At 71.8% G+C, this 56,247-nt stretch carries 51 protein-coding genes and 1 pseudogene (1 of these 52 only partly in view); 19 read left to right on the top strand and 33 right to left on the bottom strand.

Annotation, left to right across the window (positions count from 1 at the left end; all coding sequences use genetic code 11):
* Positions 1–2,145, bottom strand: partial view of an accessory Sec system translocase SecA2 gene (gene secA2, locus ABGB05_RS30450; protein ID WP_347657376.1) — the 5' portion only. It extends 150 nt beyond the left edge of the window; only the first 2,145 of its 2,295 coding nucleotides appear in the window; the start codon lies at positions 2,143–2,145; the stop codon falls past the left edge of the window.
* Positions 2,146–2,387: 242 nt separating this feature from the next.
* Here secA2 and ABGB05_RS30445 point away from each other — a divergent pair, with 242 nt between their 5' ends.
* The 5 genes from ABGB05_RS30445 (at position 2,388) to ctaD (ending at position 7,643) form a co-directional block, all read left to right on the top strand.
* Positions 2,388–2,573, top strand: a complete 186-nt coding sequence (locus ABGB05_RS30445; protein ID WP_347657375.1) for a hypothetical protein — start codon at positions 2,388–2,390, stop codon at positions 2,571–2,573.
* Between the two features lie 145 nt (positions 2,574–2,718).
* Positions 2,719–3,726: a glucosyl-3-phosphoglycerate synthase gene (locus tag ABGB05_RS30440; protein WP_347657374.1), complete on the top strand. Its 1,008-nt coding sequence runs from the start codon at positions 2,719–2,721 to the stop codon at positions 3,724–3,726.
* A 124-nt stretch (positions 3,727–3,850) separates the two neighbouring features.
* The gene (locus tag ABGB05_RS30435) at positions 3,851–5,014 is read left to right on the top strand and encodes a glycosyltransferase (protein ID WP_347657373.1); all 1,164 of its coding nucleotides are present in this window, start codon (positions 3,851–3,853) and stop codon (positions 5,012–5,014) included.
* Positions 5,011–5,466 carry a DUF4383 domain-containing protein gene (locus ABGB05_RS30430; RefSeq protein ID WP_347657372.1) on the top strand — a complete coding sequence of 152 codons (456 nt, stop codon included), beginning with the start codon at positions 5,011–5,013 and terminating at the stop codon, positions 5,464–5,466. Before ABGB05_RS30435 ends, ABGB05_RS30430 begins: the two co-directional genes overlap by 4 nt.
* A gap of 137 nt (positions 5,467–5,603) precedes the next feature.
* Complete coding sequence (gene ctaD / locus ABGB05_RS30425) at positions 5,604–7,643, top strand: cytochrome c oxidase subunit I (RefSeq protein ID WP_347657371.1); 2,040 nt, start codon at positions 5,604–5,606, stop codon at positions 7,641–7,643.
* A gap of 61 nt (positions 7,644–7,704) precedes the next feature.
* On the opposite strand, the gene ABGB05_RS30420 is transcribed toward ctaD, so the two are convergent.
* The 4 genes from ABGB05_RS30420 to ABGB05_RS30405 form a co-directional block, all read right to left on the bottom strand.
* A complete protein-coding gene (locus ABGB05_RS30420; RefSeq protein ID WP_347657370.1) occupies positions 7,705–8,844 on the bottom strand; it encodes a SigB/SigF/SigG family RNA polymerase sigma factor in 1,140 nt (379 codons plus the stop codon).
* Positions 8,845–9,099: 255 nt separating this feature from the next.
* A complete protein-coding gene (locus tag ABGB05_RS30415) occupies positions 9,100–10,503 on the bottom strand; it encodes a hypothetical protein (protein ID WP_347657382.1) in 1,404 nt (467 codons plus the stop codon).
* A 128-nt stretch (positions 10,504–10,631) separates the two neighbouring features.
* Positions 10,632–12,500: a thiamine pyrophosphate-binding protein gene (locus ABGB05_RS30410; RefSeq protein WP_347657369.1), complete on the bottom strand. Its 1,869-nt coding sequence runs from the start codon at positions 12,498–12,500 to the stop codon at positions 10,632–10,634.
* Positions 12,501–12,516: 16 nt separating this feature from the next.
* Entirely contained in the window at positions 12,517–13,644 is a 1,128-nt protein-coding gene (locus ABGB05_RS30405) for a Vms1/Ankzf1 family peptidyl-tRNA hydrolase (RefSeq protein ID WP_347657368.1), read from the bottom strand.
* Between the two features lie 229 nt (positions 13,645–13,873).
* Between ABGB05_RS30405 and ABGB05_RS30400 the strand changes: the two genes are divergently transcribed.
* Positions 13,874–14,419: a hypothetical protein gene (locus tag ABGB05_RS30400; protein ID WP_347657367.1), complete on the top strand. Its 546-nt coding sequence runs from the start codon at positions 13,874–13,876 to the stop codon at positions 14,417–14,419.
* Positions 14,420–14,453: 34 nt separating this feature from the next.
* Here the strand turns inward: ABGB05_RS30400 and ABGB05_RS30395 are convergent, their stop codons facing one another.
* The gene (locus tag ABGB05_RS30395; protein ID WP_347657366.1) at positions 14,454–14,825 is read right to left on the bottom strand and encodes a DUF3817 domain-containing protein; all 372 of its coding nucleotides are present in this window, start codon (positions 14,823–14,825) and stop codon (positions 14,454–14,456) included.
* 129 nt (positions 14,826–14,954) lie between these two features.
* Here ABGB05_RS30395 and ABGB05_RS30390 point away from each other — a divergent pair.
* Positions 14,955–15,830, top strand: a pseudogene (locus ABGB05_RS30390) (DMT family transporter); the annotation flags it as partial.
* A 115-nt stretch (positions 15,831–15,945) separates the two neighbouring features.
* On the opposite strand, the gene ABGB05_RS30385 reads toward ABGB05_RS30390, so the two are convergent.
* The 8 genes from ABGB05_RS30385 to ABGB05_RS30350 all read right to left on the bottom strand — a co-directional run bounded on the left by ABGB05_RS30385 (position 15,946) and on the right by ABGB05_RS30350 (position 25,914).
* Entirely contained in the window at positions 15,946–16,902 is a 957-nt protein-coding gene (locus ABGB05_RS30385) for a PrsW family glutamic-type intramembrane protease (protein ID WP_347657365.1), read from the bottom strand.
* 58 nt (positions 16,903–16,960) lie between these two features.
* Positions 16,961–18,130 (bottom strand): zinc-dependent alcohol dehydrogenase, encoded by a 1,170-nt coding sequence (locus ABGB05_RS30380; protein WP_347657364.1) that lies wholly within the window; start codon positions 18,128–18,130, stop codon positions 16,961–16,963.
* 24 nt (positions 18,131–18,154) lie between these two features.
* Positions 18,155–19,093: an SRPBCC family protein gene (locus ABGB05_RS30375; RefSeq protein ID WP_347657363.1), complete on the bottom strand. Its 939-nt coding sequence runs from the start codon at positions 19,091–19,093 to the stop codon at positions 18,155–18,157.
* A gap of 310 nt (positions 19,094–19,403) precedes the next feature.
* Entirely contained in the window at positions 19,404–20,153 is a 750-nt protein-coding gene (locus ABGB05_RS30370) for a GPR1/FUN34/YaaH family transporter (RefSeq protein ID WP_347657362.1), read from the bottom strand.
* Positions 20,154–20,374: 221 nt separating this feature from the next.
* Positions 20,375–21,658 carry a citrate synthase gene (locus ABGB05_RS30365; RefSeq protein WP_347657361.1) on the bottom strand — a complete coding sequence of 428 codons (1,284 nt, stop codon included), beginning with the start codon at positions 21,656–21,658 and terminating at the stop codon, positions 20,375–20,377.
* Between the two features lie 413 nt (positions 21,659–22,071).
* Complete coding sequence (locus tag ABGB05_RS30360) at positions 22,072–24,237, bottom strand: sulfatase-like hydrolase/transferase (RefSeq protein ID WP_347657360.1); 2,166 nt, start codon at positions 24,235–24,237, stop codon at positions 22,072–22,074.
* Positions 24,230–25,699, bottom strand: coding sequence for a class I SAM-dependent methyltransferase (locus ABGB05_RS30355; RefSeq protein WP_347657359.1), 1,470 nt, complete (start codon positions 25,697–25,699; stop codon positions 24,230–24,232). Before ABGB05_RS30355 ends, ABGB05_RS30360 begins: the two co-directional genes overlap by 8 nt.
* Positions 25,700–25,710: 11 nt before the next feature.
* Complete coding sequence (locus ABGB05_RS30350) at positions 25,711–25,914, bottom strand: hypothetical protein (RefSeq protein WP_347657385.1); 204 nt, start codon at positions 25,912–25,914, stop codon at positions 25,711–25,713.
* Positions 25,915–26,046: 132 nt separating this feature from the next.
* Here ABGB05_RS30350 and ABGB05_RS30345 point away from each other — a divergent pair, with 132 nt between their 5' ends.
* Entirely contained in the window at positions 26,047–26,457 is a 411-nt protein-coding gene (locus tag ABGB05_RS30345) for a VOC family protein (RefSeq protein ID WP_347657358.1), read from the top strand.
* Here the strand turns inward: ABGB05_RS30345 and ABGB05_RS30340 are convergent, their stop codons facing one another.
* A complete protein-coding gene (locus ABGB05_RS30340) occupies positions 26,458–27,171 on the bottom strand; it encodes a DUF6597 domain-containing transcriptional factor (protein ID WP_347657357.1) in 714 nt (237 codons plus the stop codon).
* 96 nt (positions 27,172–27,267) lie between these two features.
* Between ABGB05_RS30340 and ABGB05_RS30335 the strand changes: the two genes are divergently transcribed.
* From ABGB05_RS30335 to ABGB05_RS30325, 3 genes are all read left to right on the top strand, one after another.
* On the top strand, positions 27,268–28,416 hold the full coding sequence (locus ABGB05_RS30335; RefSeq protein ID WP_347657356.1) for a phospholipase D-like domain-containing protein: 1,149 nt from the start codon (positions 27,268–27,270) through the stop codon (positions 28,414–28,416).
* A gap of 125 nt (positions 28,417–28,541) precedes the next feature.
* A complete protein-coding gene (locus ABGB05_RS30330; protein WP_347657355.1) occupies positions 28,542–29,732 on the top strand; it encodes an FAD-dependent oxidoreductase in 1,191 nt (396 codons plus the stop codon).
* A 10-nt stretch (positions 29,733–29,742) separates the two neighbouring features.
* A complete protein-coding gene (locus ABGB05_RS30325) occupies positions 29,743–30,681 on the top strand; it encodes a sigma-70 family RNA polymerase sigma factor (protein WP_347657354.1) in 939 nt (312 codons plus the stop codon).
* A 57-nt stretch (positions 30,682–30,738) separates the two neighbouring features.
* On the opposite strand, the gene ABGB05_RS30320 is transcribed toward ABGB05_RS30325, so the two are convergent.
* A complete protein-coding gene (locus ABGB05_RS30320; RefSeq protein WP_347657353.1) occupies positions 30,739–31,689 on the bottom strand; it encodes a LysR family transcriptional regulator in 951 nt (316 codons plus the stop codon).
* A gap of 71 nt (positions 31,690–31,760) precedes the next feature.
* Here ABGB05_RS30320 and ABGB05_RS30315 point away from each other — a divergent pair, with 71 nt between their 5' ends.
* The gene (locus ABGB05_RS30315; protein ID WP_347657352.1) at positions 31,761–32,726 is read left to right on the top strand and encodes an EamA family transporter; all 966 of its coding nucleotides are present in this window, start codon (positions 31,761–31,763) and stop codon (positions 32,724–32,726) included.
* Between the two features lie 378 nt (positions 32,727–33,104).
* Here ABGB05_RS30315 and ABGB05_RS30310 read toward each other — a convergent pair whose 3' ends face one another.
* The 4 genes from ABGB05_RS30310 to ABGB05_RS30295 all read right to left on the bottom strand — a co-directional run bounded on the left by ABGB05_RS30310 (position 33,105) and on the right by ABGB05_RS30295 (position 35,706).
* Positions 33,105–34,070, bottom strand: a complete 966-nt coding sequence (locus ABGB05_RS30310) for a hypothetical protein (RefSeq protein ID WP_347657351.1) — start codon at positions 34,068–34,070, stop codon at positions 33,105–33,107.
* A gap of 467 nt (positions 34,071–34,537) precedes the next feature.
* The gene (locus ABGB05_RS30305) at positions 34,538–34,915 is read right to left on the bottom strand and encodes a hypothetical protein (RefSeq protein ID WP_347657350.1); all 378 of its coding nucleotides are present in this window, start codon (positions 34,913–34,915) and stop codon (positions 34,538–34,540) included.
* A gap of 169 nt (positions 34,916–35,084) precedes the next feature.
* The gene (locus ABGB05_RS30300) at positions 35,085–35,324 is read right to left on the bottom strand and encodes a hypothetical protein (protein WP_347657349.1); all 240 of its coding nucleotides are present in this window, start codon (positions 35,322–35,324) and stop codon (positions 35,085–35,087) included.
* A gap of 151 nt (positions 35,325–35,475) precedes the next feature.
* Positions 35,476–35,706 carry a hypothetical protein gene (locus tag ABGB05_RS30295; protein WP_347657348.1) on the bottom strand — a complete coding sequence of 77 codons (231 nt, stop codon included), beginning with the start codon at positions 35,704–35,706 and terminating at the stop codon, positions 35,476–35,478.
* 276 nt (positions 35,707–35,982) lie between these two features.
* On the opposite strand from ABGB05_RS30295, the gene ABGB05_RS30290 reads away from it, so the two are divergent.
* Together ABGB05_RS30290 and ABGB05_RS30285 are read left to right on the top strand one after the other, a co-directional pair.
* Entirely contained in the window at positions 35,983–37,194 is a 1,212-nt protein-coding gene (locus ABGB05_RS30290) for a helix-turn-helix transcriptional regulator (protein WP_347657347.1), read from the top strand.
* Between the two features lie 10 nt (positions 37,195–37,204).
* Positions 37,205–37,729, top strand: a complete 525-nt coding sequence (locus ABGB05_RS30285) for a GNAT family N-acetyltransferase (RefSeq protein ID WP_347657346.1) — start codon at positions 37,205–37,207, stop codon at positions 37,727–37,729.
* 51 nt (positions 37,730–37,780) lie between these two features.
* On the opposite strand, the gene ABGB05_RS30280 is transcribed toward ABGB05_RS30285, so the two are convergent.
* The 7 genes from ABGB05_RS30280 to ABGB05_RS30250 are packed head-to-tail and all read right to left on the bottom strand — an operon-like array spanning position 37,781 to position 46,098.
* Positions 37,781–38,461: a response regulator gene (locus ABGB05_RS30280; protein WP_347657345.1), complete on the bottom strand. Its 681-nt coding sequence runs from the start codon at positions 38,459–38,461 to the stop codon at positions 37,781–37,783.
* Positions 38,458–41,001 carry a DUF4118 domain-containing protein gene (locus ABGB05_RS30275; protein ID WP_347657344.1) on the bottom strand — a complete coding sequence of 848 codons (2,544 nt, stop codon included), beginning with the start codon at positions 40,999–41,001 and terminating at the stop codon, positions 38,458–38,460. Before ABGB05_RS30275 ends, ABGB05_RS30280 begins: the two co-directional genes overlap by 4 nt.
* Positions 41,002–41,043: 42 nt before the next feature.
* A complete protein-coding gene (locus ABGB05_RS30270; protein ID WP_347657381.1) occupies positions 41,044–41,949 on the bottom strand; it encodes a potassium-transporting ATPase subunit C in 906 nt (301 codons plus the stop codon).
* 17 nt (positions 41,950–41,966) lie between these two features.
* Positions 41,967–44,171, bottom strand: coding sequence for a potassium-transporting ATPase subunit KdpB (gene kdpB, locus ABGB05_RS30265; RefSeq protein ID WP_347657343.1), 2,205 nt, complete (start codon positions 44,169–44,171; stop codon positions 41,967–41,969).
* A 44-nt stretch (positions 44,172–44,215) separates the two neighbouring features.
* A complete protein-coding gene (gene kdpA / locus ABGB05_RS30260) occupies positions 44,216–45,871 on the bottom strand; it encodes a potassium-transporting ATPase subunit KdpA (RefSeq protein ID WP_347657342.1) in 1,656 nt (551 codons plus the stop codon).
* Complete coding sequence (gene kdpF, locus ABGB05_RS30255) at positions 45,872–45,961, bottom strand: K(+)-transporting ATPase subunit F (RefSeq protein WP_347657341.1); 90 nt, start codon at positions 45,959–45,961, stop codon at positions 45,872–45,874.
* Complete coding sequence (locus ABGB05_RS30250; RefSeq protein WP_347657340.1) at positions 45,958–46,098, bottom strand: hypothetical protein; 141 nt, start codon at positions 46,096–46,098, stop codon at positions 45,958–45,960. Before ABGB05_RS30250 ends, kdpF begins: the two co-directional genes overlap by 4 nt.
* A 228-nt stretch (positions 46,099–46,326) precedes the next feature.
* On the opposite strand from ABGB05_RS30250, the gene ABGB05_RS30245 reads away from it, so the two are divergent.
* Positions 46,327–46,749, top strand: coding sequence for an OsmC family protein (locus tag ABGB05_RS30245; protein ID WP_347657339.1), 423 nt, complete (start codon positions 46,327–46,329; stop codon positions 46,747–46,749).
* A gap of 58 nt (positions 46,750–46,807) precedes the next feature.
* On the opposite strand, the gene ABGB05_RS30240 is transcribed toward ABGB05_RS30245, so the two are convergent.
* On the bottom strand, positions 46,808–47,752 hold the full coding sequence (locus tag ABGB05_RS30240; RefSeq protein ID WP_347657338.1) for an endonuclease/exonuclease/phosphatase family protein: 945 nt from the start codon (positions 47,750–47,752) through the stop codon (positions 46,808–46,810).
* A 422-nt stretch (positions 47,753–48,174) separates the two neighbouring features.
* On the opposite strand from ABGB05_RS30240, the gene ABGB05_RS30235 reads away from it, so the two are divergent.
* A complete protein-coding gene (locus ABGB05_RS30235; RefSeq protein ID WP_347657337.1) occupies positions 48,175–48,963 on the top strand; it encodes a hypothetical protein in 789 nt (262 codons plus the stop codon).
* Between the two features lie 58 nt (positions 48,964–49,021).
* Here ABGB05_RS30235 and ABGB05_RS30230 read toward each other — a convergent pair whose 3' ends face one another.
* From ABGB05_RS30230 to ABGB05_RS30220, 3 genes are all read right to left on the bottom strand, one after another.
* On the bottom strand, positions 49,022–49,519 hold the full coding sequence (locus ABGB05_RS30230; protein WP_347657336.1) for an ATPase: 498 nt from the start codon (positions 49,517–49,519) through the stop codon (positions 49,022–49,024).
* A gap of 172 nt (positions 49,520–49,691) precedes the next feature.
* Complete coding sequence (locus ABGB05_RS30225) at positions 49,692–50,138, bottom strand: response regulator (protein WP_347657335.1); 447 nt, start codon at positions 50,136–50,138, stop codon at positions 49,692–49,694.
* Between the two features lie 114 nt (positions 50,139–50,252).
* A complete protein-coding gene (locus tag ABGB05_RS30220) occupies positions 50,253–50,597 on the bottom strand; it encodes an STAS domain-containing protein (protein WP_347657334.1) in 345 nt (114 codons plus the stop codon).
* Positions 50,598–50,850: 253 nt separating this feature from the next.
* Here ABGB05_RS30220 and ABGB05_RS30215 point away from each other — a divergent pair, with 253 nt between their 5' ends.
* Positions 50,851–51,699, top strand: a complete 849-nt coding sequence (locus tag ABGB05_RS30215; protein WP_347657333.1) for an aldo/keto reductase — start codon at positions 50,851–50,853, stop codon at positions 51,697–51,699.
* 39 nt (positions 51,700–51,738) lie between these two features.
* Here the strand turns inward: ABGB05_RS30215 and ABGB05_RS30210 are convergent, their stop codons facing one another.
* Positions 51,739–52,059 carry a hypothetical protein gene (locus ABGB05_RS30210; RefSeq protein WP_347657332.1) on the bottom strand — a complete coding sequence of 107 codons (321 nt, stop codon included), beginning with the start codon at positions 52,057–52,059 and terminating at the stop codon, positions 51,739–51,741.
* Between the two features lie 218 nt (positions 52,060–52,277).
* Here ABGB05_RS30210 and ABGB05_RS30205 point away from each other — a divergent pair, with 218 nt between their 5' ends.
* Positions 52,278–53,258, top strand: coding sequence for a DUF2267 domain-containing protein (locus tag ABGB05_RS30205; protein WP_347657331.1), 981 nt, complete (start codon positions 52,278–52,280; stop codon positions 53,256–53,258).
* Positions 53,259–53,358: 100 nt separating this feature from the next.
* Here the strand turns inward: ABGB05_RS30205 and ABGB05_RS30200 are convergent, their stop codons facing one another.
* Positions 53,359–54,657, bottom strand: a complete 1,299-nt coding sequence (locus ABGB05_RS30200; RefSeq protein ID WP_347657330.1) for an NAD(P)/FAD-dependent oxidoreductase — start codon at positions 54,655–54,657, stop codon at positions 53,359–53,361.
* Between the two features lie 141 nt (positions 54,658–54,798).
* On the opposite strand from ABGB05_RS30200, the gene ABGB05_RS30195 reads away from it, so the two are divergent.
* Positions 54,799–56,247: M20/M25/M40 family metallo-hydrolase (locus ABGB05_RS30195; protein ID WP_347657329.1), on the top strand; the 1,449-nt coding region annotated here is incomplete at its 3' end.

Raw genomic sequence — 56,247 nt, 5'->3', positions numbered from 1 at the left:
GCTCTCCTCGAAGGTCTCCACCGTCCGGGTCTCGATCTCCGGCACCAGCGCGTTGAACGCCGGCACCGCCGACCGGTGGAACTCGTCGAGCGGGTCGAGCCGGCCCAGCGCCCGCAGGTGCACGCCCTCCCGGACCTCCGAGAGCTCCGCCAGGTGCTGCGCCCAGAGCCGGTCGAGGTGGTAGAGCGCGATCGACCGGCCGACCCGGGAGAGCAGCTCCTCGTCCATCTCCTTGGCCCGGTCCGGGAACCGGTCGGTGAGCATCTCCGCCGCCACCTCGGTGGTGAGCAGCCGCTCCCGCCGCTCGGCGAGCGCCTTACGCTGCTGCTCGATCACCACGCTGTACCGCCAGGTGTTGCGGTGGATCTCGTGGTTGACCCCCTCGGCGATCCGCTGGGCGTGCTCGACCGCGAAGTCGACCTGCTCGTCGGTGACCAGACCGTCGGCGTTCATCCGGGGCGACGGCGGAATCGCGTCCGCCGCGTGCCGGATCACCAGCTCGTCCTCGAGGCTGACGTAGAAGACCGACCGGCCCGGGTCACCCTGCCGGCCGGCCCGGCCCCGAAGCTGGTCGTCGACCCGGCGGCTGTCGTGCCGGCCGCTGCCGATCACGAAGAGGCCGCCGAGCTCGGCCACCCGGTCCCGGTCGGACTGGTCGCTGCCACCCAGCCGGATGTCGACGCCCCGACCCGCCATCTGGGTGGAGACGGTCACCGCGCCGTACGCGCCCGCCTCGGCGATGATCGCCGCCTCCTCGGCGTCGTTCTTCGCGTTCAGCACCGTGCACGGCACCCCGGCCTCCTGCAGCGCCGCCGCCAGCCGCTCCGACTCGCGTACGTCGAGGGTGCCGATCAGCACCGGCCGGCCGGTCTCGTGCTGCTCCCTGATCTCCTCGATCAGGGCCTCCTCCTTCTCCGCCCGGGTCGCGTAGATCCGGTCCGGGTCGTCGACCCGCACACACGGGGTGTTCGACGGGATCACCGCGACCTCGAGGTTGAAGAACTCCCGCAGCTGGTCGCCGACGAGTACGGCGGTCGCGGTCATGCCGCAGACGGTGCGGTAGAGCGCCACGTACGCCTGCACGGTGATGCTGCCGAGGATCTCCCCCTCGGCGGTGGCGTCCAGGCCCTCCTTGGCCTCGACCGCCGCCTGCAGCCCGTCCGGCCAGCGGCGCCGCTGCGCGACCCGGCCACGCATCTCGTCGATCAGCTCGACCCCGTCGTTGCGGACGATGTAGTCGACGTCCCGGTGCAGCAGGGCGTGCGCGTGCAGTGCGACGTTGACCGCGGAGAGCTGCTCGACGTGCTCGTCGTCGTAGAGGTCGATGCCACCGAGCCGGGACTCGACCTCGGCCAGGCCGGTGTCGGTGAAGGCGACGCTGCGACCGTCGTCGGCGACCAGGTAGTGCCGGCCGGGACGCAGCCCGCGCACCACGGCGGCGGCGGTGTGCACCGGGTCCTGCTCACCCGAGACGGCACCGGCGAGCACCATCGGCACCCGGGCCTCGTCGATCAGGATCGAGTCGGCCTCGTCGACGATGGCGGTGGTCAGCGGCGGCTGCACCCGGTCGTCGATGTCGGTCACCAGCTGGTCGCGGAGGAAGTCGAAGCCGGCCTCGCTGACCGAGACGTAGGTGACGTCGCAGGCGTACGCGGCCTGCCGCTCCTCCCGGGTGGAGGCCTCGGTCACCCAGCCGACGTTCAGCCCGAGCAGCCGGTAGACCGGCTCCATCCACTCCGCGTCCCGGCGGGCCAGGTAGTCGTTGACGGTGAGCACGTGCACCGGCCCGTTACCGCGCCGGACGTGTCCGTACGCGGCGATCGTGGCGGTCAGCGTCTTTCCCTCACCGGTGGCCATCTCGGCGACCTTGCCGGCCAGCAGCGACATCGCGCCGAGCAGCTGGACGTCGTACGGCCGCTGGTCGAGACCGCGTCGGGCCGCCTCCCTGCCGACCGCGCAGATCTCGACGAAGTCCTCGGCCCGGCCGGCCGCCTCGGTGAGCTCCTCGTCGGTGAGCTCGGTGAGGTCCTCCTCGCGTGCCTCGATCGTGGGCAGCAGCTTCTCCAGCGGCGCCAGATCAACTGTGGTACCCGGTCGTTGGAGGAAACGCCGGAACCTGGTCTTCAACCGTTGCGACACACCCATGTCCGGCAACGGTACGCGACTCCCCGGCGAATGTGCTGCCCGGCCGGGCCGGTGTCTCGTCCGGACTCGGACCGGATGTCGGAACCGGCGGGTACGGGCCCACCCGGCCGGCCGGGCGGCCGGCCCGGCGACCGAGGGCATCGACGTCCGTCGGCACGTCGGCGCGGCCGAGGCTCCCGCGCCACCCAGGGCCGGAACGGCGCGGGTACGACCGGCGCGCGGCGTCAGTAACCGGATTCACCATGGCCCGGTTCGTCAACACCAGGCGGGACCTGTACGACCGGCACCACGAGCACCTCTGGCAACTCCACCGGGACGAAGGGCTGCGGGCGGTCGTACACGCGGAGATTCCGCTCACCGAGGCGGCGACGGCACACGAGCTCATCGAGGCCCGCGCGAACCTCGGGATGGTGGTGCTACGCCCCTGAGCCGCGGGCCGCCCGGGCCGCCCGGCGGTCGGCGGGAGACGGGCCGGCCACGGCGCTGGTTAGACCCCGGTCGGCGGGGAAAGCCGTGGGGCTGCCCGGAGACCGTCGAGGGCTCCGGCCGAGGCACTCTGGGGAGGTTGGTCCCATGCGGCGCTCGCGAACGGCCGTGTCACCAGCGCTCGAAGCATGGTCCACCCGCCGTACCGGCGCGGCCGAACAGTGGACGGCCCGACAACTCGCCCACATGAAGGGTGACCGGACGGTCAGCGTGGTCATCCCGGCCCGGGACGAGGAGGCGACGGTCGGGGCGATCGTCGCGGCGATCCGCGCGTACCTGGTCGAGGAGGTGTCGCTGGTCGACGAGCTGGTGGTGGTCGACTCCCGGTCGCGGGACGCGACCGCCGCGGTGGCGGCGGCGGCCGGGGCCCGGGTGATCAGCCAGGACGAGATGACCCGGGGGCTGCCCCGGCTCGACGGCAAGGGCGACGCGCTCTGGGCCGGCCTGGCCGGCTCCGACGGTGACGTGGTCGCCTTCGTCGACGCCGACCTGCGGGAGTTCCGCCCGCACTTCGTGACCGGGCTGCTCGGTCCGCTGCTCAGCGACCCGTCGGTCGCGTTCGTGAAGGGCTTCTACCACCGGCCGTTGGTCGGCACCAGCGGCATCGAGGCGGAGGGCGGCGGACGGGTCACCGAGCTGGTGGCCCGGCCGCTGTTCAATCTCTTCTGGCCGGAGCTGGCCGGTTTCGTCCAGCCGCTGGCCGGGGAGTACGCCGGCCGACGGGACGTGCTGGAGCGGGTCCCGTTCGTCTCTGGCTACGGCGTCGAGACCGCGATGCTGATCGACCTGCTGGAGATGTGCGGCCTGGAGGCGCTCGCCCAGGTCGACCTCGGCGAGCGGCTGCACCGGCACCAGGACACCGAGGCACTCGGCCGGATGTCCGGACAGATCCTGCACACGGTGTGGCAGCGGCTGTGCCGGCGCGGCTGGGTCAACGGGGACGAGCCGCCGGGCAACCTGCTCGTCCAGTTCCGCCGGGACGGCCGGACCGCGCTGCCGAACCTCGATCGGGAGATCGTGGTCAGCGACGTCTCGGTCCGGGAGCGGCCACCGTTGGTCGAGCTGCGGGACTCGCTGCGCGGAGCGCCGGTATGACCGGCGGGGCGCCGGTGGCCGCCGTCGAACCCGCGGTCGGGACGACCACCGGCCGGGCCGGCGACCGGGCGGCTCGACGGGGTCGGGGCGGGCCCGGTGGGCGGGCGGGCGGGCGGTGGCGGGGATGGGGCTGACCGTGCTGATGACCGCCGGCCCGTGGCTGGCGGTGCCGCCGCCGGGGTCCGGCGGGCGCGAGATCGTGGTCGCCTCGCTGGTTCCCGAGCTGCGCCGGCTCGGCGTCCGGGTGGTGCTCGCCTCGGTCGCCGACAGCACCCTGGAGGTCGACGAACTGCTGTCGGTCTTCCCGGACGGCCAGTTCGCCGCCCTGCAGCGCCCGTACAACCAGGTGATGGGAATCGCGCACGCACACCAGAACGCGGTGGTCCGGGCGGCGCGCGACCGCGACGACATCGACCTGGTGCACGACCACGTCGAGGCGGTCGGGCTCGCCGTCCTCACCGCGATGGGGCCGCGGGCCCGGCCCGCCCTGCACACCCTGCACTGGGACCTGGGCAAGCACCCCGACCTCTACGGGTACGTCGACGGCGGCGACCGGGTACGGGTCAACGGCGTCTCGGCAGCCCAGTTGGCCCGGGCGCCGAAGGCGCTACAGGAGCACGCGGTCGGGCACGTGCACCTGGCCACCCCGCTGGCGGTCGACGCGGACCGCCGGGCGCCCGGCGACAAGGGCGACCACCTGGTGATCCTCGGCCGGATCACCCCGGGCAAGGGGCAGCACCTCGGGGCGCGGCTCGCCCACGAGGTCGGATTCGACCTGGTGCTGGCCGGGCCGGTCGGGCCGTACCGACGGCCGGAGGAGCTGGCCGCCGCCGGTCCGGAGGCGGGCCAGAACCCGGACGTCCGGTACTGGCGCGAAGAGGTGGCGCCGCTGGTCGACGACGTACGGGTGCGCTGGGTCGGGATGGTGGCCGGCGCGGCCCGGGACGAGTTGGTGGCGAACGCCCGGGCGAGCCTCTTCCCGCTGTGCTGGGAGGAGCCGGGCGGCACGGCGGTGATCGAGTCGCTGGCCCTGGGCACCCCGGTGCTCGCGGTCGGCCGGGGCTGTCTGCCCGAGCTGGTCGAGCACGGCCGGACCGGGCTGCTCGCCGACGACGGCGACGGCCTGGCCGACCTGGTGGCCGACGTCGCCCGCCTCGACGAGCGGGAGTGCCGGCAGGAGGCGGGTCTGCGGTTCACCCCGGCCACCATGGCCCGCCGCTACCTCGAGCTGTACGAGCAGGTGCACCGGTTGCCGGTGACCAACGCATCCGGAGGTGTTGCGCGATGAGCCGGCACAGTTCCACGGCCACCATGCCGAGATCGGCGAAAACCCCGATCAGCACCGCCGCGGTCACGGTCGCCTTCGTCTTCCTGGCGCTCGGCGTGCTCGGTTTCATCCCGGACGTCACCACCAACTTCGACGACCTGGAGATGGCCGCCCGCAACTCCGAGGCTCACCTCTTCGGGGTCTTCCGGGTCTCCATGCTGCACAACCTGATCCACCTGGCGACCGGGGTCGTCGGGCTGGCGCTGGCCCGTACCGCCACCGGATCCCGGGTCTTCCTGGTCGGCGGCGGCGCGGTCTACCTGGTGCTCTGGGTCTACGGGTTGGCGATCGACCAGGACAGCACGGCCAACTTCATTCCGGTGAACAGCGCCGACAACTGGCTGCACCTCGGGCTGGGGGTCGCGATGATCGGACTCAGCCTGGTGACCGGCCGCCGACGCCCCCGCTCCTGACCACGTCACCCGAAGTCCGGTTTCGGAGCTTCCCGGCGAAAAAATCGGAAATTTCCCTCGTGCCGGGTTTTGTGGTCCGGATACCGGGTAGCCGCTGCTCCGTCCTGACTGAGGCTGTTGTGCACGGGGTGAGTGGGATGCCGAAACGGGTTGTCACCGAACCGGGGCGGGATCGTGGACCGCTGATCCTGGCGCCGGCGCGCACCGGGGGCTATCCCGGCCCGCTACGCAAGGCGGTCCGGGGCAGCACGCTGATCCGGTTCCTGGGTACGACCGACGCGAAGCAGATCGGTCTGCTCTACATGATCACCAGTTTCGCCTTTTTCATCATCGGCGGGATCATGGCGATCCTGATCCGCGCCGAACTGGGTCAGCCGGGGCTGCAGTTCCTCTCCCCGGAGCAGTACAACCAGCTCTTCACCGCGCACGGCACGATCATGCTGCTGCTCTTCGCCACCCCGCTGGCCTTCGCGTTCGGCAACTACATCGTCCCGTTGCAGATCGGCGCGCCGGACGTGGCGTTTCCCCGGCTGAACGCGCTGGCGTACTGGCTCTACCTGTTCGGCGGCTCGATCGTGATCGGCGGGTTCTTCACCCCCGGCGGCTCGGCCGACTTCGGCTGGACCGCGTACACCCCGCTCAGCGGCGACAACCACTCCCCCGGCATCGGACCGGACATGTGGGTGATCGGGCTGGTCCTGTCCGGCCTCGGCACCATCCTCGGCGCGGTCAACCTGATCACCACGATCCTCACCCTCCGGGCCCCCGGGATGACGCTGTTCCGGATGCCGATCTTCACCTGGAACATGCTCTTCACCAGCGTGCTGGTGATCTTCGTCTTCCCGCTGCTGGCCGCGGCGCTGCTGGCGCTCTACGCGGACCGCAGACTCAACGCGCACGTCTACGACCCGTCCACCGGCGGACCGTTGCTCTGGCAGCACCTGTTCTGGTTCTTCGGCCATCCCGAGGTCTACATCGTGGCGCTGCCGTTCTTCGGCATCATCACGGAGATCATCCCGGTCTTCTCCCGGAAACCGATCTTCGGCTACAAGGGCCTGGTCCTCGCCACCGTCGCGATCACGATCCTCTCCATGACGGTCTGGGCGCACCACATGTTCGGCACCGGGCAGGTGCTGCTGCCGTTCTTCAGCATCCTGAGTTATCTGATCGCCGTACCGACCGGGGTGAAGTTCTTCAACTGGATCGGCACCATGTGGAAGGGCCAGATCACCTTCGAGACCCCGATGCTGTTCGCCATCGGCTTCCTGGTGACCTTCCTGTTCGGCGGGCTCACCGGGGTCCTGCTGGCCAGCCCGCCGGTCGACTTCCACACCACGGACACGTACTTCGTCGTGGCGCACTTCCACTACGTCATGTTCGGCACGATCGTCTTCGCCGCCTTCGGCGGGGTGTACTTCTGGTTCCCGAAGATGACCGGCCGGCTGCTCGACGAGCGGCTCGGCAAGTCCCACTTCTGGACCATGTTCGTCGGCTTCCACAGCACGTTCCTGGTCCAGCACTGGCTGGGCACCGAGGGCATGCCCCGGCGGTACGCCGACTACCAGGCCGACGACGGGTTCACCACGCTGCACATGGTCTCCACCATCGGCTCGTTCGTGCTCGGCGCCTCCACGCTGTTCTTCATCTACAACGTCTGGAAGTCGTGGCGGTTCGGCCGGATGGTGGACGTCGACGACCCGTGGGGCTTCGGCAACTCGCTGGAGTGGTCCACCAGCTGCCCGCCGCCGCTGCGCAACTTCGACCGGATGCCCCGGATCCGGTCCGAGCGCCCGGCCTTCGACGACAAGTACGGACCCCTCGTCGCCGACCTCGGCCGGGACCTGCCGCAGCGGTCGACCCGTCCGCCCCAGGGGCTGCGCGACGAGTTGCGGCACGAGGTCCGACATCCGGAGGCGGAGATGCCGAGTCCGGAGGGCGCGCACGGCGCGCCGGCGGCGGTCCGCCACCACCCGCCGGCCCGGTCCGGCGCCCGGCCCATCGAGGTACCGGAGCCGGACGAGGTACGCCGGCCGGCGTTCGAACCGGCCGAACCGGACGAGTCCATGGACAGCACCGACCGGGGCGGCTCGGAGAGCCGCCGCTGGCGGACCGGGCGGGCCCGCAGCGAGGAAGAAGAGGAGGAGGCGAGGTCGGGGGACGAGGAGCAGGAGCGGTGACCGACCCACCAACCGCGCCCGTCGGCCACTCGACGGGCGCGGCAGGGCAGGCGTTGCCGGGTCAGTCGGCGGGCAGCGCGACCAGGCCGGCCGAGCTGAGCGCGGGTTGGACCGCCGGCTGGGCCCGGGCCAGCCGCCAGCGCACCCCGGCGCGGTGTGCGGCGTCCCGGCCGGCGACCAGCGCGGCCAGCGCCGGGCCGTCGAGCCGGTTGATGTCGGTGAGGTCGATCGCCACCTCGGCCGGGTCTTCGGCGGAGACCGCCTCCGTCACCGCCTGCCGCAACTGCTCGGCGATGTCCCGGTCGACCTCCCCGGTCACCTCGACCACCACCCGGTCTCCCGTCCGGCGCACGGTCAGCCGGGCCGACGTACCGGCCGCCTCCCCGGTACCGGACTGCCAGGGCGCGGGCGTGTCGGCGAGCATCGCCTGCCGCAGCCAGGTCAGCGCGCGGGAGAGCAGCCGGGAGACGTGCATCTGTGAGATCCCGAACCGGGCGGCGATCTCGGCCTGGGTCTGGTTGCCGTAGAACCGCATGGCGAGGATCCGCCGTTCCCGCCACGGCAGCCGGCCGAGCAGCCCGCTGACCGTGACCCGGTCGTCCACCGACTCCAGGTCGGTGTCGGATTCGCCGACCAGGTCACCGAACTCGGCCGAGCTCTCCCCGCCGACCGGGGCGTTGAGGGAGGCCGGGCTGTAGCCGGCGGCGGACTCGAGCGCGGCGAGGATCTCCTCCTCCGGGGTCTCCAGCCGGGCGGCCAGCTCCGCGACACTGGGCGCCCGGGACAGCTCGCTGGTCAGCGCCGCCGTCGCCTGTCCGACCTCGAGGATCAGGTCCCGCAGCCGCCGGGGCACGTGCACTCCCCAGGTCCGGTCCCGGAAGTGCCGCTTGATCTCCCCGACGATGGTGATCGCGGCGTACGCGGTGAAGGAGCCCCGTTCCGGGTCGTACCGGTCGACCGCGTTGACCAGCCCCAGTCGGGCCACCTGTTCGAGGTCCTCCAACGGCTCACCGCGCCCCCGGTACCGTCGGGCCAGCCGGCCGGCGAACGGCAGGGCGAACCGGACGAGGTCGTCGCGGGCCTCCTGCCGTCGTTCCGGTGGCAGGCCGGCGATCCTCGCGGCGTACGCCAGCGCGGCGGCGTCCAGGTCCTCCAGTCCGCGCTCCGCCGGTGGTGTGGTGGTGGTGATCTGTCCGAACATCCGCGCCTCCCTCAGGAGTCCCCCGCCCGGGATGCACAACCGGTCATCGGGTGCCGCAGACGGCAACCGAACCGGAAGCGAACAAGCAGTCGAGTACGTCCGAGCGGACGCCGCTGACCCCAACAAAGCGTGGTCGACCGGTCACAGTCGGCGTTCTTCCCGCTCTGTAGGTACTCAATCACGAGACGTGACTACCGCGCGGAGTTTTGCCGGCGGCCGTACCGCCGGCCCGTCGGGACGACCCCACCGCCGCGCTCAGCAGACCCGGAGTCCCTCGGGGGCCCCGCTGTCCCGGAGTCCGGCCAGCGCCTCCTCCGCCCGCAACGGGGTCGGGACGGGCAGGTCGTACGGCTGGTTGCGGAGCACCTCGGTGGCGTGCCGGGTGGCCACCGTGGCCACCGGGTACCCGCGGGCGGCCACCCGGTCCAACGCCCGGCGGCGCCGGCCGAACGACGCGACCGCGAGCCACTGCGGCAACCCCGCGAACGCCGGCGAACGCATCCCGGGCGGTTCGGGCAGCACGTCCAGCGAGCTGAACGGTCTGCTGCCGGCCAGCCACCACTCCGCACCGGTCACGCTGCGCCGGGTGGCGTTCTCGCACCAGTACGGCACCAGGCCGGCCCGGATCACCTGCCACGGGTCGATCAGCCGGCCGCACTCCACCACGCAGCGGTCGCCGCTCTTCCCCGCCCCGCGCAGCCAACTCCGGTACACGTCGGCGGCGGCCGCGCTCAGCAGTTCCGGTTCCGGGAAGAGCACCCGGTGCACCGGGTTGCCCGCCGCCCGTGCCCAGTCCAGCAGGCTGGTCTCGAAGCCGATCTCCACCCCGTGCTCGGCGTACCCGGGTCGGCCCGAGTCCGGTGCGTCCCAGCTGGCGCCGTCTCCGCCCGCCCCCCGCAGCACCTGACCGAGCAGCGCGCTGTCCGGCCGGAAGTCGCCGGGTTCCAGACCACTGGCCGGGGTGCCGAGTTGGAAACTGTGCCCACCGCCGGCCTCGAGCACCGGCCACGGACGGACGTCGCGGAGCAGCAGCACCGGCGCGCCGGGGGCCAGCCGGGTGCCGAGGAACTCCCGGTACGCCCGGGGCAGCCGGTGCCAGCGCAGCACCAGGGACAGCATGGATCCGGCGAGCACCCCCCGTCCCGCCGGGTCGTGCACCTGTCGGACCCGGACACCGGGATTGGCCCGAATTACCGCGCCGGCCACCCGGGCACCGAAGGCGAGCGCCCCGGCCGGGCTGTCCACGGCACCGCCGGGCCAGTGCACCGCGACGTCGAACCCGGCCGGCAGCCACGGCACCTTCATCGCGGCGGCCAGGTGGACCGCGGCACCGTGCGGCGACCCGAGGACCACGCCGGAATAGTCGCGGGGCGGGTAGTGCTCGACCATCCACCGGGCGACCTGTTCGGCGTCGAGCCCGGCCACCTGCTCGCCGCTCAGCGCGGTACGGGCCGCCGCCCTGGTCAGCGCGGTCCGTCGGACCGCCTCCGGCGCGCCCCGGAACCGGGACAGCAGCGGGTGGTAGCCGAGATCGGCGCAGTCCCGTCCCCGAGCGGCCCGGGAGGCCGCCGAGAGCAACACCCGGGCGGTGCTCTCCGGCGACACGATCCGCTCCGGCCCCGGCGGCGCGGCCCCGTTCACGGCCCGCCACTCCTGCATCTCCCGCACCGGGCTCACCTTCTCTCGGTCACTGCCGCGAGCCTTCCCGCCCATATCAGGTCTAAACAGGCAGGAAACGGCCGTGCGAGAGAAATTCAGGGAGACAGCCGTTATGTCCGACTATCCGGCTACCCCAGGTCGGCGCCGTACGCGGCCCGTTCCCGCAGGGTCCGGGCCCGCGACTGCAGGGCGGCGGCGTCCGCGGCGGCCCCGTCGGCGGCGAGTCCACGCAGGTCGGCGAAGGGCCGCGCCGGGGGTTCCAGCGGCGCCGTGACGTCGACCACGGCCTCGATCAGCGTCGGACGGTCCGTGGCGATCGCCTCGTCCCAGGCCGCCCCGACCAGTTCCGGCCGGTCGACCCGGATACCGTGCAGGCCGAGCAGCCGGGCCCAGCCGGCGTACGGGATGTTGCCGGCCCGGATCACCTCGGGTGCGGGCAGGCCCGCACCCGCCGGCCGGTCCGGTTCCGCCCCGGTCGCCCGGACCGGGAACGCACCCCGCTCCTCCGGCTCCGGGTCACCGGCCCGACCACCCCGGTCCCCGTTGTTGAGCACCAGCACCACGAACCGCGGGTCCGACCACTCCGGCCAGCGCTGGGCCACGGTGATCAGTTCGGCCAGTCCGCTGGACTGCATGGCGCCGTCACCGAGCAGCGCCAGAACCGGACGGTCCGGCGCGGCGAGTTTGGCCGCGACGGCGTACGGCAGGGCGGAGCCGACCGAGGCGAGCGTGCCGCAGAGGTGTGCCTGGACCCCGGGCGGTAGTTGCAGGTGCCGGGAGTACCAGTAGGTCACCGAGCCGACGTCGACCGCCACCGAGGCGTCGACGGGCAGCCGAGGCGATAGTTCGTGCAGGACGAGCCGGGGATTCACCTGCCGGGCCGGCTCGTCGGCCCGCGCGGTGGTCTTGGTCCGGGCCCGGTCGACGGCGATCTCCACGGTGTCCCGCCAGTCCTGGTTGTTCCGGGCCGGGATCCGGTCCAGCAGCGCGCGCAGCGTCTCCCGGGCGTCGCCGATCAGCGGTACGTCGATCGGGTACCGGGTGGCCAGCCGGCTGCCGTCGATGTCGATCTGCACCGCGGTCGCCTGCCCCGGCACCGGGTAGTAGCCGGTCCACGGGTCGTTGGTGCCGATCATCAGCAGGGTGTCGCAGCCCGCCATCAGCTGCGCGCTGGCCTCGGTACCGACCTGGCCCAGCACCCCGGTGTGGTACGGCAGCCGCTCGTCCAGGACCGGCTTGCCGAGCAGCGAGGTGGCCACCCCGGCACCGACCCGGTCGGCCAACTCCATGATCTCGTCGGCGGCGCCGTACCCGCCCTGCCCGACCAGGATCGCGACCCGCCGCCCGGCGGCGAGCAGCTGGGCGGCGGCGTTCAGGTCCTGTTCGTGCGGCACCACCCGGGCCGGCGGCAGCCCGGGTGACGCGGCGATCACCCCGCCGCCGTCCGGGTGCGGCATGCCGTCCGGCACCTCCTGGCCGAGCAGGTCGTGCGGAACCACCAGACAGGTCGGGCTCCGGGTCGAGACCGCGGTACGGATCGCCTGGTCGACCAGGTACGGCACCTGCTCGCCCACCGCCGCGATCCGGAGGAACGGGGCGCAGACGTCGCTGAACAGCCGGGGCAACTCGATCTCCTGGTAGGCGCTGCCCAACGCGCTGTGTGTCTGCTGCCCCACGATCGCCACCACCGGCTTGCTGTCCAGCTTGGCGTCGTAGAGGCCGCCGAGCAGGTGCAGCGCGCCGGGTCCCTGGGTGGCCAGGCAGACCCCCACCCCGCCGGTGAACTTGGCGTGCCCGGAGGCCATGAAGCCGGCCGCCTCCTCGTGCCGGGAGGGTACGAAGGCCGGGTCCCCGCCGGCGCGGCGCAGCGACTCCACGATCAGCGCCACCCCCTCGCCGGGATGGCCGAAGACCCGGGGCACCCGCCAGGCGCGCAGCCGTTCCACCACGAGGTCGGCGATCGTCCGCGCCGTGCCGGCCACCGCTGTCCGCCCCATCGCCGCCCTCCCCCGCTCAGCCACGGCCACCACCGGCCGGCGTGCTGGCGTCGACGTACCGCAGCACGGCGCCGATTCCGTCGGTGAGGTCCGGCGCCTGGTCCGGGTCGAGCACGGTCACCCCGGCGTCGGTGCCGGCCAGGGCCCGCAGCAGCGCCGCGTCGGCGCGGACCCGGACCGGTTCGGCGACCGACATCGCCCGCAGTTCGTCGGCGGAGAGCCCGATGTCGGTCGGTTCCGGACCGATCCAGAGCTGCTCGGTCGAGGACGGGTCGTCGACGATCAACATGGTGTCGACCTGGCTGCGCCGCAGCGCTTCGACCACCGCCGTCAGCCCCTCGCCGACCTGCTGCTGCATGCCGAACTTGTCCAGCGCGACGTCGGTGTGCGCGGCGGCCACCTCGGCGATCGCCTGCACGGTGACGTCGTCCAGCGCCCCCTGGTCGGCCCCGGCGGCGAGGAACCCGGCGTCGGTCTGCACCATCCGGTCCTGCCAGAACTCCGGCAACTGGTCGGCCAGCAGTTGCCGGGCCCGGGTCTCGCCGGCGATCACGATCACCTCGGCACCCACCCGCTCGGCGATCTCGGCGGTCGCCGCCGCCGCGTCGCTGGCGTTACGCTGCCAGGACAGTTGTGCCCCCTGCTGGAAGTGCCGCTGCGACCAGCCACCCGGGTCGACCTTGCGGATCGGCCACTGGTTGCCGCCCCTGACGTGTGCGTGCCGCGGTACGCCGCCCGCGCTCACCCCGGTCACCTCCGCGCCGGTACGGTTGGCCAGCACCCGTACCCAGGGAATCTGGTCGCGGCGCTGGGCGACCAGCGGCATGGTGTGCGCGACCGGCCCGTAGGCGGCGATGTCCTTCAGCGGCGGGGCGGGCAGATACTCGGTCAGCGTCACCCGGCCGTCGCAGGCGAACGCGGCCAGCCCGTAGTCGCCGGGCATCGGTTCGTGGCCCCGGACCACGTCGTCCAGGGCGGCGAGCGTGTCCCGGTCGGTCCCCTGTTCCGCCAGGCGTTCCTGGAGGTTGCGCCACCGTACGTCGAGCGCGGCGTGGGCGTCGTGGGTGTCCCGGGACGCGTCGAGGTACACCGACGCCCAGGGGCCGGGACGGGCACAGATCGGGCGTAGGAAGGACAGCTGCATCGGTCGTCCCCTCTCCAAGCTCGTTCCGCCGGATACCCGTCCCGGTGGGCTTGTCACCTCGGCGCCGACCGTGCGGCCGACCCGGCCGGACCGGTCGGTACCGCCGAGGAGCCGACCCGGTTGGACCGCCGATCTCTGTCACGCTCCGGTGAACCGATTCACTCACTCCGCATTCACACTCATGATCGATACAATTCGTCACGGGGAGCAGACTCTCGGTGGTGAGGCCATGGATCATGAACTGTTTCCCGAGCGGGTCGCCTGGCGTACCGGCCCGGTCGTCACCGGCCACGTGGTCCGGTTGCTCGAGGGCTACTCGCGGGAGATCAAGGTCGGGCAGCCGGTGCTGGTCGCGGTGCTCACCACCGCCGGCCTGTTCCGGGTGACCCTGCTGCTGCTCGCCTCGTTGCTGCGGGCCGGTGCCGCGAGCGGCGCCCGGCGTCGCTGGAAGGACCTGCGCAAGGGCCCCGAGTTCCTGGTCACCCCACTACGCCTGCGGGACGACACCGGCGTGCTCTGCGAACTGGAGATCCACGGCCATCTGCCGCAGAGCGCCCTGGAGCCCCGGGACCACATCCAGGTCACCGTGCGCCCACAGAAGGACGCCGGCCTCGCGCCCCGGGTGGAGAAGATCGTCAACCTCACCACCGGGCAACTGCTCACCCCGCGCATCCCGACCGTCTGGTCACACCTCGGGCCGGCCCTGCTGCTCCAGGCCGTGATCGGACTGCTGCTGGTCGGCAGCATCACCGCCGTGATCGTCCTCGCCACCTGACCCTCGGAACCGGCCCACCCGGACCCGACAGCGGTCAGCGCGGGGTCGACACCGTCGACGCCGGCTCGGCCCCCGCCGCCACCCCGGTCGACGGCGTTCCGGCGGCCACCGTCAGCAGGCCACGCCGCCGCGCCCACCGCTCGAAGCCGAGGGTGGCGAACGGCGGCACGGCGCAGACCAGCGCCGCGCCGACGGTCAGCCAGCCCCAGCGGTGCAGCCGACCCACCAGCAGGACCAGCACGACGTACGCGACGAAGAGACCACCGTGCACCGGGCCGAAGATCTTGACGCCGATCTCGTTGCCCGGCGGGCCGTACTTGACCGCCATGCCGACCAGCAGGGCGAGCCAGGAACCCGCCTCCGCGATCGCGGCCAGCACGAACAGTCGTACCAGGGTCCGGTTCATCGCGCTCCCGTCCTCGTTCCCGAGGGCCCAGCCTAGGCGAACCGACCGCTCGGCCGGCCGGAGGGAGGAACGGCTCGCCCTCCCGGGGGAGGAGAACCGCCCGGGCCTACTCCTGGGGTCGTAGCCGTGATGCCGACCACGGGGCGACGCCGAACGGGCACGATCGGTGGATCATGTCTACATGACGACCAATCGTCCCTGGTGCCGACCGTGACCGGGTTGGTGCTGTCGATCCTTCTCTCGGTCGCCTCGGCGGCGGCGTACGCGGCCGCCGCAGTGCTGCAGGAGCGGCTGGCCGCCCAGGCGGCGCCGACGCTGGTCGCCGGCCACGGCTACCTGGCCGCCGTCCTCGGCCGGCTGCGCTGGTGGGGCTCGGTGGCGCTGAACCTCGCCGGGGCCGCCCTGCACGTGGCGGCGCTGGCGTACGGGCCGCTCTCCGTGGTACAGCCGCTGGGCGTGCTGACCCTGGTCCTCGCACTGCCGATCGGCGCGGCGGCGATCGGCCGCCGGGCCTCCGCCCGACAGTGGCTCGGGGCGGGCGTGACCATGGCCGGGTTGGTCGCCCTCCTCGCGGTGACCATGCCCGGGGCCGGGACGCACCAACTCCGTACCGACCAGGGGTGGCTGCTGACCGCGGTCGCGACGGCGTCGGTGGTCGGGCTGGTACTGGCCGGCCGGGCCACGCGCTCGGCGGTGCCCCGCAGCCTGCTGGTGGCGACCGGAGCCGGAATCGCCTTCGCGGTCGCCTCCGCCCTCACCCAACTGGTCTCCCGGCTCGTCGGCGGGTCCGGGCCGGTCGTACCCACGGTGGGCCTGCTGCTCGCGGTGGCCGGGATGGCGACCGCCGGGCTGCTCCTGTCCCAGGTCGCGTACCAGGGGGGCCTGGGCGCTCCGCTCGCCACCGTCACCCTCGTCAACCCGGTCGCCTCGGCCGTGATCGCGGTCCTGGTGCTCGGCGAACGTACCTCGGGTGGCCTCTGGGGTGGCCTCGTCGCGCTGGCCGGTGCCGTGCTGGCCGCCTGGGGTGTGCTGCTGCTCGCCGCCGCCGACCCGTCGGGCACGGTCGCCGGTCGGCGCCGACGCGGGCGTGGCCGCCGGACCCCGGGCCGGACCGGCCGGTTCAGGGGCGTAGGGCTCCCCTGGACCCGGTCGGCACCCGCCAGCCGCTCGACGGTCGTCCCGGTTCGTGCCGGGCGGACCGCCACAGCACCACCAGCCAGACGACGCCGATCGCGGCGACGGCCGCCAGGCCCAACCCTTCCAACGTCGGCATCAGCACCGCCTGCGTCGGGGTCAGCAGGCCCGCGGAACCGTCCGGGCTGACCGGGGTGTCGAGGTCCCCGGTCAGCGCCAGGGCCAGGAAGAGCGCGACGACGTGCATCCCGTCCCAGAGTGCGTGCAGCACCGCGACGCCGAGGTAGGCGAGGACCAGCCGGATCCCGACCACGAAGTGCTCCCGGGTGCTGGCGGCGAAGAGCAGTCCGCCGAGGATCGCGGTCCACAGCCCGTGCCCGACCGGTGCCACCAGGCCCCGAAGGATCTCGGTCTGTACGACCTGTACCACCGAGAGCCCCTGCACGGTGAAGAGCGCGATGAAGGCGTACCCGGCGGACTCCAGGGCGGAGAAGCCGAAGCCGACGGCGGCCCCGAGGATCATCCCGTCCCGCAGTGTCCTGGCCACCAGGTGCCGGGTCAACAGTGCCAACGCGGCCAGCTTCGCGGCCTCCTCGATCAGCCCGACGCCGAGGAAGAGCAGGACGGAGGGACGCAACAGGTACGACTCCAGCACCGCGGAGGCGAGCACCCCGAGCACCCCGCCGGCGAGGAAGGTCGCGAAGACCAGGCTCACCGTCACCTCACCGGTGTCCCGCCGTTGGAAGGCCCAGGCCACGAAGGTCACCGGCACCAGGAAGCTGCCGAGCAGCACCAGGGTCGGCAGCAGGGTCGGATTCCCGGTGAGGAAGATGACCAGCACGGTGGCCAGCCAGAGCGCGAGCCCGACCAGGAAGATGCGCAACCACTGACGACGCGGGGTGACCGGAACCGCCGCCGCCCACTGCCTACGGACGCCGTCCATCACTCCTCCGCGCGATTCCGGGGGCGTACCACCGCCGGCCGTCGCCCCATCGACCGGCTCAGGGCCGGAGCACCACCTTCAGGCACTCGTCCTGCTTCTGCCGGAACATCTCGAAGCCGATCGGCGCGTCGTCGAGGCGCAGCCGGTGGGAGATGACAAAACTCGGGTCGATCTCGCCGCGGCGGATCCGGTCCAGCAGCAGCCGGGTGTACCGCTGGACGTGGCACTGGCCGCTGCGCAGCGTCAACGACCGGTTCATCAGCGAACCGATCGGGAACTTGTCCATGAACCCGCCGTACGCCCCGATCACCGACACCGTGCCGCCGTTGCGGCAGCTCATGATCGCCTGCCGCAGCGCGTGCGGACGTTCGGTCTCCAGCCGGGCCGTCTGCTTCGTCCGGTCGTACGCGTCCAGCATCGTGGACGAGTGGTGGCCCTCCATTCCGACGGCGTCGATGCAGGCGTCCGGCCCACGACCGCCGGTCATCTCCCGGAGCGCCTCGACGACGTCGACCTCCTCGTAGTTCAACGGTTCCGCCCCGGCCTGTTCCGCCTTCCGCAACCGGTACGGGAACCGGTCGATCGCGATCACCCGCTCGGCACCGAGCAGGTAGGCGCTGCGCATGGCGAGCAACCCCACCGCCCCCGCCCCCCAGACGGCGATCACCTCACCGCCGTTGATGTCGCACATCTCGGCGCCCATGTAGCCGGTCGGGAAGACGTCGGAGAGGAGGAGCACCTTCTCGTCCGGCAGGTCGTCCGGGACCCGCAGCGGTCCGACGTCGGCGAACGGTACCCGGGCGTACTCCGCCTGGCCGCCGGCGTATCCGCCGAGCATGTGGGAATAGCCGAAAATGCCGCCCGGCGAATGCCCGAGCAGCTTCTCGGCGATTCCCGCGTTGGGGTTGGAGTTCTCGCAGAGCGAGTAGCGGCCGCACTGGCACGACGCACAGTTTCCGCAGGCGATCGGGAACGGCACCACCACCCGGTCACCGATCCGCAGGTTGCGCACCTCCGGTCCGATCTCGACAACCTCGCCCATGAACTCGTGGCCGAGCACGTCGCCCTTTTTCATCGTCGGGATGTAGCCGTGGTAGAGGTGCAGGTCGGAGCCGCAGATCGCGGTGCTGGTGATCCGGACGACGGCGTCCCGCGAGTTCAGGATCTGCGGGTCGGGCACCTCCTCCACCCCGACGGAGTCCCGGCCCAGCCAACAGTTCGCCTTCATCTGTCCCCTCCGGGATCCAGGTCCTCAGCCGGACAACTGGTCGGCGGCGGGCCGCGCCGGCTGTTGCCGTACCTGTTGTGGGGTGGCCAACCCGTCCGGACTGCCGTCCGACCGGACCACCTCACCGGTCTCGATCACCTGCTTGAAGCGACGCAGGTCGTCTCTGATCTGCTGCCGGGGTTCCTCGCCGAAGAGCGTCGCGATCGCCCGACCGACGGCGCCGCCCGGTGGCGCGTACGCCAGGTCGACCCGGACCTCGGTCCCCCGGCCACCGGCGGCCCGGATGAACCGGACCCGTCCCGTGTTCGGGACCCGGGCCCCCTTGACCGACCGCCAGGAGATCAGCTCGCTGAGGCGGTCCTCCACGATCTCCGCGTCCCACTCGACCCGCCGGCCGCCCGGGGCCCGCACCGTCCAGTGCGACCGGCCGTCGCCGTCGGCCCGCACCGACTCCAGGTGGTACATGAACCGGGGCAGGTTCTCGAAGTCCCGCCAGAACCGGTAGACCTCGTCCACCGGCCGGTTGATGGTCACCGTCGCGCTCGCCCGCAGGGCACGTCGGCGGGCGCCGGCGACGCGGGTGGTTCGGACCGCGGCCGTCAGGTCGAGCGCGGTGACCCCGGCGACCACGGCCAGGGTGACGTCGATCCGCTGGCGACGCTCGCCACCGCTCCGCTGGCGCGCCATGGCGAGTGCCGCCAGGTCCATGGCGTCGCCGGCGACCCGTGCCCAGAGCCAGCCGGTCGGTCGCCGGCCGGCCAGCAACCCGGCCGCGCACAGCAGTTCGCGGGCGCCGACGCCGGGCAGCACCGTTGTCCGGGCGGTCGTCGAGTCGTCCACCCCGATCAACCGGCCGGCGCGGCCGGCCGCGCCGATCCCGGCGACGCCGAGGCCGAGGCTCAGCACACCGAGCGCCCGGGACACCAGGTGGCGGGGCCGTCCGTCCCCGTCATGGCTGTCCATCGGTGCACCCCGCATCGCCTTCACGTTCGCCCCCGCCCGACCACCGACACCACTCTCACTCACCGTATCCGTAGCACCACGCCAGGTCGCCGTAAACTCGATGAAAGACGGGCCCCGATGGAAGACGGCGCTGGTCCGGTGCCCCAAGGCGGCCGGCCGGAAGAACGCGCCGCCGCCGGCCGATGGGCACGACACGGCCCGGGGCCCGGGGCCCGCGGCCGGCCGGACGCCGGTCCCAGGCCCCGGGCCGCCATGTCGAGCCGGCCGTTCCCAGGCTGTCCCGGCCGCCGCCACCCGGCCGGGACGGAACTCACTGCCCCACCTTGACCCCGGGCTCGCCGGCGATGAACTGGATGACCTGTCGCGGTTCCCGCCCCGGCACGTTCGGGCCCCGGGCCTTGCCGATCGGCAGGATGACCCGACGGAAGGTCCCCTCCAGCATCATCGCCGTCGCGGTGTACCAGGCGATCACCGAAGACGCGATGAACAGGTACGCCCCGGCGGTACGCCAGGCCGAGATGTCGGCGATCTGGCCCACGGCCTGGCAGGTGGAACCGGCGGCCAGGGTGGCCAGCACCAGGGTGAGGCCGAGGTTCTCGGGCAGCGCGGCGAACGCCCCCGACCAGGTGATCGCGGCCATCACCGCGAACCAGAAGCCGAGCGCGACGAACGGGGTCGGCTGGACCAGCACCCCGGTCGCCACGAGCAGGAAGATGATCCCGTAGGCGAGCCAGAACGCGCCCCAGATCCCGTGCATCGCGGTGGCCAGTCCGTCACGCGCCCGGTACGCCCACATCCCGGCGAGGAACTGGGCGAGACCGCCGGTCAGGGCCGCGAAGGGGAACAGGAACTGTGGCGTGGTGACGGTGTCACCCCACCAGCCGGCCAGGTTGGAGGCGACGACGAAGGTGGCTGCCGCGAAGCCGAAGAGTCCCAGGATCGACGGCGCGGCCACCGGCTGCAGGGATATCTGCGCGTGGTTGCGCCAGAACTCGAATTCGCCGTCGTGGCCGTCGTGGCCGTCGTGGCCCGGTTGTATCGGTCGTGACATACGGGTCATCACAGGCTCCTTCTTCGCGGGCGGTTCGCACCGCGGCGACGCGGTCGGCCAGCGGGTCGACCGGCCACCGGACCACCGCCGACTACCCGGTCGGCCAGCGGTTACACGAAACGGTGATTCCCGGGGCGGCACCGGCGGACGACCCGTACCGAAACGAACCGGCCGCGGACGCGGTACGCGTCGGCGGCCGGTGGACGACCCGGGCCCGTGAGGGCCGGCGGTCAGCGCTTCTCGAGCGGCACGTACTCCCGCTCCGGCGAACCCGTGTAGATCTGCCGCGGACGACCGATCTTGGTCTCCGGGTCCGAGATCATCTCCCGCCACTGGGCGATCCAGCCGGGCAGCCGACCCAGTGCGAAGAGCACGGTGAACATCTTGGTCGGGAAGCCCATGGCCTTGTAGATCAGACCGGTGTAGAAGTCCACGTTCGGGTACAGCCGGCGCGAGACGAAGTAGTCGTCGGCCAGGGCGATCTCCTCGAGCTGCATCGCCAGGTCCAGCAGCGGGTCCGGCTTGTTCATCCGGTTGAGGACATCCTGGGCGGCCTTCTTCACGATCGCCGCCCGCGGGTCGTAGTTCTTGTAGACCCGGTGCCCGAAGCCCATCAGCTTGACGCCGGGCTCCTTGTCCTTCACCCGCCGGACGAACGCCGGCACGTCACCGCCGTTGTCGCGGATCGCCTCCAGCATCTCCAGGACCGACTGGTTCGCGCCCCCGTGCAGCGGCCCGAACAGGGCGTTCACCCCGGCCGAGACCGAGGCGAAGAGGTTGGCCTGGCTGGAGCCGACCAGCCGCACGGTGGAGGTGGAGCAGTTCTGCTCGTGGTCCGCGTGCAGCACGAAGAGCATGTCCAGCACCCGGGCCATCACCGGGTCGACCTCGTACGGCTCCGCCGGCACCCCGAAGGTGAGCCGGAGGAAGTTCTCCACGTACCCGAGGGAGTTGTCCGGGTACAGCATCGCCTGTCCGATGGACTTCTTGTACGCGTACGAGGCGATGGTGGGCACCTTGGCCATCAACCGGAACGTGGAGATCTCCACGTGCTCCCGGTCGAACGGGTCGAGGCTGTCCTGGTAGAACGTCGAGATCGCGCTCACCGCGGAGGAGAGCACCGCCATCGGGTGGGCGTCCCGGGGGAAACCGTCGAAGAACCGGCGCATCTCCTCGTGCAGCAACGAGTGCCGCCGGATCCGGTCGTCGAACTCGGCGAGCTGCTGCGGGGTCGGCAACTCGCCGTAGATCAGCAGGTAGGAGACCTCGAGGAAGGAGGAGTTCTCGGCCAGCTGTTCAATGGGGTAACCACGGTAGCGCAGGATCCCCGCGTCTCCGTCGATGTAGGTGATCTCGGAGGAGCAGGCGGCGGTGTTGACGAAGCCGGGATCGTAGGTGACGTACCCGGTCTCCTTCAACAGATTGCTGACCGCTACCCCGGACGGGCCGTCGATCGCGGGCTTGACCGGTATCGACAGCTGTCCACCGGGGTGGTCGAGTTTGACATCCGTCATGCGTTCCTCGCTTCGCCGGCAGAATCTACGTTGAAATTGCCTTCACTTTTACGGTAATCGTGCAGGCTAGCGAAGCCTCCAGGGTGGTCGGCGGGTGAGTGATGCATCACGCCGGCAACAGCTTTGCCACTACCCGGCAAAGCTGGTACTAGTCAGCCGGCGAATGGCCGGCAGTGATCGACACACGAACGGTCGGTCACGACACTGGTCGGCAGGGCCGGATATGCCCGGAACGGACCGACCCGGCCGGCGGGCGACCGAAGGGCCACGACCGACGCGGACGCCACCCTCGTCACGCGGGCCGCGATCGACGTGATGCCCCGCCGCGGCACTGGCCGGGTCGGCCGCGCGGCGGCCAGGTCAACCCGCGCGGCGCCGATCGGATCGGCCGCCCGCCCAGCGCGGCGGTCAGGTCAGCCGCGTAGCGGGCGCAGCACCGAACCGTCGGCGAGTTGGTACACGTCCAGCCGGTTGCGGCCCGGGACGAAGAGCGACTCGTCCGGCATCAGGGCGGCGAACCGGTGCCCCTTGCGGTCCGGCCGGAGCACCGGGGTCACCGCCCCGATCCGGCCGTTGACCGCGACCGCGAGCAGGGTGCCGTCGGGTACGCTCGCCGGCACGCTCCCGGAGACCAGGACCGGCAGCCGTCCGCCGTCCGGATCGATCCGGTCGAACTCGGCGCGGTTGTCCAGGCTGACCGTGCCGGCGGGCGGTCCGACCGGGAACCCGGCGACGGCCCGGCCGACCAGTTCCGGCCGGGGCGGATCGGGCAACACGGGCCGGGCCCGGCCGCTGACCACGTCGGCGAAGGTGGAGCCGGGAACGCTCATCGGACGGTCCGGCTGGTCGTGGTACCGGCGGTCGCCGTCCGGTCGTCTGGTCCGCAACGCCGAGACACCGTCGACCGGCCACCGCACCGACACCCCGGCCAGGTCCGCGACGGTCGGCAGCAGGTCGACGTGCTCCCAGTGCCGGTCGTCGACGACGCCGGTCCGCTGCCCCGGACGCTTGACGAACAGCGGTACCCAGAGCATCTCCCCCGGCGCCCGCTGGACCGCGGCCAGTCCCCGTCCCTGCGCCCCCCGGGTGAAGCTGACCCCGTGGTCGGCGGTGACCACGACCAGGGCGCGGTCGTACAGGCCGGTGGACTCGAGACGCCGCAGCGTCTCGCCGAGCAACCGGTCGGTGTACTCGACCTGGAGCAGGTGGCGGCGGTGGGCAAGCTCGACCCAGCCGGCTCCGTCGTTGGGCATCCCGGGTGCCGCCTCGTACTTGATCCCCGACGGCAGGTAGTTCCAGGGCGAGTGCGGCAGCAGCAGGTGCAGGAAGTGCAGGGTCGGCCGGTCGGCGGGGCGCAGCGCGGCGAGGAAGTCGGCGAACCGCGCCGGCTGGTTCACGTCCAGGGCGCCCCAGCGGAACCGCGGGTCGGTCGGCGCGGCCTTGTCGCCGGTGTCCCGGCCCGCCTCCCGGCGGGTGGGTTCCTGGTACGCGTGCTCCGGGTCCCGCCGGCCGGCCTCCCACGGCGAGACGATCTGCCCCAGCAGGGCGCCGCTCTCCCGCAACAGGGCCGGCAGGCCACCCCGGTCCGCCCCGACCCGTTCCGGGCAGAGCCGTGGCGGGCAGAGCTGCGAGATGCTCTCCTGCGCCTCGATCTGGTAGGCCCCGCCGAACGCGGTGAACAGGTTGCCGGGATGGCGGGCGTGGTGCGGGGCCTGCGCGCCCGTCGGATACCGACCGGTCAACATCGCCGGCAGCGCGTACGGGGTGAATCCGCTGACCGCGCTCGCGTTGCGGTACCAGGTCGACTCCCCGGCCAGCCGGGCGAAGTTCGGGAACCGGCGGGCGTCCAGCGCACCGCGCTCGTCCAGGAGGGACACCAGCGGAAACTCGTCCAGTACCAGCATCACCACCGGCGGGTGGTCCACCCCGGCGACGCCGACCGGACCGCCCGCGCCCCGGCCGGCGGGCAGGACGACGGCCGAGGCGGGTGAGGCGAGGACGAACAGCAGCACGAAGACCAGTGGTCCGGCCGTGGCGACCCGGAGCAGTTGGCCGGTCACCGACCAGCGTCGGTACGCGTACCCGCCGAGCGCGCCGACCAGCAGCGCGGTCACCAGTAGCGGCCAGCCGCGTACCCCGGTGAGGTGCTTGCCCGCCTGTACCGCGAGCGCGGCGAGCAGCAGTCCGAGAGTGCCGGTGTGCAGGGTCGCCCGGACGGACGTCGCGCCGGCTCGCCGGCCGACAAACGCACGGGACAGCCGGCCCGCCAGCATGCCGAGCAGCCGGCCCGCCAGCATGCCGAGCAGCCGGCCCGCCAGCATGCCGAGCAGCGCGCCCACCGCCCACAGCAGCAGCGGTGGGCCGAACGTGACGAGGGCGACCAGCAGCAGGATGTCCCCGGGGTCGGCGCCGTGGAAGAGGAAGAAGTCCGGGCTCCGGCCGGTGATGTCGAGCATCGGCTGGGTGACCACGAGCCCGCAGAGTGCGGCGACCTCGGCCAGCCGCCACAGCTCGGCGCGGCGACCGCCGGCCCCGGGCCGGACCTCCACCGCCGGCCCGGACCAGCCCAGGTCAGCCACGTGGTGTCCCGAGGTAGAGGGTCCGGGTCCCGGACGGCAGCTCCAGCCGGTGCTGGACCACACAGCGCTGTTCGAGCAGCCGCTCGAACTCCGCCCGACGGTAGTCCGGGAACAGACCGGCGGACTTGTTGGCCAGCAGACGTACCGCCATCGGGTCGTCCCGATGGACGAACTCGACCACCAGCCGGCCGGCCGCACCCGCCCCGGCAAGGAAACCCACCAGCCAGTCGAGCACCGCCGGCAGCGGCACGTTCCGGCCGATCGCGAGGTGGTGGACCAGCGCCAGGGCGAGCACCGCGTCCGCGTCGGCCCGGGCGGCGAAGGAGGCCCGTTCGACGCTGCCCCAGCCGCCGCCGGGCGAGGGATCGGCCAGGTCCATCACCAGCGGTTGGATCCGTCGTTCGCCGTCCGCGCGCAGCTGACGGTAGAGCTGGTCGGCCACCGCCGGGTCGCCCTCCACCGCCAGCACGTGACCGGCGTACCGGGCGGCGATCCGGGCGTACCGGCCGTCGTTGGCGCCGAGATCCAGCACCCGTCCCGGTCGGCTCGCCCCGGCCAGCGCCTCGACAACGAACCGCTCCTTGGCGGTCCGGTCGTCGGCGGAGTAGGTGCAGGTCTCCCGGTACCCCGACCAGTGGCTCGCCGGGGGTTGCCGGTCGAGTCGACGGACCAGTCGGTCGAGTGAACCGACGGTGGCCAGCACCAGGTCCCGGCTGAAGCCGGCGTCCTTCAGTTGGGCGCGGACGGATCCGCTGCTGGTGTCGGCGTACCGGGCCTGCAGCGTGTCGTGCAGGTGGACGTGTTTCAGTACGCCGGCCCGGAACCGTCGGGTCCCGCCGAAGAGTCCGCGCAGCTGCCCGGCCTCCAGACCGTCGATCCGGGACCGCAGCCAGGGTTGGAAGTCCAGGCCGAGGTGGGCCTGCAGCAGCAGCGGATAGAGCAGGGTCTGGCAGAACTGCCGGTACCCCGCCCAGGGCTCGCCGTCGCGGACCGGCTCGAACGACCCGACGTCGATGAAGACCGGCTCGGCACCCCGCCACTGCAGGTTGTACGCCGAGCCGTCCTTGGTGGTGAAGCCGGCCGGCAGCGCCGCGCGGAGGATCTCCAGGTGCAGCAGTGCCGTGTCGCGCAGCATGCCGAACGACCACTCGTACGGGTACGACACGAACGGGATCCGCTCGTGCCGCAGCACGGTCGACCACCGGCCGACGAGGTCCGCCGGGACGTCGGCCGGGTCCACCGGCTCGGTGCCGCAGACCTTGCCCTCGGCGACCAGCCGGGCGAAGAAGTCATTGCCGGCGAGCCGCCGCCAGTTCTCGGCGGCGGCCGGGTCGAGCCCGCGCAGGATCTGCCCGTCGACGTGCAGGACCTGGTTGGTGGGGTCCCGGAAGGACCCAGGATCGACGCGGAGGCCGGTGCCGGCGGTGGTCCGGGTCGCCGGAGCGGGGTACGGCGCGACCATCGTCGCGGACCTCAGTCCTGCTCGCCGAAGGACTGGCTGCCGGCGGACTGGCCGCCCGAGGACTGCTCGGCGGCGCGTGGGGCCGGCTGCCGACGGAACCGTCCGGTCAGCCGCCGCCAGTAGAGCTTGGCCGCCACCGCCACCCCGGCGACCCCACCGACCAGCGCCTGCACGATGAGGCTGCCGGATCCCGCATCCAGGTAGGCCAGGTTCATCTCCGGCCACCTCCCTTCTCTCCGTCCCCGTGCCGGAGGCCCGCACACCACCCCCGCCGAAGCCCTCGGGTCCGGCCCGACGCGTCCGATTCGTTCAAGACGGCGGCCTGCCGCGATTCCTAGGCTGAACCGATGACACCGACACTAGACGCATTTGGGATGATTGTGGCCGACATGGCCGCTTCGTTGGCGTTCTACCGTCGGCTGGGGCTGGACATCCCGGCGGCGGCGGACCACGAACCACACGCGGAGGTGGTCCTGCCGGGTGGCCTGCGGTTGATGTGGGACACCGTCGAGCTGGTCGACTCCATCGATCCCGGGTACGTCCACCCGACCGGCCACGGACGGATCAGCCTCGCCTTCCGGTGCGCCGACCCGGCCGAGGTGGACGCCACGTACGAGATGATGACCGCCGCCGGCTACCAGGGGCCGCTCAAGCCCTGGGACGCGTTCTGGGGTCAGCGGTACGCCACGCTGCACGACCCGGACGGCAACGGTGTCGACCTCTACGCCGCACTTCCCGGAGCACCGACCCAGGGCTAGCTACCGCTGCCCGACCCGGTCACCGACGAGGGCCCGCAACGACACGCCGGCCAGGCTCCTGATCTCCCGGGACAGGTGTGCCTGGTCGGCGTACCCGGCGATCGCGGCGACCTCGGCGGCCGGCCGGCCCGCGCGGGCCAGCGCCAACGCCCGGCGCATCCGCAGGATCCGGGCCAGCGTCTTCGGCCCGTAGCCGAAGAGCGCGAGGCTGCGCCGGTGCAACTGCCGGGTGCCGAGCCCGAGCGTCCCGGCGGTCGTGGCGACGTCCGCGCCGGTGGCCAGCCCGGTGACCACCGGCGCGGCCAGCGGGTCGGGGCCGCCGGCGGCGAGCAGCCGGTCCCGGGCCGCCGACTCCAGGACCCGGGACGGCAACGGCGCGTCGGCCACCCGCTCGGCCAGCTCCGCCACGGCCGACGCCGGCCAGAGCCGGTCGAGCGGAACCCGCTGGTCCCGCAGCTCGTACGCGGGCAGTCCGAACACGGCGGGGCCGGTGCCGGGTGCGAACCGCAGCCCGACGTAGCGCTCCGGGGTCGTCGCGGTGGCCAGGTGCGCGACCGTGTCCGGCCCGGCCACCAGCAGGCCGTCCCGGCTCGACCAGATCAGGTCCATGCAGCCGTCCGGCAGGATCCGCCCCGGACCGGATCCGACGTCCCGGATGGCCGTCCAGACCACGGCGCCGGCCAGCCCGGACCTCCGCTCCCGATACACGGCCATCAGCTAACCACCCGAACAGGTACGCCTCACCGCGTCGGGCCGCGACTGTAGTCAAGCTGACACGAGGGCGGTCGCCGGGGTGCGAGCCTGCGAGGCATGGCGTGGTTCGCCGGAAAGAAGATCGAGGCCTTCGTCGGGCCGCCGGAGCTCGGCGCCGCCGACAACCTCGAACAGGTCGTCGTCGACTTCGTCGGCGGCGCCCGGGAGAGCCTGGACATCGCGGTCCAGGAACTCGACTCGGAGCCGATCGCCCAGGCGATCCTCGACGCCCGGTTCCGTGGGGTCGGCGTCCGGCTGGTGCTGGAGCAGGACTACCTGCGGACCGCCAGACTGCCCCGGGTGACCGCCCGGCCGGGTGAGGCGGAGTCGGACGCCCTGCACCGGGCACAGTGGGAGCCCGAGGGCGGGGCCCGCAGCCTCGAACCGAACCGGCGGATCGTGTCCGCGCTGCTGCGCTGCGACGTCGACGTCAAGGCCGACTACAACCCGGCGATCTTCCACCAGAAGTTCGCCGTCCGGGACTACCGGGGCCGGGCCGGGCCCCGCTCGGCGGTGCTCACCGGTTCGGCGAACTTCACCGGCACCGACTGCCACCGCAACCTGAACCACCTGGTGGTCCTCCACGACGCCCGGATCTGCCGGGAGTACGCCGACGAGTTCGGCCGGCTCCGCCAGGGCCGGTTCGGTCGGGGCGAGCACGGCCGGGTGCCGAGCGCGTACCAGGTCGGGGGTGTGCCGGTGAAGGTGCTCTTCGCCCCGGACCACGCCCCGGAGTTGGAGATCATGAAGCAGATGCTGAAGGCGTCCACCCGGGTCGACTTCGCGATCTTCACCTTCTCCGGCTCGTCCGGGATCGACGACGCGATGATCGCGTTGGCCGCTGCCGGACGTACCGTGACCGGGGTGGTGGATCCCGGGCAGGGCATGCAGAAGTGGGCCGCCACCCACGAACTCGACCGGGCCGGAATCGCGCTGTACGCCCCGGTCCGCTCCCCCGCCTTCGGCAAACTGCACCACAAGCTGATGGTGATCGACGAGTCGGTGGTGATCGCCGGGTCGTTCAACTACACGGCGCCGGCGAACCAGTTCAACGACGAGAACATCGTCGTGATCGGCAGCCCGTACGCCGACCTGCCCCGCCGGGAGGGCGGACCCACCGACCTCGCCCGCTGCGCGGAGATCGCCACTTTCTTCCGCTCCGAGATCGAACGGATCGAATCCACCAGCCAGCGGTTCCTTGGCTAGCGTCGCGGCGGGCCGGGTCGTAGGCGCCACTGTCGGTCCATGGTGACGCGGGCCATAGGCGAGCCCTGTCAGGAATCCGGGGGCTGTCCCGTTCAGAGGGCACGCGAACAGACGGGAGCACGACCATGCGACACCGCATCATCGTCCTCGGGGCCGGCTACGCCGGAGCCTCGGCGGCCGGATACCTGGCCCGCCACCTCCACCCCGACGACGTCGAGATCACCGTCGTCAACCCCGAGCCCGACTTTGTCGAACGGATCCGTCTGCACCAGGTCGCCGCCGGCCGGGACCTGCGTCGTCTCGGGTTGGCGGAGATGTTCGCGGGCACAGGCATCCGGCTGCGCCTGGCCCGCGTCACCGCCGTCGACGCCGGGCAGCGGATCGTCACCGTGGCCGACGACGACGGTGGCGACCGGATCGGGTACGACACCCTCCTCTACACACTCGGCAGCACAATCGGCGACCACGGCGTTCCGGGCGTACACGAGCACGCGTACCACGTCGCCGGACGGCCGGCGGCGTTGCGCCTGCGCCATCGCCTGGATGAGCTTGGTGACGACGGCACGGTGGTGGTCGTCGGCGGGAACCTGACCGGGATCGAGGTCGCGACCGAGATCGCCGAATCCCGACCCGGACTCCGGGTCATCCTCACGACCAGCGGCGAACTGGGCGGTTGGCTGGATCCGAAGAGCCGCCGTCACCTGCGGCGCGCCTTCGACCGGTTCCGCATCGGCGTCCACGAACACCGCACCATCGCCCGCGTCGAGAAGACCGGTGGCATCGCCACCGACGGCACCGTGTTCGCCGCCGACGTGACCGTGTGGGCGGCCGGCTTCGCCGTTCACCCGATCGCCGCCGCCAGCGGACTCGCGGTCGAGGAAGACGGCCGGATCACCGTCGACCGGATGATGCGGTCGGTCTCGCACCCCGGGGTCTACGCCGCCGGTGACAGCGCCTACGCCATCGGCGACAACGGTCGACCGCTGCCGATGTCCTGCGCCTCGGCCGGATTCACCAGAATGCAGGCGACGGCCGCGATAATCGGGGACCTCACCGGTCGGAAGATCGCGACGACCTCGCTCGGCTACCTCGGCAACTGCATCGGTCTCGGCGGGCAGGACGCGATCTTCCAGGGGGTCGACGGCGAGGCGCGGTCGAAGTCCTGGTCACTGCGCGGCCGTCCGGCCGCACGCGTCAAGGCGGGCGTACTCAGGGGCACCGCCTGGGCCGTCGGCAACCCGACCTTCGGACTGCCGACCCGCAGGCACCGGCTGGCCACCTCGCCCCGCCGCTCCACCCAGGTGGTCACTGGCTAGCGTGGCCCGCATGGAACCCGCCGCCGTGGAGCGTTTCGAGGCCAACCGGGACCGGTTGGCCTCGCTCGCGTACCGCCTGCTCGGCTCGGCCACCGACGCCGAGGACACGGTCCAGGACGCGTTCCTGCGCTGGCATGGCGCCGACCGGGAACACATCGACGTCCCCGAGGCGTGGCTGACCAAGGTGGTCACCAACCTCGCCTTCGACCGGCTCCGTTCGGCGAGGACGCGACGCGAACGCGCGGTCGGCGCCTGGCTACCCGAACCGCTGCTCGACGGCGACCCGATGCTGGGCCCGGCCGACGCCGCCGAACAGCGCGAATCGGTGACGCTGGCGGTGCTGACGCTCATGGAGAGCCTCCCGCCGGTCGAGCGGGCCGTCTACGTCCTGTGTGAGGCGTTCCGTTACCGCCACGCCGAGATCGCCGAGATCCTCGACATCACCGAATCCGCGAGCCAGCAGCACGCCCACCGGGCCCGGCGCCGGGTCGCCACCGCGCGCGTCGCCAGCGTGGTCGACGGCGCCGCCGCCCGCCGAATCGTCGCGGCGTTCATCGACGCCGCCGCCTCCGGCCGTACCGAACGGCTGGTGGCGTTGCTCACCGACGACGCGACCGGGGTCTCCGACGGCGCCGGGCAGGCCGACGGGAAACTGCTGCGCTACTCGGGTCCCGAGCGGATCGCCGCCGCGCTGCGCGCCGGCTTGAGGCCGACTCCGGCCAAGCGGAGGCTGGTTGGCGGCTCCCCCTCGATATACGCCGGCGTGGTCAACGGCTCCCCGGCCATCATCGCCGCGCTGCACGACCGGGTGGTGGGCGTGGTGGTCCTGGACGTCCGCGAGAACCGGGTCGCGGTCGTACGCGGCATCGCCGCCCCGGGCCGCCTTCGCCGCCTCGGCGAGCAGTGGCGGCGCCGCGAGCACGACGATCCGCTCGTCGAGTCGTGGTGACCCGAACCATCCGACGCGGCGGGCGAGGCTCGTCGACCGGGCTGACCGACCGCGACCTCACCCGGGTGCCCCGCCGTTGATCGCGTACGACGCCTCCGGTGTGGTTTCCCCGGCCGCGTCCCCAACGGCCAACGCGGTCAGCACGGCGGCGATCGCCGGATGGACCGGACCGGCGCCGCGTGGTCGGGTGACCGCGAAGATCCGGCGGCCGGTGACCGGCCGGACCAGTGGCTCGGTGTGCACCCCGGGCGGTACGTTGCGCAGCGCCATCCCCGGCACCAGGGCGGCACCGAGCCCGGCCGCGACCAGGTCGAGAGTGAGCGCGAAGTCGATCGCCCGGTGTCGGATGTCGGGCTCGAATCCGGCGAGGTGACAGGCGTGCAGCGTGGACCGGCCGCACGGGGTGTGTGTCGCGCTGGCAACCCACGGCACGTCGGCGAGATCGCCAAGGCGGCCGGTGCGCAGACCCCAGCCGACCGGCGTGATCAGATGCATCGGGTCGGTCGCTACCGGGTACCGGTCCAGCTCGGCGGTGGCGATGCCGGGGACGTGGTCGTACTCCTGGAGAATCGCGATGTCCAGGGTGGCGGAGCGGAGGTCCAGCCGGCTCTGCTCGTCCTCGGCCTCACTCACCCGTACGTCGAGGTCGGGGTGCGCGGCCATCGCCCGGGCGGCGGCCGGGGCGACCAGCGCACCGGCCGCGGACGGGAAAGACCCGACCCGAACGGTCCCGGCGACCCGCCAGTGCGCCACCGCCAGCCCGGTCACCGCCTGCTCCACCGCGCCCAGGATCCGCTCCGCGTGCCCGGCGAGCAGCTGCCCGGCGGGAGTCAGCACGACACCCCGGCCGGAGCGTTCGACCAGCGGATAGCCGGCCTCCCGGGCGAGCTGGGCAAGCTGCTGGGAGACCGCGGACGGGGTGACGTGCAGCGCCGCCGCAGCCGCGGTGACGCCGCCCCGCAGCGCCACCTCGTGCAGTACCCTCAGCCGCCGGACGTCCAGATCCATGCAGCAACGCTACACAGTCGATTAAGAATCTTGAACTGGACCTTAAGCCGGTACACCGGCACCGTTGGGCCATGAGATTCACGCACCGTGCACAGGCAGTTCTGGTCGCCGCCCTCTGGGGCGTCAACTTCGTGGTCATCGAGGTCGGACTGCGAGAGCTTCCGCCGCTGGTGTTGACCGCACTGCGGTTCGTCGCCGCCGCCCTGCCGCTGGTGTTCCTGGTCCCCCGCCCCACCGCGCGGCTACGGTACGTGATCGGATACGGCCTGCTGCTCGGCGTCTGCAAGTTCGGCGTGCTCTTCACCGCGATCCACCTCGGCATGCCGGCCGGGCTCGCCTCCCTGGTGCTGCAGACCCAGGCCCTGGTGTCGGTGCTGCTCGCCGCCGTCCTGCTGGGCGAGCGACCGTCGGGCGGCCAGATCGCCGGGGTGCTCACCGGTTCGGCCGGCATCGCCCTGCTCGCCGCCGGTGGCGGCGGGCACGCCACCGCGATCGGTTTTGTCCTCACCCTCGTCGCCGCGCTCTGCTGGGCCGTGGCGAACGTCGTGGTCCGGGCCAGCGGCGAGACCAGGCCACTGTCGCTGCTGGCCTGGTCGAGCCTGGTCCCGCCACTGCCGCTGCTCGGCCTGGCCGGAATCGTCGACGGCCCGAAGGCGGTGCTCGACGCGGTGACCGGGCTGAGCTGGACCGGGATTCTGGCCATCGGCTACGTCGGCTACCTCTCCACCCTGGTCGGCTTCGGCCTGTGGAACCGGCTCATCGCCGAGTACTCGGTGGCCCGGGTGGCACCGTTCAGCCTGCTCGTACCGGTCTTCGGCATCGCCGCCGCCCGACTGCTCCTGGACGAGCCGATCACCTGGACGGAGATCATGGCCGGCGCGGTCGTACTGGTCGGGCTGGCCTTGGTGATGCGCGCCCGGACTGGTCGGAAGGCCGCCACGGCGGCGACGCCTGATCCGATCGACAGCGACGCCCGTACGGCAGCCGGCGCGGCTCTGGTACGAGCCGAATCCGCTGGTACGGATCTACTGCGCTGATCGTCGGCGCAGTGTCGGGCGGGTCGGCGGGTTGGGACAGAAGATTCCTGATCCCTTGGTCGGGGTTCGAGTCCCGCCCGCCCGACCAACAGCTGCTACGACCTGCTGCTATGCGGATCGTTCGCGGTCCCACCCGGAAAGATTGTCGATGACCTTGAGCGGGCGAAGCGCAGCTCCGGCGTAATGTACGGCACGATCAATCGGCGCCGCACTCGGAGACCTTGAATTTACGGCAGTCGGCTGACACCTAACGCGGCGGTCGAGAAAGGTGCTCTAGCCCGGCTTAGAGCATCATTCGCTTGGCGCCGCAAGCCACCACAATGGGGCGTCGGGGCGGGAATCAGCCTTTGCGTCGTCCCATGAGGTCGAATCCAGGCTTCATGAGGCCAACAAGTCGAAGTGCATACCCGCAAGAAAAAGCCAGAGCGCCATCCAACGGAACTTGTGCCCCGGCCGGGCAATGCCGATCACGTCGGCGAAGAGACACAAGATCCGGGCGCAGCCGGAGTGCCAGGCTGCCAGTAAGGATCCGCCTAGACGCCAGTCCTCTAACGGCAGTGCGCCGATGGTGACGCTCACAAAAAATACGGCGACCACAATGGGTACGGATATCCATCGACTCAGCGCCGTGGAGGCCAGGGCCATGCCCACGGCTACGGTGGCAAGCATCGCCATCTGCAGGCCGAGAAGGCCGAAAATGCTGCTGCGCGCCCGAAACCGGTAAGCAACCTCACTCGACCATCCCCGCCCACCTGGACCGAACTGTCCGGCAAGGAAGCTATCGATGCGCTCGCGGATGTATCGCGAGAGTTCCGCACCACTCCATTCTTCCTTGGCCGCCTCGGCATGCAGTCTACTCAGAAGTTCGGCGACATCGGCTTTGCCGACTAGGTTCGCCGTCTCCTCGGAAACGGTGATGCTTGGCTTGACTCGCAGAGACGAGATGTCGACAGTCGCGCCCCCTCGCGCCCCCAGGTACTTCATTTCCACGATGCACGCGGCGAGCTCTTCACGAACGCCGTACACCCTGGCACGGTACCTTTCTACCGGCGCCAGAAGACTGAGCTCGCGCCCTCTGCGGTCAAGTTTGACCGCAGATCGCCGCAGCCGATCTAGATTGATTAGATCGAGTATCACGGCGAGCCCGGCTAAAAGCTGGAGGCCCTTCCCTATGCGACTCCAGATCAGCATCGGGCACGACCACAGTCGCATGTTCATAGTGGACTTCCCGGACCACCATGCTGCCCATACATCGCCGAGATTGGTCATGATCAGCAACATGAAGTAGGCTAGGAGGAAGAGAAGGCAAGCCCATGCCAGCTTCCGGTCAGCGGTAGCGGCCATCTGGCCATGGTAGCGAGATGGCGCAATACAACTGGCACCTCATTCTGGCTGACGAGGGGCGCCGGACACGACGAATGAGCCATTTCACCATGGGTAGCCGGCATCCAGCCCTTGATCGTCTTCGCCAGGATGGCATCCTGGTCGGCTTGGAGAACGGGGATGGCCTGCACGATTCGGGTGGTGCGGCGGGGCAGCAACGGACCTTGACCAGGACTTCCAGGTCTTGAGGGTGGAAACGGCGTTCGCCCAAGGCTTGGATCTTCGCGGGTGCCGGTTGACGGACTTCTGGCGGGACAGGCAGGTACGGCGACGTGGCGTCCGGTTCGGCCTGAGACTCCGCGCCCAGTTCGTGGCCTGGGCGGGTTACCGCTCCGGCGAGCACCATCGCGGCTCGGGTGACGCTGGTTCAGATCCGCATCCGAACTCCCTTCTGATCAAGGAGGGTGTTCACCCCAGGACGGGGTGGTCTACATGCCGGTGATCCGGTGGAGGTCCGCGTCGGATGGCACCGCTTCGGTGACCTGCTCGGCCGTTTCAGGCACTGGTTCGCCGACCTGTCCGAGCCACGCCGTGGCCAGGTCCGCGCGATCGCAGTCCGGCACTCCGCACGGGGCACAGCCGCCGGCAGGCTGTGGCCAGTGCGCGGCCAAGACCTGTCGTGCTACGACCGTGACCAGGGCCGTGCCGTCGGGCGAAGGCGGTGGCCGGTCGTTCAGGGCCGCCACGCCCAGGGCCCACTCGGCACCCAGGCACCAGGTGTCCTGGCAGTACAGGCAGTCGCGCCCCTCCGCGTGGGCGATGATGATCTCGTGGGCGAGCCGCACCGCCGGGCCAAGCGCCGTCATCGAGTTCTCCGATCACAACTCGGGCAGCCGCAGTGAACGACCCGCAAGCTCCCGACCTCGACAATCTGCCAGGGGCCAGCACACCGGTGCGCCGCCGGCTGTCCGTCAGGCTGCCGGCTGGCGAGCCGGTCGGCGATGCCACACGATATGCAGAGCCGGAGCCGGGCGGTCACGACAGCCGTCCCAGCGCGGTCGAGACGTGGCCAGCGCGGATCTCCGGTCGAGCACCGCCGAGGAGGGCCGCGACCGCCAGGTGCCGGCGGTACACCTCACGGGCCCACTCCACAGCCAGGCAGCCAGCTCCGTCGCGGCGACAGTTCGCGCAGGGGCGGGTCCGGTGCGCACCGAGGGTCAAGGCCGCGATGGCGTACTCAGTGCCGGAAGACCCGTCGTCGGCGAGCGCGTTCATCGCTGCTCCTCGATAGTCGGTGGGGCCGTCCAATGCCGGATCACGGCGTCGACCCGGCGACAGTGGTCGGCGCGGTTGTCAGCCGCGAGCACCCACGTCCGCGCTCGCCACTCCGGGTCATGGTCCGGCGGGGGCGCCGGCGTCGGAGCGGTCACGGCCGTACCCGATACTGCCGCCGCTGCCCGAACGTAAGCAGTGGCAGCCCTTCGACCAGGGTCGGCCCGGCCCAGTCGGGCAGCGGCTCGCGCTGGCCGCGAGCCAACTCGAGAACCCGTTGCTGTGCGGCGGCAGCCTCCTCTGCCTGGTGGGCCGCCCCCCGGATGGTTGCGACATCGTGTCGCACGGCTCGCGCCGCCCACCAGCGTGCGATTCGCTTATGCACCCGTACCTCCATAGTGGGAGGGCGCGGCAGCCGAAAGTGGACGCCGGGGCCCTCTCCGGGGCCAGGACCGGCGCGCCGGAGGACGCGCGCACCGAGCCTGGCGGCTGACGGGCGCGACGCGGACCACCAGCGACTGATGGAGGTCGGCTACCGCGCCCAGCTTTCACGCCGCTCAATCAATCGGACGACGTAGACGTAGCGTGACCGGTACCGTTACGTACAGACAGTTGTGAGCAGTGGGCCCACAGGACAGCCCACACCCCCTGGGGAGCAGGAGTGTCTACCTTCGGGTCCGCCCTACGTGCCGCAAGAGTCAGCCGTGGTCTGTCGCTCCGAGCCATGTCTCGCTTGGTCAACTGGGACTTCGGCTATCTCGGACAGATCGAGCGAGGTGCGCGCGAACCAACCGCCAAACTCGCCGCTGCCTGTGACAAGGCCCTCGACGCTGGTGGCAGGCTGATAGCTGCGTACGAGCGGCAAACAGGCGAGGCAGACATGCAGAGGCGAACCGTCCTCAGGGCGCTCAGCGTGACGGCTGTCGGCATTGGACGGCCGGTGGTGGCTCTCGAAGCGTTGCGACACGGACTTAGTGCGACGGTCGACAACCACGTCGACGAGTGGAACAGGCTCGTTGCCGATTACGGCTACGACTACTACACAACCCCCGCTGACGATCTGATGGCCCAGGCCACCGCTGACCTCGCCGTTCTGCAGGCTGTAATAGCCGCCGATGCTACGGACCGGCAGGTCGAGCTGCTGCGGGTGGCCGCGCGTCTGTCAGTGATCGTCGCCCTCGGGCTGGTTGCTTCTGGTCAACCACATCTTGCCCGCCGTTGGTGGTCGACCGCGGACCAGCTCGCCGACCAGTCCGATGATCCAGACACTCAGGTGCTGACGCGGGCGTGGGCCACGGTCAACGGATGCTACGACGGCCGCCCGCTTGCTCAGGCGATCGCGGTATCGGACAAAGCACTGCCCCTTGCCGGGTCTCGGCCGACCGCCGCGACCTGCGGGCTTCTTGCCGGCCGAGCGCAGGCCCTCGCCCTCGCCGGTCGGCACGCCGAAGCGACCACCACGGTCGAGCAACTGGCCGAGGTCACCGAACGCCTACCTGACACGGTCGTGGGCGAGGTCGAGTCGCTGTGGGGTTGGCCGGAGCACCGGCTGCGACACACCGAGTCGTACGTTTACACCTACACCGGGGCGTTGACCAAGGCGGAGGCGGCGCAGGACCGCGCGTTGGAGCTGTATCCGAGGAGCCACGTTCGTCTCCGCACTCAGGTCCAGCTGCACCGGGCGTCGTGCCTGATTCAGGGCGGACATGTGTCGGACGGGCTCCGCTATGCGGCAGATCTGATCGACGCTCTGCCGGCGGAACATCACAACGAGGTGCTCTACTCGGTCGCACGACAGGTGACGACCGTCGTGCCATCAACTGAGCAGCGGCAGCCACTGTTCGGGGAGTTGACCGCCCGTGTGGGCGGCTAACATCCCGTCGGTGACCGTCAACTACACCATGTTGGCTGGCGCTGCCGTTGCGCCGTTCATTCCCGCCCTTGTCGACCTCTACGCCATCGTGTACGCGGAGCCGCCGTACGAGGAAGGGCCGGATCAGGTGGCGCGGTTCGCGGCGAGCTTGCCTGACGAGGCTGGCCGTCCCGGGTTCACTGTCGTCACGGCCATCCAGGAAGACAACCTGGTAGGCGCCGCGTACGGATGGACGATGCAGGCTGGCGTGTGGTGGTCACGCGCCGACGCCGAGCCAGATCGAGAGCTGCTGGCGGCGAGCAAGGTTGCGGTCATGGAATGGATCGTCCATCCCGACCATCGCCGGCAGGGCATCGGCGCTGAGCTGATGAGGCTTCTCCTCGTCGGCCGGTCCGAGGCGTGGGCAACCCTCGCATCTGATCCGCGATCGGTTGCCCATCGCCTCTATGAGCGGGCCGGCTGGCGGAAGGTTGGTACGTCGCATCTTCCGTGGGGGCCTGTTATGGATCTGCTCGTGCTGCCGTTGCCGGTCTGATCGCGGGGAAGGCGGGATCTGGCCGACACGCCCCGAACGGAGACTGCCGGCTCAGGGCTGGAAGCGGTAGCCCATGCCCGGCTCGGTGAGCAGGTGCCGGGGGCGGGCCGGGTCGTCCTCCAGCTTGCGCCGCAACTGCGCCAGGTACTGCCGCAGGTAGTTCGTCTCGGACTGGTACTGCGGCCCCCAGACGTCCTGCAGCAGCTGGCGTTGGCTGACCAGTCGGCCCGGGTTGCGGACCAGGATCTCCAGCAGGTGCCACTCGGTGGGGGTGAGCCGGACCTCGCGCTCGTCGTCGGCCCGGACCGCGTGCGCGGCGAGGTCCACCGTGTGCCGGCCGATCCGGACCGCCGGGACCTCCTCGCCGGCCCCGACCGCCCGTCGGGTCACCGCGCGGATCCGGGCCAGCAGCTCGTCGACCCCGAACGGTTTGGTCACGTAGTCGTCGGCCCCGGCGTCCAACGCGGCGACCTTGTCCTGGCTGCCGGCGCGCCCGGAGAGCACGATGATCGGCACCCGGGTCCAGCCGCGCAGCCCCCGAATGACCTCCACCCCGTCCATGTCCGGCAGTCCGAGGTCGAGCACCACCAGGTCGGGACGGTGGCTGGCGGCCAACCGCAGCGCGTTCGCCCCGTCGGCGGCCACCTCCACGTCGTACCGCCGGGCCCGCAGGTTGATCCGCAGCGCGCGCAGGATCTGCGGCTCGTCGTCCACCACCAGTACCCGGGTCACCCGACCCCCTCCTCGTCCGCCACCGGCAGCCGCAGCACCATGGTCAGTCCCCCGCCGGGGGTCTCCTCCGGCTCCAGCGTGCCGCCCATCGCCTCGGCCAGGCCCCGGGACAGCGCCAGCCCGAGCCCGACCCCGGCGTGGTTGTCCCGGTCCCCCTCCCGCTGGAACGGCAGGAAGACCCGCTCCCACCGGTCCCGGGGCAGGCCCGGACCCTGGTCGACCACCCGCAGCTCGACGAAGCCGCCGTGGGTGCTGGCGCTGATCGTCGGCGGCCGGTCCGCCGGGCTGAACCGCAGGGCGTTGGCGACCAGGTTCACCAGCACCCGCTCCAGCAGGCCGGGGTCGGAGCGGACCGCCGGCAGCCGCGCCGGCAGGTTCACCCGGACCTGTCCGGACGCCGGGCCCAGCTCGTCGAGGGCCGACGGCACGACCTCCTCCACCCCGAAGGTGGCCGGACGCAGGCCGAGCGCGCCGGCCTGCAACCGGCTCATGTCCAGCAGGTTGGCGACCAGCCGGCCGAGCCGGTCCAGCGACTCCTCGGCGGTGGCCAGCAGTTCGGCCCGGTCGTCGGCGTCGAACTCGACGTCGGCGCTGCGCAGGCTGGTCACCGCCGCCTTGGCCGAGGCGAGCGGGGTACGCAGGTCGTGGCTGACCGCGGCGAGCAGCGCGGTGCGCATCCGGTCCGCCTCGGCGATCGGCCGGGCCGCCGCCGCCTCCTCGGCCAGCCGCTCCTGCCGCAGCGCGACCGCGGCCTGGGCGGCGAACGCCGCCACGATGCGCCGGTCCGCCGCCGGCAGGACCCGTCCGCGCAGCACCAGGGTGAGTTGGTCGTCGACGCGTACCTCGGCGTCCCCGGCGGCCGGGGTGCCGCAGGGGTCCGTGCCGACGTTGGCGGCGACCCGCCAGGCGCGCGGGTCACGCTGCCGGTCCGGGCTGTCGGGCGCGTCCGGTAGCCGCTCCAGCAGGGTGACCGAGCTCAGGCCGAACGTATCCCGCAACCGGTCCAGCAGGGCGGTGAGCGGTCGCTCGCCGCGCAACACCCCACCGGCGACGGTGGCGAGCAGTTGTGCCTCGGCGCTGGCCCGGGCCGCCTCCCGGGTACGCCGGGCGGCCAGGTCCACCACCCCGCTGACCGAGACGGCGACCAGCAGGAAGACGCCCAGCGCCAGCAGGTTCTCCCGGGCCGAGATGGTCAGGGTGTGGATCGGCGGGGTGAAGAAAAAATTGATCAGGATCGAGCCGCTGACCGCGGCGAGCAGCGCCGGCCACAACCCACCGACGAGCGCCACCCCGACCACCGCGGCGAGGAAGAGCAGCAGGTCGCTGGTGAGCGAGAGTTCGTCGCTGAGCAGCCAGAGCAGGTACGTCAGCAGAGGGATGCCGGCGACGGCCAGTCCGAAGCCGATCAGCCGACGCCGGGCGGAGAGCGCCGCCGGCACCGGCCCGGAGCGACGGCCCTGTCCGGCCTGCTCGTGCGTCACCAGGTGTACGTCGATCGGCCCGGACAGCGCCGTGGTGGTCGAGCCGACCCCCGGGGAGAGGATCCGGGCCAGCCGCCCCCGCCGGCTCGCGCCGAGCACGATCTGGGTCGCGTTCACTCCTTGGGCGAAGTCCAGCAGCGCCGCCGGGATGTCGCTGCCGACCGCCTGGTGGTACGTCCCGCCGAGCCGCTCCACCAGCAGCCGCTGCCGACTCAGCATCGCCGGGTCGGCGCCGCGCAGCCCGTCACTGCGGGAGACGTGGATCGCCAGCAGCTCGGCGCCCTTGCTCCGGGCGGCGATCCGGGCGGCCCGGCGGATCAGCGTCTCCCCCTCAGCTCCCCCGGTGAGGCCGACCACGACCCGCTCCCGGGTCTCCCAGGTGGCCGCGATGCCCTGGTCGGCCCGGTACCGGTCGAGCTGGTCCTCGACCTGGTCGGCGAGCCAGAGCAGGGCGAGTTCCCGCAGCGCGGTGAGGTTGCCGATCCGGAAGTAGTTGGCCAGCGCGGCGTCGATCTTGTCCGGCGCGTAGATGTTGCCGTGCGCCATCCGTCGGCGCAGCGCCTCCGGGGTCATGTCGACCAGCTCGACCTGCTCGGCGGCCCGGACCACCCCGTCCGGCACGGTCTCCCGCTGCACGACGCCGGTGATCTGTTCGACCACGTCGTTGAGCGACTCCAGGTGCTGAACGTTCACCGTCGACAGCACGTCGATCCCGGCGTCGAGCAGTTCCTGGACGTCCTGCCAGCGCTTGGCGTTGCGCGATCCGGGGACGTTGGTGTGCGCGAGTTCGTCGACCACCGCCACCTCGGGCCGCCGGGCCAGCAGCGCGTCGAGGTCCAGCTCGGTGAGGTCGACGTCGCGGTAGCGGACCGCCCGACGGGGCAGCACCGGCAGGTCGCCGAGCATCGCCGTGGTGTGCCGGCGGTCGTGGGTCTCGACCAGACCCACGACCACGTCCGTCCCGCGCGCGGCCCGCCGCTGCGCCTCCTCCAGCATCGCGTACGTCTTGCCGACGCCGGGGGCGGCCCCGAGGTAGATGCGCAGCTGCCCGCGTGTCACCTGTTGATCCTGCCGCATCGTCCGGGACCGCCCACCGTCAACTCAGCCACCGACCGGCAGCTCACGGTCCAGGGCGAGGTTGAGCTCCAGCACGTTGACCCGGGGTTCGCCGAGGAAACCGAGGCCCCGGCCGCTGGTGTGCGCGTCGACGAGCCGCCGTACCGCCTCCGGGGTGGTGTGCCGTTCCCGGGCGACCCGGGCGACCTGGATCCGGGCGTACGCCGGGCTGATGTCCGGGTCGAGGCCGCTGCCGCTGGCGGCGACCGCGTCGGCCGGCACTGCGGGCCGGTCCGGTGCGTCCCCCCGGACCGGGGTGACCACGCCGCCGGAGTAGTCCTGGCCCGGCACCGCGCACTCCACCGCGACGCCGCCGAAGGTGGCGACGAACGGGGTGGCCGGGCAGGCCTGGTTGACGCTGACCGCCCGGGTCACCGGGCCGGTCAGGCCGTCGGCGTGGAAGACCCTCAGCACCGCACCGACCCCGTCCGGGGTGCAGAACGGCCGGCTGCCGTCGACGCCGTCCAGCTCACCGACCGCCTTGCTCCGGGCGCAGACCTGGGTGAGCAGGCTCTGGCTGCCCTCGTCGGGGTTTCCCTCCTCGTCGACCGCGCCGGGCACCGGCAGGGTGTCCTCCACGCTCTCCGGTCCGAGGTTGCTGGCCGAGGTGGAGGTGGGGTCGTAGCCGTCCCCGGCGGCCGAGGGGCGGGACTGGAAGTAGCGCGGGATCGGGTTGCCGTCCGGATCGGTGAAGAGCTGGCCGATCAGCCGGCTGCCGACCGGCGTGCCGTCGGCGGTGTGCACCAGCGAACCCTCGGCCCGGTCGTTCAGGCCGGGCAACTGCCCGACCCCGACCATGACCAGCGGGTACGCCAGTCCGAGCAGCACCGTGAAGACCAGGACCGCACGGAACGCGGCCAGGTGTTGGGACAACCAACTTGGCAGGCGCAGGGCGCCGGAAGTGCGCATCACGAGATCCCTGGGATGAACTGGATGATGAGGTCGATGGCTTTGATGCCGACGAACGGGGCGACGATGCCGCCGAGGCCGTACAGCCACAGGTTGCGGGTCAGCAGTCTGCTGGCGCTGCTCGGCCGGTACCGGACCCCACGCAGGGCGAGCGGGATCAGCGCCACGATGATGATCGCGTTGAAGATCACCGCGGCGAGGATCGCCGAGCCCGGGCTGGACAGCCGCATGATGTTCAGGGCGTCCAGGCTCGGGTAGATCCCGGCGAACATGGCCGGGATGATCGCGAAGTACTTGGCGATGTCGTTGGCGATCGAGAACGTCGTCAACGCCCCCCGGGTGATCAGCAACTGCTTGCCGATCTCGACGATCTCGATCAGCTTCGTCGGGTCGGAGTCGAGGTCGACCATGTTGCCGGCCTCTTTGGCCGCCGTGGTGCCGGTGTTCATCGCCACCCCGACGTCGGCCTGGGCCAGCGCGGGTGCGTCGTTGGTACCGTCACCGGTCATCGCGACCAGGCGGCCGCCCTCCTGCTCCTTCTTGATCAGGGCGAGCTTGTCCTCCGGTGTCGCCTCGGCCAGGAAGTCGTCCACCCCGGCCTCGTCCGCGATGGCCTTGGCGGTCCGCGGGTTGTCACCGGTGATCATGACGGTCCGGATGCCCATCCGGCGCATCTCGTCGAACCGTTCCCGCATCCCCGACTTGACCACGTCCTTGAGGTGGATCACCCCGAGGGTGCGGGCCGGGGAACTGTCGACGTGTTCGGCCACCACCAGCGGGGTACCCCCGCCGCCGCTGATCCCGTCGACGATGTCGCCGACCTGGTCGGTCGGGTGACCGCCGTTGTCGCGTACCCACTTCATCACCGCCGCCGCGGCGCCCTTGCGGATCCGCCGGGTCGGCCCGCTGGCCCCGCCGTCGACTCCTGCGTCCGGGGTCAGGTCGATGCCGGACATCCGGGTCTGGGCGGTGAATGGTACGAAGGTCGCGTGCGGCATCAGGCCGGGCTCCCGTTCACGCAGCCCGTACGCGTTCTTCGCCAGCACCACCACCGAGCGCCCCTCGGGGGTCTCGTCGGCCAGGCTGGAGAGCTGGGCCGCGTCGGCGACCTCCTCGGCCGCCACCCCGTCCACCGGGACGAACTCGGCCGCCTGCCGGTTGCCCAGGGTGATCGTCCCGGTCTTGTCCAGCAGCAGGGTGTTGACGTCGCCGGCCGCCTCGACCGCCCGGCCGCTCATCGCCAGCACGTTGCGCTGGACGAGCCGGTCCATGCCGGCGATGCCGATCGCCGAGAGCAGCGCCCCGATGGTGGTCGGGATCAGGCAGACCAGCAGCGAGACCAGCACGATGCCGGTGACCCCGTGCGCGTTGATCGCCGTGGTGTCCGGCGCTGCCGCCTGGAACGCCTTCGAGAAGATCGCCAGCGGCTGCAGGGTGACCACCGCCATCAGGAAGATGATGGTGAGCGCGGCGAGCAGGATGTTCAGCGCGATCTCGTTCGGGGTCTTCTGCCGGTTCGCCCCCTCGACCAGGGCGATCATCCGGTCGACGAAACTCTGCCCCGGCTGCTGGGTGATCCGGACGACGATCCGGTCGGAGAGCACCCGGGTACCGCCGGTCACCGCGCTGCGGTCCCCGCCGGACTCCCGGATGACCGGGGCGGACTCGCCGGTGATCGCCGACTCGTCCACACTGGCGATCCCCTCGACGACGTCACCGTCGCCGGGGATGGTCTGCCCCGCCTCGACCAGTACGACGTCGCCGTGCCGCAGGTCGGTGGCGGCGACCGCCTCCTCGCGGTAGCCACCCGCCCGGGCCCCCGGCGACCAGCCGGTGAGCCGGGTCGCCACGGTGTCCCGTTTCGCCTGGCGCAGGGTCGCGGCCTGGGCCTTGCCCCGGCCCTCGGCGACCGCCTCGGCGAGGTTGGCGAAGACCACCGTCAGCCAGAGCCAGACGGTGACCGCCCAGGCGAAGACGGAGGGGTCGGCGATCGCCAGCACCGTGGTGAAGACCGCGCCGACCTCGACGATCAGCATCACCGGGTTGCGCCACAGGGTCGCCGGGTTGAGTTTGCGTACCGCGTCCGGCAGCGAGCGGAGCAGCTGCCGGGGATCCAACAGCCCACCGCCGACCCGGCCACCGGAGCGGTGACCGGAGGACGGCAGCCCACCAGACGGGGCGGGCACCACCGGGCTGACAGTCATTGTCCCTTTCCTCATCATGTCGTGGAGAAATCCGCGCATCGGGCTCACAACCCTTCGGCCAGCGGGCCGAGGGCCAGGGCGGGCAGGAAGGTCAGCGCCACCAGGACCACCGTGACCCCGACGACCAGTCCGACGAAGAGCGGCCGGTGGGTGGGCAGGGTGCCCTCGGAGGCCGGCACCGGCTTCTGCCGGGCCAGCGCGCCGGCCAGGCCGAGCACGAAGATGATCGGCAGGAACCGACCGAGCAGCATGCAGAGCCCGAGGGCGGTGTCCCACCAGGGGGTGTTCACGGTGATGCCGGCGAAGGCCGAACCGTTGTTGTTGCTCGCCGAGGTGAAGGCGTAGAGCACCTCGCTGAGGCCGTGTGGCCCGACGTTCAGCGCCGTCGTGTTGTTGCCGGTCGCGAACGCCGCCGCGGTGCCGATCAGCACCAGCATCGGGGTGATCAGGAAGTAGAGCGAGGCGAACTTGATCTCCCGGGCACCGATCTTCTTGCCCAGGTACTCCGGCGTCCGGCCGACCATCAGGCCGGCCACGAAAACCGTGATCACGGCGAGGATGAGCAGGCCGTACAGGCCCGCGCCGACGCCACCCGGGGCCACCTCACCCAGCATCATGTTGACCAGCGGCATCATCCCGCCGAGCGGGGTGAACGAGTCGTGGAAGGAGTTGACCGCGCCGGTCGAGGTGAGGGTGGTGACCGCGGCGAAGCTCGCCGAGTTGGAGACCCCGAACCGGGCCTCCTTGCCCTCCATCGCCGCGCCGAGCGCCTGTGGCACGGTCCCGTCTCCGGTCAGCTCGAAGACGTTGGTCAGGGTGATGCTGGCGATGGCCAGGATCGCCATCACCGCCACGATCGCGTAGCCCTGCCGGTTCTGCCCGACCATCCGGCCGAAGACCCGGGGCAGGCTGAACGGGATCAGCAGGATCAGGAACATCTCGAACCAGTTGGTCCAGGTGGTCGGGTTCTCGAACGGGTGGGCGCTGTTGACGTTGTAGAAGCCGCCGCCGTTCGTCCCGAGTTCCTTGATCACCTCCTGGGAGGCAACCGGACCGCCGGTGAGGGTCTGGGTGCCCCCGGTCAGCGTGCTCACGTCGGTGCCGGCGGAAAGGTTCTGCACCACCCCGCCGACCATCAGGACGATCGCGCCGAGCACCGCGATCGGCAGCAGGATCCGCAGGATGATCCGGACCAGGTCCACCCAGAAGTTGCCGAGCTGCGTGGTCCGGCTGCGGGCGAAACCGCGGATCAGCGCCACCGCCACCGCGATGCCGACCGAGGCCGAGACGAAGTTCTGCACGGCCAGCCCGGCCATCTGGACCAGGTGCCCCATCGTCGACTCACCCGAGTATGCCTGCCAGTTCGTGTTCGTCACGAAGCTGACCGCGGTGTTCCAGGCGATGTGGTCGGTCACCGGGTCGAAGCCGAGGGAGAGCCAGAGTTTGTCCTGCAGCCGGAGGAAGGCGTACAGGAACAGTACCGAGACCAGGGAGAAGGCCAGCAGGCTGCGGGCGTACGTGCCCCAGGACTGCTCGGCCTCGGCGTCGACGCCGACCAGCTTGTAGATGCCCCGCTCGACCCGGGAGTGCCGGCGGCCGGAGACCACCCGGAACATGTAGTCGCCGAACGGCCGGTAGACCGCGGCGAGCACCACGGCGAGCGAGACGAGGAAGATGACGCCCGCGGTTGTCGTACTCATCTAGAAACGCTCCGGGAACAGGAGTGCACACAGCAGGAAGACGGCCAGGCCGACGGCGAGGACCAGGCCGATCAGGTTGACCAGGCTCACAGCCGCTCCACCGCCCTGGCGATCAGGGCGAGGACCGCGAACAGCCCCACCGTCAGCAGCACGAACACGACGTCGATCACGTCAACGTCCTCTCCAGCACACGCGTCCAGACGACCGTTATCGGCCGCCAGAACCATGAAAGCCCTGTTGGAGTCGGTAGGAGGCCGGTTCTGACACCCCGACTACAACGTCCACCCGGTTCTTGACGCCGCCTTGACGCGCCAACCTCGGGGCGCCCGTCCGAGGCGCGGCAACCTACCGGGGTCGCGGCCTCCCCGGGCGGTTTCGCCGGAAACCGGCCGATGTCCTGGGTTTGCCGACCAGGCCACCGGGTAGCCGCCCGGTGAGCCATACGGGGGTGTGCGATGCCGGAATCCGAGTCCTGGGTGCACGAGGCCACGGCGACCGCCGAGGGGGGTCATCTGCATACCGACGACGGGGAGCTGTCGACCACCCTGGCCTCGCCGTTGGCCCCGCACTGCACCGGGCTCGCGCCGGAACAGCTGCTCGCTGCGGCGTTCGCCTCCTGTCTGCACCACGCGGCGGTGGAGGCGGCGACCGGGATCACCGACGAGGCCCACACCGTGCAGGTGCGTGCCCAGGCACGGCTGGCCCGGGAACCCGACGGCCGGTACCGGGCCGACGTACGGGCCAGCATCGCGTCGGTCGGGCTGAACCGGGCGCAGCTGACCGACCTGGCCCACTACGCCGAACGGCTCTGGCCGTTCGCCAGTGACGACAACCGGCACACCCTCACCGTCGGCCCGGCGGAACCCGGCGCCCGCTGAGGGCAAGCCGTGACCGGCCGCCAGGCAGGTGGGGAGCCGCCAGACAGCAGCTGAGGGGTCAGCGGAAGCCCGCGGTGACCGCCCGGTGGTCGCTCGCCGGGGTCCGGACGACGTCGGCGGACGACGCGGTGAGGCCCCGGTAGAGCACGTGGTCCGGCCGGATCACCGGCAACGCCGCCGGCCAGGTGAAGCCCGGCCCCCGACCGGCGTCGGCCTGGGCGTCGTGCAGCAGATCGGTCAGCGGCTCGATCACCCGGTCGGTGGTGGCGGTGTTGAGGTCGCCCAGGACGATGAGCCGTTCGGCGTCGTCCCGGCGCAACTGGGCGGCGAGTGCGGTCACCGTACGGTCCCGGGTGTCGGTGTCGCCGGCCCGGGCGGAGCCGAGATGTACGACGTACACCACCACGTCCCCACCGGGCGCGGCGACCACGGCCCGCAGAGCGCGGGTCCAGGCCAGGCCGGTGTCCACCCCGACCTCGTCCCGGATCGGGAACCTGCTCCACAGTCCGACGGTGGAGACGGAGACCTGGTGGGGGTACCGGTCCCGGAGTGTTCCGCCGACCGCCCGGCGGCCGACCTCGTCCAGCTCCTGCAGGCCGATCAGGTCGACCCCGGTGGCGGCGATGGCGGCGACCGTACCGGCCGGATCGGGATTGCCGGCCCGTAGGTTCTGGCTCGCCACCCGCAGCCGCGCCGACCCGCCGTCGCCGGACGGCAGCCACGCCGTGCCGAAGAGCAGCGTCCAGACCACCGTCGGCACGATCAGGGCGATGAGACCGTTACGGGACCGGCGCAGCAACGCGGCCAATCCGAGCAGTGGGATCCCGAGGCCGAGGAAGGGCGCGCCGGTGTCGACCAGGCTGCCGAACCCCCGCACGTTCGGGATCAACCGGTGACCGATCAGCAGCAGCGTCAGGACCGCGGTCGCGAGCAGGATCAGCGTGCCGCGGCGACGCCATCCCGGGTCCGTCGCGCCCGACGCCTTGATCTTGCCCTCGGTCACCGACAGCATCGTACCCAGGCTCGGCCAGGCAACACCGGGAGCCGACGGATCAGCACCGGACCGAGGCACCCCGCCCGTTCGGCCTCCCCCGTTCACCCGAGGGCGGGATGGCCCGAACACCGGGCTCAGCTGATCTTCAGCGACACCGCCACGCCCGGCGGCGTTTCCTGCCGGCCAGGACCGATCAGCCCGGCGATTCGGAAATACCGTACTTGTCGCTTCTCGACCCGGCCCCGTCCGGCGCTCGGCGATTGCCCGGTTGACCAGGCAAAACTGTGGTACAGGCCACCGCCACAGGGGGTCCCATCCTCTCAGCGGTTTCCTAACCTCGGCGAGTGCCTCACAGGGAACATGCTGATCACGCATCGCAGAACGAGACGGAAGGTGGCCGTTCGGACGAGGCCACCTCAGCCGACCGGAAGGTGGGCCAGCACCGGGCGGAGAACCCGCGCCGGTCGGGCCGGGCCTGGCGCCGGCTGCGATCCGTACTCGGCTCCGGCCCGGTACGCTTCGGGTCGGTCGCCGCGCTCACCTGCTGCCTCGGCACCGTCGCCTTCGTCGAGTCGCGGGCGGCCGACACACCGGCGCCCCCGCCGGCCGCGCCGAACGTGCTCGCCGAGCGGCGGGCCGCCGCCGAGAACGAGGCGGCGTCCCGGGGCAACGAGCGGGCGCCGTCCCCCACGCCGTCGGCCACCGGCAGCCCGTCACCCGGCCAGCCGACCGTCCGCCCGACCGCCGCCCGTACCCGGATGACCAAGGCGAAGCGGCAGACCCGGCCCAGCCCGGTCGCCGGTCTTACCCAGGCCCAGATGGACAACGCGCACGCCATCGTCCAGACCGGGGTACGGCTCAAGGTCCCGCGCCGGGGTCTGGTGGTCGCCATCGCCACCGCGATGCAGGAGAGCAACCTCTACAACCTGGCCAACACCGGGGTGCCGGAGTCGCTGAACTACCCGAACCAGGGAACGGGATACGACCACGACTCGGTCGGGCTGTTCCAGCAGCGCCCCAGCTCCGGTTGGGGCACGGTGGCCGACCTGATGCGTCCCGCGTACGCCGCCGAGCAGTTCTTCAAGGCGCTGCTCGCCATTCCCGGCTGGCAGGAGATGAGCGTGACCGGCGCGGCGCAGGCGGTACAGGTCTCCGCCTTCCCGGACGCGTACGCCCAGCACGAGACGCGGGCGACCACGGTGGTCGGCGCCCTGGTCTGAGCGGGCGCCGGCCGCCGACTGGTCGACGCGGGCCGGAGACGGCCCGGGGACGGTGGGGTCAGCGGCGGGAGTCCGGAGTGGACGTGACGGCGACCGGCGCGGCCCGCTCGGTGTCGGTTCCCGGTCGGGCCGTCAACGCGTCGGGGACCGCCCGCAGGATCTCGTCCGCCCGTTCGGCCCGGAGTCGGCGGGCCTGCAGGGCCGCCTCGAAGTCCCGTCGTGCCTGTACCGCCTCGGCGTAGACCCGGTCCCGCACCTGACGGGCCTCCGCACGGGCCGCGGCCAGGTCAGCCTGGGCCCGGGCCCGGATTTCGGCGGCCTCCCGCTCGGCGCCGCGCAACACCGCCTCCTGTGCGGTGGCCCGGTGCGCGGCCAGCAGATCGCCGAGGCGGACGAGTTCCGCCCGCGCCTGGGCGAGTTCCGGTCCGACGTTCGCGGCGGCGTCCGTCGGCGCCGCCAGCCGGGCCAGCCGCTCGCCCAACTCCTGTAGGCAGCGATCGATCTGGTCCTGGTTCCGCTCCTGGTCGTAGCCAACTTCCACGACGGAAGATTCCATGCTTAGCCCCCCGGCAGCTGATGACCCTTGCCACCTCTGAATCCTCGTCACCGGGGCACGTCGGCGGAGCCGATGCGGAAAAAATGCTCACCATTCGGACGGCGCGCGCGGATCGCCGGACAGCCGGCCACCGTCCGGACCCGACCGGCGGCGGGACGTCACCGCCCGCTGGTCAGCGGCGTTTGGGCAGCACCACGATCTGGCCGAAGAACTCGTCGATCCGCCGGACGACCTCGTTGAAGTCGTCGAGGTCGATGGGCTTGGTCACGTACGCGTTGGCCCGGAGGCTGTAGCTGCCGAGCACGTCGTTCTCCGCGTTCGACGTGGTCAGGACGACGATCGGGATCGTCCGGAGGTCCTCGTCGCCCTTGACCTCGGTGAGCACCTGCCGACCGTCCATCCGTGGCATGTTCAGGTCGAGCAGGATCACGTCGGGCCGGCTCGCCCCCGTGTGCCGGCCCACTCCACGCAGGAACTCCATCGCCTCCTCGCCGTCACCGACGACGTCGATGGTCTTGGGTATCCCCGACCCGGCGAGCGCTTCCTCGATCATCAGTACGTCACCCGGGTCGTCGTCCACGACCAGGATCCGTACCGGGTTCGGTGCGGCTGCACCCATGAGACACCTGCCTCCGGTCGGCGAGAGGGCGCACGGCGGCCGGTGGCGCCGTCTCCCGCGAGAGCTCGTCCGGCAATCTATCGACCGTCGGATCGGCGAGGGAACAGTAGCCGATCAGCGGTCGCCCGCAACCGCCGGGTTCTGCACGGTTTCGTCGTACCGGAGCAGGTCGGCCAGGCCGCTGATCCGCAGCACCCGGTCGACCCGACCGGTCGCCCCGGTCAGCCGGAGCCAGCCGCCGCGTTCCGTCGCGAGGTCGTCGCCCCGGACCAGGGCGGCGAGTCCACTGGAGTCACAGAACGCCAGGTCACCGAGATCCACCAGGACGTGCCGGTGCCCCTCGTCGAAGACCTGGTCGAGGGCGGCGTTCAGTTCCGGGGTGGTGCTGAGGTCGAGCTCACCGGCCAGTCGCACCCGCACATACCGTTCGTGTGACAGTTGACTCACGGAGAAAGCCACCGCCCGCTCCCTCCCGCGTACGCCCTCGCAGCTGACGGGCGGCCCATACTTGCAGTCAGACAAGTATAAGCATGCCCTAGATCGGCTCCAGCGGGCCCGGACACACCCGGCGCCCGCCACCGACCGTGCCGGTTCGTGCCGGAATCTGCTCGGCCGCCCCGGATCCGGGCCCCGGTTTGGTCCCGGAAGTCGGGGGAAGGCGCCACCGGTCGGCCACGACAACACCGGAGGTTCGACCAGGAAGAGGGCAGCCATGGCGGTACGGAGGATTCCGACGGTCACCCTGCCGTCCGGGGAGACGGTACCGGCGTTGGGTCAGGGCACCTGGGGCATGGCGGAGGATCCGGCTCGGCGGGACGACGAGATCGCCGCCCTGCGGGCCGGGGTCGACGCCGGCCTCACGGTCGTCGACACCGCCGAGGTGTACGCCGACGGCGGTGCCGAGGAACTGGTCCGTACGGCGCTCGGCGACCGCCGCGAGGAGATCTTCCTGGTCAGCAAGATCTCCTCTGAGCACGCCACCGCGATCGGGACCCTGGACGCCTGCCAGCGCAGCCTCGACCGACTCGGTACCGACCGAATCGACCTCTACCTGCTGCACCAGCGAGGGGACGCGCCGCTTCCGGAGACGGTCGAGGCGTTCACCACGCTGATGACCAGGGGGCTGATCCGGCACTGGGGAGTGAGCAACTTCGACGTACCGGACGTGGTCGAGTTGACCGGGATCCCCGGTGGGACCGCGGTCGAGACCGACCAGATCCCGTACAACCTCACCCGCCGGGGCATCGAGTGGGACCTGCTGCCCCGCTGTCGGGCGGCCGGGCTGCCGGTGATGGCGTACTCACCGCTCGAACGCGGGCGGATGCTCGACCATCCGGTGCTGGCCCGGGTGGCCGCCCGGCACGGCGCGACCCCCGGTCAGGTCGGCCTGGCCTGGCTGCTGCGGCAGGAGGGGGTCTGCACGATCACCAAGGCGAGTACGCCGCACCGGGTCCGGGAGAACCGGGCGGCCGTGGACCTGGACCTGACCGAGGACGACGTCGCCGAACTCGACGCCGCCTTCCCCCCGCCGGACGGCCCGCGCCCCCTCGAACTGCTCTGAGACCGCGGGCCCCGGTCGGGACCGGCCCCGATCGGCCGGTCAGGCGCCGGCCGTCGGTTCCAGCCGGGCCGGCCGCTTTGTCGGTTCGGCGCCGAGTTCCTCCGGCCGGGCGGCGTCCTCGGGCTCGCCGTTCTCCGGTGGCTGGAACAGGTACCGGACGAAGTCGCCGCCCGACTCGTTCTCGTCCGCGCCGGGCCACTGCCCGACCGAGTCGACCCCGACAACCTCCCGGCTGCCGTGGTCGCTCTCCTCCAGCAGCGCCCAGACCGACACCGGGTACGACCGGGTCGTGTCCGGGTCGAGGCGCCAGCGGGCGTACCAGCCCGGTCGGGCGGGCACGATCTCGACGATCCTCTTCATGGTGACCTTCCCTCCGGTACCTCGGAAGTGCCACGAGCTGTCCCGATCATCGGCGCGACCGGGGTGAGCCCTCCTCACCCCACCGAGATGAGCGGACGCCGGCCGCTGGCGGCGGGCGTTTCGCCGATGCCGCCACGGGAAGGCGAACCGGACCGGTCCGGCCGCGATGCGCCGCCGGCCTGGTCCGATGGTCGCGACACGCGGAGCGAGGCGAGGTCATGGGAAAGCAGATGGAGGGTGACAACCAGCGGCGCCGGGCGTTGGCCAGACAGGCCCGCCAACGGGGCCGTCGACCGAGTGAGGTCGGCGCCACCCTCGGTGCCGACAAACAGCTCGAAAGCCTGGACCGGGGCCGGCGCAGCGGTCCACCACCGTCGGGTGCCCGCAAGCCGAGCACCGAGCGGGGTGGCCCAACCACGCCGCCGCCGGCTCCGGCCGAGCGCCCGATGCCGCTGCCCGACGAACCGGCGACCGCCGGGCCCGGGGTCGCCGTCATCACCTACCGGGACCTGGTCTCGGACGTCGGGCGCCGGGCCGGTGTCGACTTCGACCAGGCGCGGACGGCGGCCGAGGCCACGGTGACCGCGCTCGCCCTGGCCCTGGACGTCGCCGACCGGCAACGTCTGCTCGACGCGGTACCCGGGCAGCTCTGCGACGAGGAGTCGCTGGAGTCCGGGAACCGGCGCCGGGACCTCGCCGGTTTCCTCGACGAGGTCGCCCGGCTCAGCCGACGCACCCCCGAGCAGGCCCGATACCAGGCCCAGGCGACGTTGAGCGCCCTCGCCGAGCAGGACCGGGCGCTGGTCGAGTCGCTGGACCTGCCGGAGGATCTCCGGGACCTGCTCGGCCCACCGAACGCCGGGGGCGGCCTGGTCGACCCCAGCGGCGCCACCGCCGGCCTGACCGAGGACGAGCTGCGGGACGCGTTGGCCACACTGCCGTACTGGTCGGGGGACCGGAGCCGGCTGACCCGCACCATCGAACTGCCGGCGGAGAACCTCGACCGGGTACTCGGTCGGCTGGCCCGGCTGCGACCGGACACCGGTCGGGGCCCGAGCATCGGGCGTCAGTCGCCGGACAGCGCCGTGATCACCGTCCGGACCCGGGCACTGGACGCGGTGACCGCGCTCGACGTCGACCTGGCGCACCAGATCGACGACGCGATCGACGAGGTCGCCGCCGGGATGGCCTCCTCCTGACCGGGCCTGCTCCTGGCCCGGCCAGCCAGCACCCTCGCCGCCCGCCCACCGGGACAGACCCGGTGGGCGGGCGGTGCGTCGTGGCACCACCCCGGGCTGCCTAGCGCCGGACTGGCAGTTCGGGGGTGGAACTCTCCAGCGGCACCGCGTTGGCCGGCACCAGCCCGAGCTGTACGGCCTGCCGGGTCAACGCCGCGTCGAGCAACCAGTCCGCGCTCACCCGGGCCCGGTTGCCCGGCATCGCCAACAGGTGGTAGCCGCGGGTGACCGCCTTGGCCGGCAGCCCGGCCAGCGGCACGTGCAGCGGGTTCGCCGCCGCGTCGGTCCCGCCCAGGTCGACGACAAAACCCAGGTCGTGATGCCGGTACGGACGCCGTCTGCCCTGCCCGTAGGAGGCGGCGACGTTGTGCGCGGCGAGTTTGCCCTGCCGCTCGGCGTGCTGCGCGGTCATCGCGGTCAGCTGTCCGGGTCGGGTCAGGTCCGGTACGGCGGCCGCGTCACCGCAGGCGAAGATCTCCGGGAAGCCGGGCACGTTGAGGAACTCGTCGACCACGAGTCGCCCCTTCTCGGTCTGCAGACCGAGGTCGGCCACCAACGGATCGGGGCGCACGCCGACGCACCAGATCAGGGAGCGGGTCGGGAGGTACTGGCCGTCGCTGAGGCGTACCCCCTCGGCGGTCGCCTCGGCGACGGTGCAGCCCATCCGGACGTCGACCCCCCGGCCGTCCAGCACCCGACGGGCGGTGTCGGACATCCGCTGGTCCAACTCGGGCAGGACCCGCTCGGCGATGTCGAGCAGCAGCCACCGTGGGCGTACCCCGAGCCGGGGGTGCTGGGCGGCGAGCGCGTCGGTGAAGAGCTGGCCGTGCGCGGCGACCTCGGTGCCGGTGTAGCCGGCGCCGACGACGACGAAGGTGGTGCGGGCGTCCCGTTCCGCCGGGTCGTCGGTCGCCTCGGCCAGTTCGATCTGGCTGACCACGTGGTCGTGCAGGTACAGCGCCTCCGGCAGGCCCCGGAACCCGTGCGCGTGCTCGGTGACCCCGGGGATCGGCAGTAGTTTGTTGACACTGCCGACGGCGAGGATCAGCCGGTCGTAGTGGAGCTCACCGGGATCGCCCTCGGCGCCGGTGTAGTCGACCCGGCGGTCCTTCAGGTCGACGTGGTTCGCCTCGCCGATGACGATCCGCACTCCGGGCAGCGTGCCGGCCAGCGAGACCGAGATCCGGCTGGGCTCGAGGATCCCGGCGGCGACCTCCGGCAGCAGCGGGAGGTAGAGGAAAAAATCGGTCGGGTTCAGCAGCATGATCTCGGCCTGTCCCCGGGCGATCCGGGACAGGTTCTTCGCCGCGTGGTAGCCGGCGAAGCCGGCCCCGACGATGACAACGCGCGGTTTTGTCATGCCGCCGCCGTTTCCCGGTGACAAGCCGGGCAAACCTCGGCTTGGCCGTGAGCAGCCACGACGGGTTCGGCAGACGCAAACCGGTCGAGCCGAGACATCCAGGGCGTTGACAGTCCTGCCGCACATTGATGACCATGACGCATGGCCATCCATGACCCTCAGGGCGATGGGCCCACGAGGCCCAGCCGCCGCACGTTCCTGTCCGCCGCCACCGTCACCGCCGCGGTGACCGCCGCAGCCGTGGTCCCGGGCGCCGCCGACGCCGCACCGACGGGAGGCGGGTCCGGCGCCCCGGGCCCCGGTCGGCCGGTCCGGCCCCAGCCGCCCGACCGGGAGCTGCGCGAGCTGCTCCGGGAGATCGACCAGCGCCGGATCGAGGCGATCGTGCGTCGGCTCGCCGCCTTCGGCACCCGGCACACCCTCTCCAGCCAGGACGACCCGCAGCGCGGCATCGGCGCCGCCCGGGACTGGATCTTCGAGCAGTTGCGGGGGTACGCGGCCCGCTCGGGCGGCCGGATGACGGTGGAGCTGCAGTCGTACATCCAGGAGCCGGCGTCCCGGATCCCGGTGCCGACCCGGATCACCAACGTGGTCGCGACGCTGCGCGGCGAGACCGCACCGGAGCGGATCTACGTGGTGACCGGGCACTACGACTCGCGGGCCAGTGACGTCATGGACGCCACCAGCGACGCGCCGGGCGCGGACGACGACGCCTCCGGGGTGGCGGTGCTGATGGAGCTGGCCAGGATCATGGCGACCCGGCGCAGCGAGGCGACCATCGTCTTCGCCGCGGTCGCCGGCGAGGAGCAGGGCCTCTACGGCTCCGGGTACCTGGCCCGGCAGTTCAAGGCGGCCGGCGCGGACGTACAGGGTATGTTCAGCGACGACATCGTCGGCAGTTCCCGGGCCGACGACGGCACCCGGGACCGGCGTACGCTGCGACTGTTCGCCGAGGGAGTGCCGACCGCGGAGACACCGGCCGAGGCGAACACCCGGCGTTCGGTCGGCGGCGAGAACGACTCGCCGACCCGGCAACTGGCCCGGTTCGTCAGCGACGTGGCCGACAACGACGCGACCGGGATGAACATCCGGGTGATCTACCGGCGGGACCGCTACCTGCGGGGCAGCGACCACATCTCGTTCCTGGAACAGGGCTACCCGGCCGGCCGGTTCACCGAACCGAACGAGGACTTCGCCCACCAGCACCAGGATGTCCGGGTCGAGGACGGCAAGCAGTACGGCGACCTGCCCGAGTTCTGCGACTTCGAGTACATCGCCCGGGTGGCGAAGGTGAACGGGGCGGTGCTCTGGTCGTTGGCCCAGGCACCCGGCACCCCGAAGGGAGTGGTCATCGTGACCACGAACCTGACCAACGACACGACGCTGCGCTGGCTACGGGGCGCCGAACCCGACCTGGCCGGCTACGAGATCGTGTGGCGGGAGACCACCACCCCGGAGTGGACGCACGTCATCCCGGTCGGCGACGTCACCGAGGCGACCGTCGACCTCTCCAAGGACAACGTCTTCTTCGGCGTACGCGCGGTCGACGCCGCCGGGCACCGCAGCCCGGTGGCGTTCCCCCGCCCGGGG

The sequence above is a fragment of the Plantactinospora sp. B5E13 genome (assembly GCF_039871775.1).
GTDB lineage: Bacteria > Actinomycetota > Actinomycetes > Mycobacteriales > Micromonosporaceae > Plantactinospora.
This window is presented reverse-complemented; position numbering and strand designations above follow the sequence as displayed.

What these genes read in the sequence shown, in the direction of transcription:
- ABGB05_RS30375 (WP_347657363.1), bottom strand. Translation starts at nt 19,093, where the DNA reads ATGGACAGCCATGACGGGGACGGACGGCCCCGCCACCTGGTGTCCCGG.
- ABGB05_RS30245 (WP_347657339.1), top strand. Translation starts at nt 46,327, where the DNA reads ATGCCGGAATCCGAGTCCTGGGTGCACGAGGCCACGGCGACCGCCGAG.
- ABGB05_RS30230 (WP_347657336.1), bottom strand. Translation starts at nt 49,519, where the DNA reads ATGGAATCTTCCGTCGTGGAAGTTGGCTACGACCAGGAGCGGAACCAG.
- ABGB05_RS30415 (WP_347657382.1), bottom strand. Translation starts at nt 10,503, where the DNA reads ATGCAGGAGTGGCGGGCCGTGAACGGGGCCGCGCCGCCGGGGCCGGAG.
- ABGB05_RS30395 (WP_347657366.1), bottom strand. Translation starts at nt 14,825, where the DNA reads ATGAACCGGACCCTGGTACGACTGTTCGTGCTGGCCGCGATCGCGGAG.
- ABGB05_RS30440 (WP_347657374.1), top strand. Translation starts at nt 2,719, where the DNA reads ATGCGGCGCTCGCGAACGGCCGTGTCACCAGCGCTCGAAGCATGGTCC.
- ABGB05_RS30405 (WP_347657368.1), bottom strand. Translation starts at nt 13,644, where the DNA reads ATGCAGCTGTCCTTCCTACGCCCGATCTGTGCCCGTCCCGGCCCCTGG.
- ABGB05_RS30410 (WP_347657369.1), bottom strand. Translation starts at nt 12,500, where the DNA reads ATGGGGCGGACAGCGGTGGCCGGCACGGCGCGGACGATCGCCGACCTC.
- ABGB05_RS30430 (WP_347657372.1), top strand. Translation starts at nt 5,011, where the DNA reads ATGAGCCGGCACAGTTCCACGGCCACCATGCCGAGATCGGCGAAAACC.
- ABGB05_RS30370 (WP_347657362.1), bottom strand. Translation starts at nt 20,153, where the DNA reads ATGACCCGTATGTCACGACCGATACAACCGGGCCACGACGGCCACGAC.
- ABGB05_RS30335 (WP_347657356.1), top strand. Translation starts at nt 27,268, where the DNA reads ATGGCGTGGTTCGCCGGAAAGAAGATCGAGGCCTTCGTCGGGCCGCCG.
- ABGB05_RS30350 (WP_347657385.1), bottom strand. Translation starts at nt 25,914, where the DNA reads ATGAACCTGGCCTACCTGGATGCGGGATCCGGCAGCCTCATCGTGCAG.
- ABGB05_RS30435 (WP_347657373.1), top strand. Translation starts at nt 3,851, where the DNA reads ATGGGGCTGACCGTGCTGATGACCGCCGGCCCGTGGCTGGCGGTGCCG.
- ABGB05_RS30310 (WP_347657351.1), bottom strand. Translation starts at nt 34,070, where the DNA reads ATGGCCGCTACCGCTGACCGGAAGCTGGCATGGGCTTGCCTTCTCTTC.
- ABGB05_RS30340 (WP_347657357.1), bottom strand. Translation starts at nt 27,171, where the DNA reads ATGGCCGTGTATCGGGAGCGGAGGTCCGGGCTGGCCGGCGCCGTGGTC.
- ABGB05_RS30325 (WP_347657354.1), top strand. Translation starts at nt 29,743, where the DNA reads ATGGAACCCGCCGCCGTGGAGCGTTTCGAGGCCAACCGGGACCGGTTG.
- ABGB05_RS30445 (WP_347657375.1), top strand. Translation starts at nt 2,388, where the DNA reads ATGGCCCGGTTCGTCAACACCAGGCGGGACCTGTACGACCGGCACCAC.
- ABGB05_RS30345 (WP_347657358.1), top strand. Translation starts at nt 26,047, where the DNA reads ATGACACCGACACTAGACGCATTTGGGATGATTGTGGCCGACATGGCC.
- ABGB05_RS30400 (WP_347657367.1), top strand. Translation starts at nt 13,874, where the DNA reads ATGGATCATGAACTGTTTCCCGAGCGGGTCGCCTGGCGTACCGGCCCG.
- ABGB05_RS30250 (WP_347657340.1), bottom strand. Translation starts at nt 46,098, where the DNA reads ATGGTTCTGGCGGCCGATAACGGTCGTCTGGACGCGTGTGCTGGAGAG.
- ABGB05_RS30215 (WP_347657333.1), top strand. Translation starts at nt 50,851, where the DNA reads ATGGCGGTACGGAGGATTCCGACGGTCACCCTGCCGTCCGGGGAGACG.
- ctaD (WP_347657371.1), top strand. Translation starts at nt 5,604, where the DNA reads ATGCCGAAACGGGTTGTCACCGAACCGGGGCGGGATCGTGGACCGCTG.
- ABGB05_RS30365 (WP_347657361.1), bottom strand. Translation starts at nt 21,658, where the DNA reads ATGACGGATGTCAAACTCGACCACCCCGGTGGACAGCTGTCGATACCG.
- ABGB05_RS30210 (WP_347657332.1), bottom strand. Translation starts at nt 52,059, where the DNA reads ATGAAGAGGATCGTCGAGATCGTGCCCGCCCGACCGGGCTGGTACGCC.
- ABGB05_RS30420 (WP_347657370.1), bottom strand. Translation starts at nt 8,844, where the DNA reads ATGTTCGGACAGATCACCACCACCACACCACCGGCGGAGCGCGGACTG.
- ABGB05_RS30385 (WP_347657365.1), bottom strand. Translation starts at nt 16,902, where the DNA reads ATGGACGGCGTCCGTAGGCAGTGGGCGGCGGCGGTTCCGGTCACCCCG.
- ABGB05_RS30380 (WP_347657364.1), bottom strand. Translation starts at nt 18,130, where the DNA reads ATGAAGGCGAACTGTTGGCTGGGCCGGGACTCCGTCGGGGTGGAGGAG.
- kdpA (WP_347657342.1), bottom strand. Translation starts at nt 45,871, where the DNA reads ATGAGTACGACAACCGCGGGCGTCATCTTCCTCGTCTCGCTCGCCGTG.
- ABGB05_RS30305 (WP_347657350.1), bottom strand. Translation starts at nt 34,915, where the DNA reads ATGACGGCGCTTGGCCCGGCGGTGCGGCTCGCCCACGAGATCATCATC.
- ABGB05_RS30330 (WP_347657355.1), top strand. Translation starts at nt 28,542, where the DNA reads ATGCGACACCGCATCATCGTCCTCGGGGCCGGCTACGCCGGAGCCTCG.
- ABGB05_RS30300 (WP_347657349.1), bottom strand. Translation starts at nt 35,324, where the DNA reads ATGAACGCGCTCGCCGACGACGGGTCTTCCGGCACTGAGTACGCCATC.
- kdpB (WP_347657343.1), bottom strand. Translation starts at nt 44,171, where the DNA reads ATGACTGTCAGCCCGGTGGTGCCCGCCCCGTCTGGTGGGCTGCCGTCC.
- ABGB05_RS30320 (WP_347657353.1), bottom strand. Translation starts at nt 31,689, where the DNA reads ATGGATCTGGACGTCCGGCGGCTGAGGGTACTGCACGAGGTGGCGCTG.
- ABGB05_RS30355 (WP_347657359.1), bottom strand. Translation starts at nt 25,699, where the DNA reads ATGGTCGCGCCGTACCCCGCTCCGGCGACCCGGACCACCGCCGGCACC.
- ABGB05_RS30225 (WP_347657335.1), bottom strand. Translation starts at nt 50,138, where the DNA reads ATGGGTGCAGCCGCACCGAACCCGGTACGGATCCTGGTCGTGGACGAC.
- ABGB05_RS30200 (WP_347657330.1), bottom strand. Translation starts at nt 54,657, where the DNA reads ATGACAAAACCGCGCGTTGTCATCGTCGGGGCCGGCTTCGCCGGCTAC.
- ABGB05_RS30315 (WP_347657352.1), top strand. Translation starts at nt 31,761, where the DNA reads ATGAGATTCACGCACCGTGCACAGGCAGTTCTGGTCGCCGCCCTCTGG.
- ABGB05_RS30205 (WP_347657331.1), top strand. Translation starts at nt 52,278, where the DNA reads ATGGGAAAGCAGATGGAGGGTGACAACCAGCGGCGCCGGGCGTTGGCC.